62 protein-coding genes and 2 tRNA genes (2 of these 64 running past the window's edge) are annotated in these 55,151 nt (G+C 35.6%); 31 read left to right on the forward strand and 33 right to left on the reverse strand.

What is annotated here, in order from left to right:
- Positions 1–316: the final stretch of a tRNA (guanosine(46)-N7)-methyltransferase TrmB gene (trmB, locus tag AC6EI0_RS09375; protein ID WP_498522276.1), read on the forward strand. Its footprint begins 329 nt before the window's first position; only the last 316 of its 645 coding nucleotides appear in the window; its start codon lies off the left edge, out of view; it ends in the stop codon at positions 314–316.
- Positions 317–398: 82 nt separating this feature from the next.
- Positions 399–974, forward strand: coding sequence for a thioredoxin domain-containing protein (locus AC6EI0_RS09380; protein WP_498522277.1), 576 nt, complete (start codon positions 399–401; stop codon positions 972–974).
- Here the strand turns inward: AC6EI0_RS09380 and thyX are convergent.
- From thyX to AC6EI0_RS09395, 3 genes are read right to left on the reverse strand one after another with little or no spacing between them, the layout of a single operon-like run.
- On the reverse strand, positions 971–1,609 hold the full coding sequence (thyX, locus tag AC6EI0_RS09385) for an FAD-dependent thymidylate synthase (RefSeq protein WP_498522278.1): 639 nt from the start codon (positions 1,607–1,609) through the stop codon (positions 971–973). The two genes, AC6EI0_RS09380 and thyX, sit on opposite strands and share 4 nt — an antisense overlap.
- Before the next feature lie 2 nt (positions 1,610–1,611).
- A complete protein-coding gene (gene dcd / locus AC6EI0_RS09390) occupies positions 1,612–2,205 on the reverse strand; it encodes a dCTP deaminase (protein ID WP_498522279.1) in 594 nt (197 codons plus the stop codon).
- Complete coding sequence (locus tag AC6EI0_RS09395; RefSeq protein WP_498522280.1) at positions 2,206–2,802, reverse strand: cob(I)yrinic acid a,c-diamide adenosyltransferase; 597 nt, start codon at positions 2,800–2,802, stop codon at positions 2,206–2,208.
- Positions 2,803–3,113: 311 nt separating this feature from the next.
- Here AC6EI0_RS09395 and ntcA point away from each other — a divergent pair, with 311 nt between their 5' ends.
- Genes ntcA through AC6EI0_RS09410 form a run of 3 tightly spaced genes read left to right on the forward strand, consistent with a single transcriptional unit; the run spans position 3,114 to position 5,271 of the window.
- Positions 3,114–3,848, forward strand: a complete 735-nt coding sequence (gene ntcA / locus AC6EI0_RS09400; RefSeq protein WP_498462129.1) for a global nitrogen regulator NtcA — start codon at positions 3,114–3,116, stop codon at positions 3,846–3,848.
- Positions 3,849–3,906: 58 nt separating this feature from the next.
- The gene (locus AC6EI0_RS09405) at positions 3,907–4,833 is read left to right on the forward strand and encodes a DUF3084 domain-containing protein (protein ID WP_498522281.1); all 927 of its coding nucleotides are present in this window, start codon (positions 3,907–3,909) and stop codon (positions 4,831–4,833) included.
- Entirely contained in the window at positions 4,834–5,271 is a 438-nt protein-coding gene (locus AC6EI0_RS09410; RefSeq protein ID WP_498522282.1) for a RuvC family protein, read from the forward strand.
- Here the strand turns inward: AC6EI0_RS09410 and AC6EI0_RS09415 are convergent.
- The 4 genes from AC6EI0_RS09415 to psbH form a co-directional block, all read right to left on the reverse strand.
- Entirely contained in the window at positions 5,255–5,512 is a 258-nt protein-coding gene (locus tag AC6EI0_RS09415; protein ID WP_498520381.1) for a DUF3146 family protein, read from the reverse strand. The genes AC6EI0_RS09410 and AC6EI0_RS09415 overlap by 17 nt on opposite strands.
- Before the next feature lie 10 nt (positions 5,513–5,522).
- Positions 5,523–6,134 carry an aminoacyl-tRNA hydrolase gene (gene pth / locus AC6EI0_RS09420; RefSeq protein WP_498522283.1) on the reverse strand — a complete coding sequence of 204 codons (612 nt, stop codon included), beginning with the start codon at positions 6,132–6,134 and terminating at the stop codon, positions 5,523–5,525.
- 62 nt (positions 6,135–6,196) lie between these two features.
- A complete protein-coding gene (locus tag AC6EI0_RS09425; protein ID WP_413389751.1) occupies positions 6,197–6,412 on the reverse strand; it encodes a TatA/E family twin arginine-targeting protein translocase in 216 nt (71 codons plus the stop codon).
- A 33-nt stretch (positions 6,413–6,445) separates the two neighbouring features.
- Entirely contained in the window at positions 6,446–6,643 is a 198-nt protein-coding gene (gene psbH, locus AC6EI0_RS09430) for a photosystem II reaction center phosphoprotein PsbH (protein WP_413677259.1), read from the reverse strand.
- Positions 6,644–7,036: 393 nt separating this feature from the next.
- Between psbH and AC6EI0_RS09435 the strand changes: the two genes are divergently transcribed.
- Together AC6EI0_RS09435 and AC6EI0_RS09440 are read left to right on the forward strand one after the other, a co-directional pair.
- A complete protein-coding gene (locus AC6EI0_RS09435; protein WP_011294252.1) occupies positions 7,037–7,165 on the forward strand; it encodes a photosystem II reaction center protein I in 129 nt (42 codons plus the stop codon).
- 80 nt (positions 7,166–7,245) lie between these two features.
- Positions 7,246–9,231, forward strand: coding sequence for a DUF3769 domain-containing protein (locus tag AC6EI0_RS09440; protein ID WP_498522285.1), 1,986 nt, complete (start codon positions 7,246–7,248; stop codon positions 9,229–9,231).
- A 5-nt stretch (positions 9,232–9,236) separates the two neighbouring features.
- Here AC6EI0_RS09440 and AC6EI0_RS09445 read toward each other — a convergent pair whose 3' ends face one another.
- The 5 genes from AC6EI0_RS09445 to AC6EI0_RS09465 all read right to left on the reverse strand — a co-directional run bounded on the left by AC6EI0_RS09445 (position 9,237) and on the right by AC6EI0_RS09465 (position 14,013).
- The gene (locus tag AC6EI0_RS09445) at positions 9,237–9,848 is read right to left on the reverse strand and encodes a 3-isopropylmalate dehydratase small subunit (RefSeq protein WP_498522286.1); all 612 of its coding nucleotides are present in this window, start codon (positions 9,846–9,848) and stop codon (positions 9,237–9,239) included.
- 20 nt (positions 9,849–9,868) lie between these two features.
- Positions 9,869–11,278 (reverse strand): 3-isopropylmalate dehydratase large subunit, encoded by a 1,410-nt coding sequence (gene leuC, locus AC6EI0_RS09450; protein ID WP_498522287.1) that lies wholly within the window; start codon positions 11,276–11,278, stop codon positions 9,869–9,871.
- A gap of 23 nt (positions 11,279–11,301) precedes the next feature.
- Positions 11,302–12,594, reverse strand: coding sequence for a competence/damage-inducible protein A (locus AC6EI0_RS09455; protein WP_498522288.1), 1,293 nt, complete (start codon positions 12,592–12,594; stop codon positions 11,302–11,304).
- Positions 12,581–13,816: a serine hydroxymethyltransferase gene (glyA, locus tag AC6EI0_RS09460; RefSeq protein WP_498523534.1), complete on the reverse strand. Its 1,236-nt coding sequence runs from the start codon at positions 13,814–13,816 to the stop codon at positions 12,581–12,583. Before glyA ends, AC6EI0_RS09455 begins: the two co-directional genes overlap by 14 nt.
- Positions 13,817–13,939: 123 nt before the next feature.
- A tRNA-Arg gene (locus AC6EI0_RS09465) sits at positions 13,940–14,013 on the reverse strand.
- A 183-nt stretch (positions 14,014–14,196) separates the two neighbouring features.
- Here AC6EI0_RS09465 and AC6EI0_RS09470 point away from each other — a divergent pair.
- A complete protein-coding gene (locus AC6EI0_RS09470; RefSeq protein WP_498522289.1) occupies positions 14,197–14,493 on the forward strand; it encodes a DUF3181 family protein in 297 nt (98 codons plus the stop codon).
- A gap of 40 nt (positions 14,494–14,533) precedes the next feature.
- Positions 14,534–14,782 carry a cytochrome-c oxidase gene (locus AC6EI0_RS09475; protein ID WP_498506677.1) on the forward strand — a complete coding sequence of 83 codons (249 nt, stop codon included), beginning with the start codon at positions 14,534–14,536 and terminating at the stop codon, positions 14,780–14,782.
- On the opposite strand, the gene murJ is transcribed toward AC6EI0_RS09475, so the two are convergent.
- Positions 14,769–16,385: a murein biosynthesis integral membrane protein MurJ gene (murJ, locus tag AC6EI0_RS09480; RefSeq protein WP_498522290.1), complete on the reverse strand. Its 1,617-nt coding sequence runs from the start codon at positions 16,383–16,385 to the stop codon at positions 14,769–14,771. The two genes, AC6EI0_RS09475 and murJ, sit on opposite strands and share 14 nt — an antisense overlap.
- Before the next feature lie 72 nt (positions 16,386–16,457).
- Between murJ and sfsA the strand changes: the two genes are divergently transcribed.
- The 4 genes from sfsA to AC6EI0_RS09500 all read left to right on the forward strand — a co-directional run bounded on the left by sfsA (position 16,458) and on the right by AC6EI0_RS09500 (position 20,913).
- On the forward strand, positions 16,458–17,219 hold the full coding sequence (gene sfsA / locus AC6EI0_RS09485; RefSeq protein ID WP_498522292.1) for a DNA/RNA nuclease SfsA: 762 nt from the start codon (positions 16,458–16,460) through the stop codon (positions 17,217–17,219).
- A gap of 276 nt (positions 17,220–17,495) precedes the next feature.
- Complete coding sequence (locus AC6EI0_RS09490) at positions 17,496–18,992, forward strand: ammonium transporter (RefSeq protein ID WP_498522293.1); 1,497 nt, start codon at positions 17,496–17,498, stop codon at positions 18,990–18,992.
- Between the two features lie 119 nt (positions 18,993–19,111).
- Positions 19,112–20,317, forward strand: a complete 1,206-nt coding sequence (locus AC6EI0_RS09495; RefSeq protein WP_498522294.1) for a 4-hydroxy-3-methylbut-2-enyl diphosphate reductase — start codon at positions 19,112–19,114, stop codon at positions 20,315–20,317.
- Between the two features lie 62 nt (positions 20,318–20,379).
- On the forward strand, positions 20,380–20,913 hold the full coding sequence (locus tag AC6EI0_RS09500; protein WP_498506682.1) for a DoxX family protein: 534 nt from the start codon (positions 20,380–20,382) through the stop codon (positions 20,911–20,913).
- A 60-nt stretch (positions 20,914–20,973) separates the two neighbouring features.
- Here AC6EI0_RS09500 and purH read toward each other — a convergent pair whose 3' ends face one another.
- Positions 20,974–22,530 (reverse strand): bifunctional phosphoribosylaminoimidazolecarboxamide formyltransferase/IMP cyclohydrolase, encoded by a 1,557-nt coding sequence (purH, locus tag AC6EI0_RS09505; RefSeq protein WP_498522295.1) that lies wholly within the window; start codon positions 22,528–22,530, stop codon positions 20,974–20,976.
- A gap of 64 nt (positions 22,531–22,594) precedes the next feature.
- On the opposite strand from purH, the gene AC6EI0_RS09510 reads away from it, so the two are divergent.
- Positions 22,595–23,200: an alpha/beta hydrolase gene (locus AC6EI0_RS09510; RefSeq protein WP_498522296.1), complete on the forward strand. Its 606-nt coding sequence runs from the start codon at positions 22,595–22,597 to the stop codon at positions 23,198–23,200.
- On the opposite strand, the gene AC6EI0_RS09515 is transcribed toward AC6EI0_RS09510, so the two are convergent.
- A complete protein-coding gene (locus AC6EI0_RS09515; protein WP_498462148.1) occupies positions 23,197–23,565 on the reverse strand; it encodes a DUF3155 domain-containing protein in 369 nt (122 codons plus the stop codon). The genes AC6EI0_RS09510 and AC6EI0_RS09515 overlap by 4 nt on opposite strands.
- 306 nt (positions 23,566–23,871) lie before the next feature.
- Here AC6EI0_RS09515 and AC6EI0_RS09520 point away from each other — a divergent pair, with 306 nt between their 5' ends.
- On the forward strand, positions 23,872–24,993 hold the full coding sequence (locus tag AC6EI0_RS09520) for a sensor histidine kinase (protein ID WP_498522297.1): 1,122 nt from the start codon (positions 23,872–23,874) through the stop codon (positions 24,991–24,993).
- Here the strand turns inward: AC6EI0_RS09520 and AC6EI0_RS09525 are convergent.
- Complete coding sequence (locus AC6EI0_RS09525) at positions 24,974–25,696, reverse strand: adenosylcobinamide-GDP ribazoletransferase (RefSeq protein WP_498522298.1); 723 nt, start codon at positions 25,694–25,696, stop codon at positions 24,974–24,976. The genes AC6EI0_RS09520 and AC6EI0_RS09525 overlap by 20 nt on opposite strands.
- Before the next feature lie 133 nt (positions 25,697–25,829).
- Here AC6EI0_RS09525 and tgt point away from each other — a divergent pair, with 133 nt between their 5' ends.
- Both tgt and AC6EI0_RS09535 read left to right on the forward strand, forming a co-directional pair.
- Positions 25,830–26,960 (forward strand): tRNA guanosine(34) transglycosylase Tgt, encoded by a 1,131-nt coding sequence (tgt, locus tag AC6EI0_RS09530; RefSeq protein WP_498522299.1) that lies wholly within the window; start codon positions 25,830–25,832, stop codon positions 26,958–26,960.
- Between the two features lie 34 nt (positions 26,961–26,994).
- A complete protein-coding gene (locus tag AC6EI0_RS09535) occupies positions 26,995–27,138 on the forward strand; it encodes a photosystem II reaction center protein K (protein WP_269604438.1) in 144 nt (47 codons plus the stop codon).
- 124 nt (positions 27,139–27,262) lie between these two features.
- Here AC6EI0_RS09535 and AC6EI0_RS09540 read toward each other — a convergent pair whose 3' ends face one another.
- The 3 genes from AC6EI0_RS09540 to AC6EI0_RS09550 all read right to left on the reverse strand — a co-directional run bounded on the left by AC6EI0_RS09540 (position 27,263) and on the right by AC6EI0_RS09550 (position 29,660).
- Positions 27,263–28,285, reverse strand: a complete 1,023-nt coding sequence (locus AC6EI0_RS09540; protein ID WP_498522300.1) for a Gfo/Idh/MocA family oxidoreductase — start codon at positions 28,283–28,285, stop codon at positions 27,263–27,265.
- 20 nt (positions 28,286–28,305) lie between these two features.
- A complete protein-coding gene (locus tag AC6EI0_RS09545; RefSeq protein WP_498522301.1) occupies positions 28,306–29,574 on the reverse strand; it encodes a hemolysin family protein in 1,269 nt (422 codons plus the stop codon).
- Positions 29,575–29,587: 13 nt separating this feature from the next.
- Positions 29,588–29,660, reverse strand: a tRNA-Ile gene (locus AC6EI0_RS09550).
- 109 nt (positions 29,661–29,769) lie between these two features.
- Here AC6EI0_RS09550 and pyrE point away from each other — a divergent pair.
- Together pyrE and ygfZ are read left to right on the forward strand one after the other, a co-directional pair.
- Entirely contained in the window at positions 29,770–30,348 is a 579-nt protein-coding gene (gene pyrE, locus AC6EI0_RS09555; RefSeq protein WP_498523535.1) for an orotate phosphoribosyltransferase, read from the forward strand.
- Positions 30,348–31,196 (forward strand): CAF17-like 4Fe-4S cluster assembly/insertion protein YgfZ, encoded by an 849-nt coding sequence (ygfZ, locus tag AC6EI0_RS09560; protein WP_498522302.1) that lies wholly within the window; start codon positions 30,348–30,350, stop codon positions 31,194–31,196. Before pyrE ends, ygfZ begins: the two co-directional genes overlap by 1 nt.
- A 15-nt stretch (positions 31,197–31,211) precedes the next feature.
- On the opposite strand, the gene AC6EI0_RS09565 is transcribed toward ygfZ, so the two are convergent.
- Positions 31,212–32,666 (reverse strand): TM0106 family RecB-like putative nuclease, encoded by a 1,455-nt coding sequence (locus AC6EI0_RS09565; protein WP_498522303.1) that lies wholly within the window; start codon positions 32,664–32,666, stop codon positions 31,212–31,214.
- A gap of 51 nt (positions 32,667–32,717) precedes the next feature.
- On the opposite strand from AC6EI0_RS09565, the gene AC6EI0_RS09570 reads away from it, so the two are divergent.
- Both AC6EI0_RS09570 and rdgB read left to right on the forward strand, forming a co-directional pair.
- Positions 32,718–34,178, forward strand: a complete 1,461-nt coding sequence (locus tag AC6EI0_RS09570) for a phosphoglucomutase/phosphomannomutase family protein (protein ID WP_498522304.1) — start codon at positions 32,718–32,720, stop codon at positions 34,176–34,178.
- Positions 34,171–34,749: an RdgB/HAM1 family non-canonical purine NTP pyrophosphatase gene (gene rdgB / locus AC6EI0_RS09575; protein WP_498522305.1), complete on the forward strand. Its 579-nt coding sequence runs from the start codon at positions 34,171–34,173 to the stop codon at positions 34,747–34,749. Before AC6EI0_RS09570 ends, rdgB begins: the two co-directional genes overlap by 8 nt.
- A gap of 41 nt (positions 34,750–34,790) precedes the next feature.
- On the opposite strand, the gene AC6EI0_RS09580 is transcribed toward rdgB, so the two are convergent.
- The 3 genes from AC6EI0_RS09580 to fabI form a co-directional block, all read right to left on the reverse strand.
- Positions 34,791–36,284, reverse strand: coding sequence for a carotenoid oxygenase family protein (locus tag AC6EI0_RS09580; RefSeq protein WP_498522306.1), 1,494 nt, complete (start codon positions 36,282–36,284; stop codon positions 34,791–34,793).
- Between the two features lie 87 nt (positions 36,285–36,371).
- The gene (hisB, locus tag AC6EI0_RS09585) at positions 36,372–36,983 is read right to left on the reverse strand and encodes an imidazoleglycerol-phosphate dehydratase HisB (RefSeq protein ID WP_498522307.1); all 612 of its coding nucleotides are present in this window, start codon (positions 36,981–36,983) and stop codon (positions 36,372–36,374) included.
- Between the two features lie 30 nt (positions 36,984–37,013).
- Positions 37,014–37,796, reverse strand: a complete 783-nt coding sequence (gene fabI, locus AC6EI0_RS09590; protein ID WP_498522308.1) for an enoyl-ACP reductase FabI — start codon at positions 37,794–37,796, stop codon at positions 37,014–37,016.
- Positions 37,797–37,914: 118 nt separating this feature from the next.
- Between fabI and AC6EI0_RS09595 the strand changes: the two genes are divergently transcribed.
- Together AC6EI0_RS09595 and AC6EI0_RS09600 are read left to right on the forward strand one after the other, a co-directional pair.
- Positions 37,915–38,535 (forward strand): thioredoxin family protein, encoded by a 621-nt coding sequence (locus AC6EI0_RS09595; protein ID WP_498522309.1) that lies wholly within the window; start codon positions 37,915–37,917, stop codon positions 38,533–38,535.
- A gap of 52 nt (positions 38,536–38,587) precedes the next feature.
- Positions 38,588–39,757, forward strand: a complete 1,170-nt coding sequence (locus AC6EI0_RS09600) for a DegT/DnrJ/EryC1/StrS family aminotransferase (protein ID WP_498522310.1) — start codon at positions 38,588–38,590, stop codon at positions 39,755–39,757.
- Between the two features lies 1 nt (position 39,758).
- Here AC6EI0_RS09600 and AC6EI0_RS09605 read toward each other — a convergent pair whose 3' ends face one another.
- From AC6EI0_RS09605 to folK, 3 genes are all read right to left on the reverse strand, one after another.
- On the reverse strand, positions 39,759–41,240 hold the full coding sequence (locus AC6EI0_RS09605; protein ID WP_498522311.1) for a cryptochrome/photolyase family protein: 1,482 nt from the start codon (positions 41,238–41,240) through the stop codon (positions 39,759–39,761).
- A complete protein-coding gene (locus tag AC6EI0_RS09610; RefSeq protein WP_498522312.1) occupies positions 41,237–41,797 on the reverse strand; it encodes an NUDIX hydrolase in 561 nt (186 codons plus the stop codon). The genes AC6EI0_RS09605 and AC6EI0_RS09610 overlap by 4 nt, the downstream gene beginning before the upstream one ends.
- 68 nt (positions 41,798–41,865) lie before the next feature.
- Entirely contained in the window at positions 41,866–42,447 is a 582-nt protein-coding gene (gene folK / locus AC6EI0_RS09615) for a 2-amino-4-hydroxy-6-hydroxymethyldihydropteridine diphosphokinase (protein WP_498522313.1), read from the reverse strand.
- A gap of 47 nt (positions 42,448–42,494) precedes the next feature.
- On the opposite strand from folK, the gene bchD reads away from it, so the two are divergent.
- Entirely contained in the window at positions 42,495–44,645 is a 2,151-nt protein-coding gene (gene bchD / locus AC6EI0_RS09620; RefSeq protein ID WP_498522314.1) for a magnesium chelatase ATPase subunit D, read from the forward strand.
- A gap of 11 nt (positions 44,646–44,656) precedes the next feature.
- Here the strand turns inward: bchD and AC6EI0_RS09625 are convergent, their stop codons facing one another.
- Together AC6EI0_RS09625 and AC6EI0_RS09630 are read right to left on the reverse strand one after the other, a co-directional pair.
- Positions 44,657–45,502, reverse strand: coding sequence for an MlaD family protein (locus AC6EI0_RS09625; protein ID WP_498522315.1), 846 nt, complete (start codon positions 45,500–45,502; stop codon positions 44,657–44,659).
- 4 nt (positions 45,503–45,506) lie between these two features.
- Positions 45,507–46,292 carry an ABC transporter ATP-binding protein gene (locus tag AC6EI0_RS09630; RefSeq protein WP_498522316.1) on the reverse strand — a complete coding sequence of 262 codons (786 nt, stop codon included), beginning with the start codon at positions 46,290–46,292 and terminating at the stop codon, positions 45,507–45,509.
- A gap of 127 nt (positions 46,293–46,419) precedes the next feature.
- Here AC6EI0_RS09630 and AC6EI0_RS09635 point away from each other — a divergent pair, with 127 nt between their 5' ends.
- On the forward strand, positions 46,420–47,817 hold the full coding sequence (locus tag AC6EI0_RS09635) for a gluconeogenesis factor YvcK family protein (RefSeq protein WP_498522317.1): 1,398 nt from the start codon (positions 46,420–46,422) through the stop codon (positions 47,815–47,817).
- Between the two features lies 1 nt (position 47,818).
- Here the strand turns inward: AC6EI0_RS09635 and AC6EI0_RS09640 are convergent, their stop codons facing one another.
- The 3 genes from AC6EI0_RS09640 to AC6EI0_RS09650 are packed head-to-tail and all read right to left on the reverse strand — an operon-like array spanning position 47,819 to position 49,460.
- A complete protein-coding gene (locus tag AC6EI0_RS09640) occupies positions 47,819–48,340 on the reverse strand; it encodes an NAD(P)H-quinone oxidoreductase subunit J (RefSeq protein ID WP_498522318.1) in 522 nt (173 codons plus the stop codon).
- 17 nt (positions 48,341–48,357) lie between these two features.
- A complete protein-coding gene (gene nuoB / locus AC6EI0_RS09645; RefSeq protein WP_498522319.1) occupies positions 48,358–49,107 on the reverse strand; it encodes an NADH-quinone oxidoreductase subunit NuoB in 750 nt (249 codons plus the stop codon).
- On the reverse strand, positions 49,098–49,460 hold the full coding sequence (locus tag AC6EI0_RS09650) for an NAD(P)H-quinone oxidoreductase subunit 3 (protein ID WP_011294293.1): 363 nt from the start codon (positions 49,458–49,460) through the stop codon (positions 49,098–49,100). Before AC6EI0_RS09650 ends, nuoB begins: the two co-directional genes overlap by 10 nt.
- Positions 49,461–49,544: 84 nt before the next feature.
- Between AC6EI0_RS09650 and AC6EI0_RS09655 the strand changes: the two genes are divergently transcribed.
- The 5 genes from AC6EI0_RS09655 (at position 49,545) to AC6EI0_RS09675 (ending at position 51,697) form a co-directional block, all read left to right on the forward strand.
- The gene (locus AC6EI0_RS09655; protein ID WP_498522320.1) at positions 49,545–49,970 is read left to right on the forward strand and encodes a rubredoxin; all 426 of its coding nucleotides are present in this window, start codon (positions 49,545–49,547) and stop codon (positions 49,968–49,970) included.
- Positions 49,967–50,983, forward strand: a complete 1,017-nt coding sequence (locus AC6EI0_RS09660) for a photosynthesis system II assembly factor Ycf48 (RefSeq protein WP_498522322.1) — start codon at positions 49,967–49,969, stop codon at positions 50,981–50,983. The genes AC6EI0_RS09655 and AC6EI0_RS09660 overlap by 4 nt, the downstream gene beginning before the upstream one ends.
- 107 nt (positions 50,984–51,090) lie before the next feature.
- Complete coding sequence (gene psbE, locus AC6EI0_RS09665) at positions 51,091–51,339, forward strand: cytochrome b559 subunit alpha (protein ID WP_011294296.1); 249 nt, start codon at positions 51,091–51,093, stop codon at positions 51,337–51,339.
- Between the two features lie 29 nt (positions 51,340–51,368).
- The gene (psbL, locus tag AC6EI0_RS09670; RefSeq protein ID WP_011294297.1) at positions 51,369–51,488 is read left to right on the forward strand and encodes a photosystem II reaction center protein PsbL; all 120 of its coding nucleotides are present in this window, start codon (positions 51,369–51,371) and stop codon (positions 51,486–51,488) included.
- Positions 51,489–51,499: 11 nt separating this feature from the next.
- Positions 51,500–51,697: a photosystem II reaction center protein J gene (locus AC6EI0_RS09675; RefSeq protein ID WP_011294298.1), complete on the forward strand. Its 198-nt coding sequence runs from the start codon at positions 51,500–51,502 to the stop codon at positions 51,695–51,697.
- A 71-nt stretch (positions 51,698–51,768) separates the two neighbouring features.
- On the opposite strand, the gene mtnP is transcribed toward AC6EI0_RS09675, so the two are convergent.
- A complete protein-coding gene (gene mtnP, locus AC6EI0_RS09680) occupies positions 51,769–52,701 on the reverse strand; it encodes an S-methyl-5'-thioadenosine phosphorylase (protein WP_498522323.1) in 933 nt (310 codons plus the stop codon).
- Between mtnP and selD the strand changes: the two genes are divergently transcribed.
- A complete protein-coding gene (selD, locus tag AC6EI0_RS09685) occupies positions 52,687–54,867 on the forward strand; it encodes a selenide, water dikinase SelD (protein ID WP_498522324.1) in 2,181 nt (726 codons plus the stop codon). The two genes, mtnP and selD, sit on opposite strands and share 15 nt — an antisense overlap.
- Before the next feature lie 15 nt (positions 54,868–54,882).
- On the opposite strand, the gene AC6EI0_RS09690 is transcribed toward selD, so the two are convergent.
- Positions 54,883–55,151 carry the 3' portion of a tRNA nucleotidyltransferase/poly(A) polymerase family protein gene (locus AC6EI0_RS09690; RefSeq protein WP_498522325.1) on the reverse strand. The gene runs 988 nt beyond the window's last position, so the window shows 269 of its 1,257 coding nt (coding positions 989–1,257); its start codon lies off the right edge, out of view — the gene reads right to left on this strand; its stop codon occupies positions 54,883–54,885.

Genomic DNA, 55,151 nt, shown 5'->3' on the forward strand with positions numbered 1-55,151 from the left:
ATTCCCAGATCCGTGGTTTAAACGAAAACATCTTAAAAGGAGAGTCTTAACAAGAAGTCTTCTAAATTCGATTGCACGATCTATAAGTAATGATGGTGAACTATTCATACAAAGCGATATATATAAACTGATTGAATATATGACTAATATTATTGATGAGAGTATTTATTTTGATAGAAAAATTTTAAAAGGATTAAAATGGCTTGAAAAAAATCCCTACGAGGTAACAACAGACAGGGAATCATTTGTTCTTAAGCAGAATTTGCCAATATATAGAGCAATGTATATTAGAAATAGTGTTCTATTCATAAATTAAGGTGATTTATAATTAATATAATCATATGCTTTTTGAATTCAAGAATTTTATATATAATTAACTATAGGAATGCTTATCTATTATGAAAGATAATACTAGTGCAGGCAAAGACCTTAGTAATTTTCAAAAATATTTTTTAGCTTTTCTAAGTTTTTTTCTAGTGATTGCTTTACTCTTTATTCGCAATGGTTTTAAAGAAAATGCAATGCTTGATCAATTAGCTAAAAACTCCCTATTACCTGAAAATGCCTTGTCAAATGGAAAACCTACAGTTTTTGAATTTTATGCAGATTGGTGTGAAGCTTGTAAGGAGATGGCTCCAGATATGATTGATGCAAAAAAACAAAATGACAATAAAGTCGACATTGTTTTACTGAATGTTGATAATTCTAGATGGATTGATTTGATTGAACAATATGATGTTAATGGTATTCCTAAGCTGATTTTTTTTGATGAGAAAGGTGTTATGAAGGGGGTTTCATTAGGGGTTAGAAAATATAATGAACTTAATGAAATATTTATCTCTTTAATTAATAATTCAAAATTACCATCTTTTACTAAAGAATCAAACTCAAGCAATTTGTCATCAGAATTTTTCTCTAAGGAGGAGAGTTTTAATAACATTATTAAAACTGAAGCTCCAAGAAACCATAGTTAATTGAGCCAATTTAAAGCTGATGAAACCACTGGGTATTCTTTCGAAAAAATATTTTTGCACTCTTGTGCAATATCCATATGTTCTTTTTGGGTCCCATGGCCAGTTCGTAGATTTATGTAATGAATCCAAGAACGACATGAACCTGTCATGTAAATCCTAGTTGGTGTAGCAAGTGGAAGTACAAATCTCGCACATTCTTTTGCTATTCCTGCTTCTAGCATTTCTTCATAAAGTTGTTTATTTAGATTGAATTGACGTTTTATCTTTTCATTAAATTGATTTATAATTTTTTCTGATAAATCTGAAATTGAATTTTGTCTATTTTTATTATCTTGCCTTCTCAATTCAGGTAGAGGTATTTCTCCAAGAGCTCTACTATCTGCATAACGTTGCGAGAATTCTTGAAAAGTAAATGATCGATGTCTCAATATTTGTGCTGCAATTCCTCTTGTGGTTTCTATTTGTAAAGTCATATAAGCTTGCTCAAACACACTCCAATGTTCATTTTTGATGCAATATGCCAATAATTTACTAAAGTCTTCATTATCTTGATTTTTTGGATTACTAACTCTGGCTATGTATGCCATGTTTTTCTCAGCATCTGGTGTAGAAGTTATTAATTGAACAAGACTCATATTCAAACTTTTGCTAAGGTTACTTTTTCTTGTTGATGTTGATATTTGCCTTGCCTATCGTTATAAGTAGTCTCACAAGGGTCACCTTCAAAGAAAAGTAATTGACAAATTCCTTCATCAGCATAAATCCTGCAGTCCGCCCCAGAACTGTTACTAAATTCAAGTGTTAGATGACCTTCCCAGCTTGCTTCTGCAGGAGTTGTATTGACAATTATTCCTAAGCGAGCATAAGTACTTTTGCCAAGACAAATAACAGTAATATTTGGAGGGACTTTCATTTTCTCTAATGCCACTCCAAGACCATAAGAGTGAGCAGGTAAAATAAAATATTTACCATCCTGATCTTCTTTTAAATCGGTAGGTTCTAGATTCGCAGGATTAAATTTTTTTGGATTCATTACTGTTCCTGGAACATGTTTGAAAATCAAAAATTCTTTTGAGGATAGACGCAAATCGTATCCATAAGATGAGCAACCAAAGCTTAAAACAGGTGATTTTTTTGATTCAGGTTCAAGATGCCTTATTAGTTTTTCTTGAAATGGTTCAAGCATTCCTAAAGAAGCTTGCTGTGAAATCCAACGATCGTTCTTTAACATTTAATTGCAGCGTAATTCGGTAATTTGATCAGCCATCTCAATCACTTTAGGAGGAATTGATTGTCCCGTAAGAATAATATCTGTAGATGATGGGCGGTTATTGATCATAGAAATCAAATCAGTTTCTTCTATCAAACCAAGGCTAATTGCCATACCAATTTCATCAAGTACGATTTTGTCTAACTTTTTTTCAACTATACGTTTTTTACAAAATTCCCATAGTTCTTTAATTGCTTTCTCTTCATGTTTTTTCTTAAAAGATAAATTTTCTTCTGGCAACTCTCCAGGTAAGCAAGTTTCAATAGCTGGTCTTAACCACTCCAGTCGACCACAAAGATTTACTGCTCCATGGGGACCTTGATTGACTCCGCCTTTCAAGAACTGAGATATTAAAACTTTGCTTCCCAAGCCTGCAGATCGTAGCGCCTCGCTTAGAACAATAGAAAAACTACCTCTAAAAGGAGAGGTGTGTATTTGTAATTGGCCTTGTGTTTTAACTAGTTGTAAAGGTTTTCTATCTGGAAGAGCCCTAAGAGAAGGCCCTTTGGCTAGTGACAAATCCTCTCGTTGAGCATTGATGCTTGATCCTGCATTCATCTCAAATTCGATCGTAACGTCGTAATTTTAATCTAGCGCTTTAAAATTTGTAATCAACCAAAGAACACTATCTGTGGTGTATGAGGTAAAATTTTTTAACTTTTAAGATTCTTCGGAGCTTTGAAGGGGTTTAAATCTATAGACCAATTTTTTGAATACTTTTCAAGTTTATTTTTAAGCATGCGGATTTTAAATAGTAGAATTCAGAACGAGGAAAGAAATTGAGATGGGGATTAAGGGTGAAAAAAGTCGCCATGGCTACATATCGTTTTTTCACAACTTATTAATGTTCTCAGAACGATCAATTAAATATGGTCACTTCATTTCGTGGCTTTACCCGTTTCAACCAACAAAAAAATAGCCATATGGCTGTTAATTCATCATCAAATTCTTTGCCTCCAACCAACACTTTGTTGGAAGTAATTAAGTCTTTAGATGGTGTCTCTACTGAAGTCGTAGATAGGTCAAAAACAATTTTTTTCCCTGGCGATCCAGCAGAAAGGGTTTACTTGATTAGGCGTGGTGCTGTTCGCTTGAGCAGGGTATATGAAACGGGTGAAGAAATTACAGTTGCTTTATTGAGGGAAAATAGTCTTTTCGGAGTTTTATCTTTATTGACAGGGAATAGATCAGATCGTTTTTATCATGCAGTTGCATTTACTCGTGTGGAACTCGTAGCGGCCCCCGCAACTTCGGTAAGGAATGCAATTGAGCAAGATGCTTCAGTTGGTTTGCTTCTTCTACAAGGTCTATCCAGTCGAGTACTTCAAACTGAGACAATGATTGAAACTTTAACTCATAGAGATATGTCTTCTCGGCTTGCCAGTTTTTTGCTGGTTTTGTGCAGGGACTTTGGTGTACCTGGGGAAAAAGGTGTAACAATTGACTTAAGGCTTTCACATCAAGCTATTGCTGAAGCTATTGGTTCAACCAGAGTAACTATTACACGACTACTTGGTGAGTTAAAAAGTTCATCATTGTTGGCAATAGATAGGAAAAAGATAACTATATTCGATCCAATAGCCTTAGCAAAAAGATTTAATTGAAGGCCATTGCATACTAAGGTTTAGGAGGTTTGCTTAATTCCACTTCTTCTTTCTTTCTGTGACAGTCTGGCTGAAAATTCTTTTAATATTAATCCTAGGTGGAATACTATCTACTTTAGGAGATCGCTTAGGTTCTAGAGTTGGTAAGGCTCGTTTAAGTATCTTTAAATTAAGACCAAAAAGTACTGCTGTTTTAATAACTGTTTTTACTGGAAGTATTATTAGTGCTATTTCATTTGCAACAATGATTGTATTTGATAGAGATTTAAGGGTCGGATTATTTCAATTAGAGGATATTCGAGAAAAGATTATAGATAGTGAAAAAGAATTAAAAAAATTAGAAAAAAATTTATATGCTTTTAGAAGTGGAAATGTAGTAATAACTAGTGGCCAGACTTTAGTAACTAAGACCATTAAATTAAATAAAAATAGTGATATAAAAAAAATTATCGAAAGTTTATTGCAGCAAGCTAATCTTTATGCTTTTAATTTAGTAAAAACAAATCAATCTAATTATAGAAGGATATTATTAGTTCGTAAAGATGATATTGAGAAGCTTGAGAGTAAAATATCTGATAACAGAAGTTGGGTTGTTAGAATTAAATCAGCAGGAAATATACTTAGAGGTGAAAATTATGTTTATGCATTTCCAGAGGTCACATTAAATAAAATTATTACAAGTAAAGGAGAGGTTATTGCTTTAGAAAATATATCTTTATCTGATTCTGACTCTGAATCGATTAGTAAAAAGATTAATCTTTTAATGGCTTCAACTTTGGCAGAGGTTAGGCGACGAGGATCGTTAAGTTCTGAGTTGCAAATTAATGCTAATCAAATTAATAATTTAGGAAAGTATCTAGTTAGTAAAAAAAAGGGACAATTTCAAATAATTGCTAGAGCTGTTGATACTCATCAAAGTGCAGATAAAGTCTCTGTATCATTAGAGCTAAAGTCTTTAGAAGAAATTATTAGAAGCAAGAATTAAATGAGTTTTTATATATCAATAGATCCAGGTAATAAAAAATGTGGCTTATTGTTGGCTGATATTAAGTCCAGAAAAGTAATTGAAGCAGGGATAACTTCGTTAAATAAATTTTCTGATTTAGTTTCGTTTTGGAGTGAAGATTATGATATCAGTAAGATAATCATTGGTGATGGAACAAATTGTAAGTATATAAAGAATGAATTAAAACGAAAAAAATTTTTTGATCTAAATTATGTGAATGAAAAAGGATCAACTTTACGAGCAAGGTTTCGATATTGGGAAATTTGGCCCCCAAATTATTTTATTCGTTGGCTTCCGAAAGAAATCCTTTTCCCTCCTGAAAATCTTGATGCCATTGTCGCTTTGATTTTATTGGAAGATTTTTTAAAATCTTCATTGATCTGGCCTGATAATCTAGATATTAAAATTTGGCCCTAACTGTAAAAATGTAATCTCCGCCAGACTCAAGTTTGTAATCAGCTTTTACTAAATACCTTTCTAAGGCATCTTTTATTAAGGCTCTTCCAAGTGGTGGTTCTACAAAAAGTTGTCCCCTGTGAAAAGCCCAAATAAAACTCCATTCGAAATCCCCTGCACGAACAATCCCTTCAACCTTCTTTTGATTAAAGCATTGCTTATGAATTTGAAGATATGCAGTAGTGGATGGTTTGTTATTCATTCTCAAACAGTTATGATTTTTCAGGCTTGTAAGAATTTAGTCGAGTAGTTATATTTTCCCAATTGTTTGATGTGATTGAATCAATACAACTAATAATTTCCTGAATGATCAAATTTAATACTATAAATTCTTCTTTTGAAAATCTACCTAAGACATGAGATACAGTTTTAGATTTTCTGTCTTGTTGAATCTCACTTGGGGGCCCTATCCCAATCTTTAATCGCTTAAACTCAGCAGTCCCTAGATGTTTGATGATACTTTTTAATCCATTATGACCGCCTGAACTACCCTTAGAGCGGACTCTTATTTTCCCTAGAGGTAGATCCATATCATCTACTAAGACTATTAATTGATGATTTTCAAAATTAAACCAATCCTTTGCTGATCTGACTGATTTTCCACTTTCATTCATGTATGTATTAGGCATTAATAGTCTTGTTTGTTCTATACCTGAGCCATAAGCACAAGTCCTACCAAATAATTTTTTGCTTTCACGAAAGCTACAATTATTTTTCTTTGAAATCTCTTCTAAAACCATGAAACCAACATTATGTCGAGTTTTCTTGTACTCAACTCCTGGATTTCCTAAACCAACTAGTAATTTTATGTTATTGCCCAACATATCAATTAGATAGAATCTTTTTGATTCTAAAAGTTAAATATATTTATTTAATTTTGGAGAAATTAGTTTTCTTTCTCCAAAATGTCTTCATTTGAAGACTCTTCTTCTGTCATGGCGTTTTTGATTTCACGTTCAAATTCCGTAGAGGCGCTTTGAAGACCTTTGAGAGTTTTACCAATAGTTCTTCCAAGTTCAGGAAGACGTTTTGGACCAAAAATAACGAGTGCTAATCCAGCAATAACAGCTATTTCAGGTAAACCAACCCCAAAAATATTCATGAGCAAAATTCAACTACTCAGAATTTAATCAATTCAGCCGTTCCAGTCGACAGAAAAACCTTGTAGGAGAAGTGATTGGTTATAAATTTGGAGCATTATAACTAGAAAAACTAGTAGCAAAATTCCTATAAAAGCCATTACTGGTACTGCTCCCCATCCTGGTACAACTTTTCCTTGTCCAGAATTGCCAATGGATTTAAGCAAAGATCCAAGTGCTGTTTTTTGTCCCATGTCGGTTCTCTTAGCTCAGATTTGTATGAGTCCAGATATTGTATGAGAACTTGTCCAAAAGAAGAAGAGACTGTAGAAACTTGTGATGGAATGACCTAAAAAAATATGATATTTGAGAATTATGCTTAGAAAAAAGCTGAAAAAAGCTGAAAAAAGCTGAAAAAGAAAAAGAACTAGATAAATACAAAAAAAAGGAAAGTTAAGGATTTGAGAAATTTGAATGGGAAAAAATTAATCTCTCTATCTATATTCCTTGCTTTGATTGACTTTTTAAGCTTTATCGAAATTGAAAAACTTTTCCAGTTTCCAAAAGTCTGTAACACCTTTGCTTTTTTCATTGGAGTTATTGACTTCATAGGATAGGTTTAACCTCTAATTACTAGGTTAGGATTCATGCTTGCCCTCAAGATTTCCGTTTATACGGTCGTCTTTTTCTTTGTCGGGATCTTTTTATTTGGTTTCTTGGCAAGTGATCCAACAAGGACTCCAAATAGAAAGGATTTGGAAAGTCCTCAGGATTAAAAATGACACGCTAATTACTGGACTAAACAAGCTCCTGTAATTTCTTTTTTCAGTATTATCTTTTCGTCGGCTTAAATGATTTGGCGGCGAAGAGAAAATATTACTTTTTTGTAAACCTTGGTTTCCTTGGGTTTGCTACATTCGCCTATTTTTTTGACATTGCTTTTGCAAAAGATAATTTTCTTGAAAATTTAACTGTTGATACTTATAAAACCCCACCTGTAGAAAAGTTAAAAGAAGAGCAAAAAGAAAATATTTTCTTAACTCTCAAGATTTTCTCAGATAAGCAATATGATTACGATCAGGATATTTATTTAGCCCAGGGAAACGTTAAAGCACTAATAAATGGTTGGGTCTTAAGGTCTGACTCGCTAAGTTATAACAAAACTACTGGTATTGTAACTGCAAAGGGGAATATTAGATTTAGCAAAAGAAGGCAATATTTTAGAGGTAAGGAATTTCAATATAATCTATTAAAGCAAGAAGGAACTATTAAAAATGTATACGGGATATTAGATATTCAAAATGTGTTGAATGATTTAAAATTCGATACTAATTCAAATGAAATTACAAATGAAAATAGTTCTAATAAGATAGTCAAAAATACTTATAATGATGGAATAGAATTTGTTTTTGGCAATATTAAACTACCAAAAAATAAAATTACTTTATCAGATAAATCAAAAGGGTCTATTAATAATTGGAGATTTAAATCTGATTTAATAACTATTAATCATAGTGGCTGGAAATCTAACAGAATAGATTTTACGAATGATCCATTAGATCCTCATCAAATTGCCTTTGTTGGAATAGATGTATTAGCAGAAGAAGACAATGAAGGTGAATTACTAATTACAACCTCTAAAACAAACTTAATTCTTGAAAATAGAACGAAAATTTCTATTGGTAAAAGAATATTTAGAGGGACGAAAAAAAAGAGAAAATTTAGTTTAATAATCGATGGCAAAGATCGTGATGGATTAGTCTTAATAAGAAGAAGTGATAAAACAAAGTTGACTAATAATTTAGAACTTGAGTTTCAGCCTCAGTTTCTAATTAGTAGAGCTCTTTTAGATAAAACTCATAGTTACGATAGTGATAAAAATCAAGAAGGTAAAGTTGTAAATCTTTCGGATATGTTTGGTTTAAATATAAAAGTAAATGCAAGCTATAAGGATTGGGATTTTTATAGTGTAAATGATCTGAGCACACTAAATACAAAAAGGATTACTAGTGGGCTAAGACATTCATCCTCTTTAAAAAAGTATTTTAAATTGCCAATTCTAGATGAATCGAGTTTTAATGTTTTTACTACTTATAGGTCTAGAGCATGGAATGGAACAATAGGAGAGACTGAGATTAAATCAGCATATGGAGGCTTTTTTGATAAGACTTATTCTTTTGAAGCTGCTAAAGGGAAACAAAATTTAAATATTCGATTTGGAACTGCTAAATACGAAGCAGAAGAACTGAAAAATACCAAATTTACTAGTCTCTGGCGAACTAGCTTGTTTGCTTCTTTAGATAGTGAATATCAAATATGGAGGAGTAATAGAAAGAAAATTGATCAAAATAGAAAGATGCTTTTATCTCCTGTTTTAGTTAATCCTGAATTAGTTTTGAGAACTAATATTGATACAGCTTATTTTAAATATGAAGATGTTAGCGATCAGAGTTTTTTTAAGCTTAGTGCTGGTCCTGAAATTAGATTAGGTAAATTAGAGCGAAATTTTCTTGATTATACAAAACTATTTGTTATGCCAGGTATCAAACTTAAATCTGGGAATAGTCCATTTAAGTTTGATAATGCGATTGACTTGAAAACATTAAATATAGGTTTTATGCAACAAATATATGGACCTATAATTTTTGATATTAGTTCTAATTTAAATATTGATAATGGTTCAGAGAATTATGGTGAATATTATGATACAAAGTTAGGAATTTTATGTCATAGAAGGGCTTATGAATTTGGAATTTACTATCATCCTAATAATGAGGCAGGAGGGATATATTTTCGTCTAAATGGATTTAAATTTAGTAATTCTGTAAAAGAATTTTTTTAGATGTATTAGTTGAAATCATTTAGATAAGGAAGATTTTTTACTATATTCTTGATTCTTTCATTTTCTTCTAGAAGTTGTGAAGTTGCATCCCATTTACCTGTATAAAACATATTGTAAGCTCCTTCTTCAATTTTGAGTTTAAAACTTTCTTTTTGATTGGAAATTGAAAGATCCTTAAGATTAAAATTCCAAATTTGTGTAGTGTTTTCATTCACAAGTTTTTGTAATTTAGTTATTTCTTCTTTGGAAGCTGTTAGACAAGGAATACCAAGTGCCAAGCAATTTCCAAAGAAAATTTCGGCAAAGCTTTCACCCACAATTAATCTTATCCCCCATCTCATAAGAGCCTGTGGAGCATGCTCTCGACTTGACCCACAGCCAAAATTATCATTAACGATAAGAATGCTTGCACCTTTATTTTGATCGAGATCAAAAGGATGATTACCTTTGAGCTCTTCTCTGTCATCTGCAAAAACTTGTTCTCCCAATGCTGAGAAACTCACACATTTGAGAAATCTTGCAGGAATAATTCTATCAGTGTCAATATCGTCTCCCTGAACTGTAAAGCTGCGTCCACTGATGGATTTGATTTCACCTTTTGGGAAGTCCATTTTCATAGTTGGATCAATTTGTAGTTTTAATCTTGGAGAAAATCTCTCACATCAGTAACTTTTCCGTTTATTGCAGCCGCCGCAACCATGGCTGGACTCATCAATAATGTTCTGCCATTGGCAGATCCTTGTCTGCCTTTGAAATTTCTATTGCTGGAGCTGGCGCTTATTTGCCTTCCCTCTAATTTGTCAGGATTCATTGCTAGGCACATTGAGCAACCTGGTTCTCGCCATTCAAAACCTGCCTTTAGAAATATTTTGTCAAGCCCTTTTTGTTTTGCCTCTTTGGCAACCTTCTGGGAACCTGGAACAACAAATGCTCTAATTCCAGTTGCGACTTTCTGATCTTTGACAACTTTAGATGCCTCTTGAAGGTCACTTAATCTACCGTTTGTACAGCTTCCAATAAAGCAAACATCAATTGATGTTCCTTCGATAGGTTTGTCTGGTTCTAAATCCATATATTTGCATGCATCTTTAGCTATTTGTTGCTCATTTTTTGGCAGTATTTCAGGATTTGGGATTTTTTCTTTGATTGAAATACCTTGACCAGGAGTTATGCCCCAAGTAACCGTGGGTTCTATCGATGATCCATCCAATTGAATTTCATCATCAAATCTAGCTTCTGAATCACTAACTAAACTTTTCCACCAACTAATGGCTTTATCCCATTCTTTACCTTTAGGGGAATATTCTCTCCCTTTAAGATATTTGAAAGTAGTTTCATCTGGATTGATATATCCACATCTTGCACCTCCTTCAATGGCCATATTGCAGATGGTCATTCTTCCTTCCATTGAGAGGTTTTCTATTGCAGGGCCAGCAAATTCATAGGCAAATCCGACACCTCCTTTGACACCAAGTAAACGAATGATATGAAGGATCAGATCTTTGGCATAGACTCCTTTTTGCAGTGAACCATCTACCCATATTCTTCTTACTTTTAATTTTTTCATCGCCAAGCTTTGACTTGCTAAGACATCTCGAACTTGACTGGTACCAATGCCGAATGCAATTGCTCCAAATGCTCCATGAGTTGAGGTATGAGAATCTCCGCAAGCCACCGTCATCCCAGGTTGGGTCAATCCCAACTCTGGTGCCATAACATGTACTACTCCTTGCGAATTGCTTCCAATTCCATGAAACTTTATTCCATTAGATTTGCAGTTTTTTTCTAAAGTAGTCAGCATCTCCTCTGCAAGTGGATCGCTAAAAGGACGCTGCTGATTTGATGTTGGAACGATATGGTCAACTGTTGCAACTGTTAAATTAGGGAATTTGACTTCAAGTTTTTTTTCATTAAGAGCGGCAAAAGCTTGAGGACTTGTAACTTCGTGAATCAAATGAAGACCAACAAAAAGTTGCGTTGATCCACCAGGCAATTCTTTTACCTGATGAAAATCCCAAACTTTGTCGTAGAGGGTTCCAGAACTCAACTTCCAAATCCAATAATTAGGACTTAATCTTTAATGATTATAGATAAACGTAATCTATCAAGAGCATTTAAAACGCTTAATTTTTGAATATCTTCTCTTGTCTTATTAGATCCAAATCTTTCCTCCCATGTAATAAGGGTTTTTGGACCCTTAATACAAAAATTGACTAGACCAACAGGTTTTAATTCACTTCCTCCGGTCGGCCCAGCAATTCCACTAACAGAAACAGCCCAGTTGACTTTGAAAATTTTTTGGACGCCTCTCGCCATTGATTCGACAACTTCCTTTGAGACTGCGCCATGGGTATTAATTAGTTCCTCAGAAACACCTAAGATTCTTTGCTTAATTAAATTGTTGTACGCGATTATACCTCCTTGGAAAATTTTTGAAGAACCAGGAATTTTTGTAAGTTTAGAACCAATACCACCTCCAGTGCATGATTCTGCAACAGCAATAGTTTCTTTTCTATTGAGTAATAATTTAATTACTACTTCTTCAAGAGTTGTATTGTCTGTCCCAAAGCATTTTAATCCAGTTATTTGAGTTAATTCGTCTTCAATTGGTTTTATAGATCTATTATTTTCTTTAACATTAACTCCTTTAGCTGTGATTCTTACCTTTACCTCTCCTGTACTTGCATAAGTTGCGACAGTAGGGTTGCTTGCTTTAAGTAAATGTGGGATTTTATCTGCTATTAGGGATTCACTTATACCTGTAAAATGTAATACTTTGCTAGTAATAATTTCCTTTGAGAAATTTTTACTAATTAACCACTTTGAAGCCTCTTTAAACCACATTTCTTTTAATTCACTTGGGACCCCAGGAAAAGTTAGTATTGTAAAATTTTTTTTAGGACTCCATATTATACCTGGTGCTGTGCCTGAATAATTGTTTATAATTTTAGCCCCTTTGGGGACAAAAGATTGCTTCTTCTGACTTTCAGATAATTTTCTAGCCCTATTCTTAATTTTGTTTTTTAATTCAATTAAAATATCATTTCTTTGTTCCAGGGGCGTATTAAAAGTATCAGCAATTATTTTTGTAGTAATATCATCTGGTGTTGGTCCAAGACCACCAGTTGTAATTAGAATTTGAGATCTATTAGATGACTCTAGTATTGCTTCTTTTAATCTTTGAGGATTATCTCCAATTACGGTTTGTCTAAAATGTGGAATACCTAAAATTGCTAATTGCTCTGCGATCCATTGAGAATTAGTGTTAACAATGTTTCCTAAAAGAAGTTCACTTCCAATGCATAAAATCTCTGCTCCAAATGGATTATTTTTGTCTATATTAATTTCTTTAGATGTTTTCACGATATAAAGGAAATTTATTGCAAAGCTCAGATACTTTTTTGATTGATTTTCCCTTTATGTCTTCATCATGCGGGTTAAGCAGTCTATCGGCAATGATATTGCCAACATCCTCAAAGGCTTGTTCGTCAAAACCTCTAGTTGTAAGGGCTGCTGAACCTAGTCTTAGACCACTCGTAACAAACGGGGACTCGGGATCAAAAGGCACAGTATTTTTGTTCGCAGTTATTTTAATATCACTAACCAACTGATCAGCAATTTTACCTGTCATTCCGATGCTTCTAAGGTCAAGAAGAACTATATGATTATCAGTACCTTTGCTTACAACTGAAATACCTCTTTTTTGTAGTTGATTACAAAGAACTTGTGCATTTGAGATTACTCTTTGGCTGTAGATCTTGAATTCCGATTCAGAAGCTTCTTTGAATGCGACAGCCTTAGCTGCTATTACGTGTTCCAATGGACCTCCTTGAGTACCTGGAAATACTGCCTTATCAAGCTTTTTGCCCAGCTCTTCGTCTTTTGAGAGAATTAGTCCCCCCCTTGGGCCTCTAAGAGTTTTGTGAGTGGTTGTTGTAACTACATCACAATATGGGATTGGGTTTGGGTGCAGACCACTTGCAACTAAACCTGCAATGTGAGCAATATCAGCTAATAAATAAGCGTTTACCTCATTAGCTATTGATCTAAAAGCCTGAAAGTCAATTTTCCGTGGATAAGCAGAGAATCCACAGATGATTAGTTTAGGTTGATTTTCAATTGCTTTTTTTCTGATTGCATCCATATCAAGCATTTCGGTTCTTTGATCAACTTCGTAATGGCATGTCTTAAACCACTTACCACTGACATTGACAGGTGAACCATGTGTTAGGTGTCCTCCATGAGATAGGTCCATTCCCATGATTGTGTCACCAGGCTTTAGAAGGCTTAAGAAAACTGCAAAGTTTGCTTGTGCTCCGCTATGTGGTTGGACATTTGCCCAATTGGCACCGAAAAGATTTTTTGCTCTTTCTATTGCTAATTTTTCAATTTCATCGATATGCTCACATCCTCCGTAATAACGTTTGCTGGGGAGCCCTTCAGCGTATTTATTTGTCAGGACTGATCCCTGGGCTTCCATTACAGCCTTTGAGGCGAAATTTTCGCTTGCAATAAGTTCTAAATGAGTTTCTTGTCTTGATAATTCATTGTTTATTAGTTTTGCAATACTTGGATCACATTCCAGCAAAGAAGATTTAATAGTCACTTTATTCTTTTATTTGTGTTGTGATGGTAAGCATATGTTTAGTCCAATGAGGGAAAACTTTCTCTTATTTTCTGTTTATATAAGGATTTACATATTTTTAAACGCGCCTGGAGAGATTCGAACTCCCGACCCTCTGATCCGTAGTCAGATGCTCTAATCCGCTGAGCTACAGGCGCACAAAAAAACAATATCAGATCAACTCCCAAAGAATAGAAAAATATGTTTGTATAATTGTCTTAAAATTCATTGAAATTCGATTGTGAAAGCTAAAAAGTTATTTTCTCATTAATTTTTTCAATTTGAGATAGCAACAAATTTCTATCTAAGGTCATTGATAATAGGAAAAACCTTATCTTTTTATGTCCACTTCTATCGATTCATCTCAAATTAATGAGCTTGCCGTCTCAGTAGCTGACAGATTGTTTATTCAAGTTGGAAGTTGGAACCTTTATTTAGGAGATGCTGGCCTTGCAAAGGACTTAGCTATAGAATGTCAGGCTTACTTTGACCAAGGTGCAAATGTTGCAGCTAGAAAAGGTCTTGAAGCGATTCAAGTGAAACTTGGCGGAGGCAAAACTATATTGCCATTATCAAGATTAATTCCACCAAATCAATTTTTTGACCTTGAAGAGATTTTAGAACCCTATTGCAGATAAGATTTGATCAATTGCTTCATTGCTCTTGTTAATAATTCAAGTGACTAATGCCAGAGATGTTGTAAGGCAGCGAATTGGTCGTTTAGGTGAGAGACTTATAGGTAAAGTTACTGATGCTGATGCACAGGTTGAGAAGGAATTAATTAAAGAGATGGAAATAGCTTTTCAAGAGTTTGGTATCGAAGCAAGAATTCTCTCAGTAAGTGGAGTGAAGACAGATGAAATGAACTGTTTGGAAATTCCTCTTAAAGTTAGATCAGAAAAAGATGTTTTTCTTAAAGACGAATAAATTTTTCTTTTAAAAATTTATTTAAATAATTTATGTGGTCAATCTTAAAAATAGTTGCTAGATAATTAAATATAGTCAGAGTTATTCCAGAAGAGACTAAAACTTTGAATAATAAAGATAAAAAGCCATAAGGTAAATCAATTATTTTAAAAATAAAAAATGAGCTAATTCCACAAATAAAACCTATTAAAATAATTTTAAGATTGTCGGAGAATATTCTAGATAAATTCAAATTGTCTAATTTTTCATTTAATTTTAATAGTAAAAGTATACAAGCGAAAAAATTGACAAATGTAGTTGAGAAGACTAATCCATTTACACCTAGATTCAGAGGTGACAGTTCACCCCAAGGAGTTGATCCTCCTACTAAAAGCCAGTCGAAAAATAAATTTAAAAATATTGCTATGGTTGAAATTCTGAAAGGTGTTTTAGCATCTTCAATGCCATAAAAAACTCTAACTAATAGATCTCTAGAAAGATAAAAAGGCATTCCAATACCATATGCAATTAATAGTTGACTTACAATATCGATTGCATTTTGATTAAATGAACCTCTTCCATATACTAATATAACAATTGGAGTAGAAAGTGAAATAAATATAGATCCTAAAAATATCATAGAGCCCATAGAAAGCGTCAATCCTTGATGAATCTTTTCTATTAATTTTATATGGTTTCCTTTTGTCTTTAAACTTACAAAAACAGGCAATAATGGAATTAAAATAGTACTTGATAGTATTCCAAGAGGAGCTTGTACTAGAAAGTTTGCATAACTTAGTGCGGCCGCTGCACCTACTATTTTTGATGCGAAGAACAAATCAGTAAATACATTAATTTGAATCATTCCTGAAGAAAGTGATGCAGGAGCAATCATTCTCCATCCTCTTTTTATTTCTGAATATTTTGATTTGATTGAAAAACTTATTGCAAATATACCTTTTTTAATTAAGAAGGGTATTTGAATTAAATATTGTGTTAGAGCTCCTATTAATGTTGCCTTGGCGAGAATAATTCCACCTGTTATATTTAATTGATGTAATTGAGATATATCGGTTGTTTTTTCTTTGCTTATCCAAAAGATTGATATCGAAACTATGATTATTAGACTTGAAATTAATGGAGCTATAGAGGGGATTAAAAATTCTTTTTTGGCATTTAATGATCCAAATCCTATGCCTATTAATCCAGATATGAAGATTATTGGAGACATTATTTTTAATTGTAAGGATGCTATTTCTTTTATTTCCTGGGTTAAATTTGGCCCAACTAGATTAATTAATATATCAGATGAAAAGAAAATAAATAAACTTGAAATTAATAATATTAGCGACAAAATATTATTAATTGAATTGATAAATAATTTGCTATCAACTTTGTTTTTCTCTGCTAATAGGCTAACCATTGAGTTATGTAATGGTCCGTTAACACCTCCTAAAAGAACTAAGAAAAAACCAGGGATAATGTAAGCATAACTATAGGCATCATATGCCGCACTGATTCCAAAAGCACCAGCAATAACTAATTGCCTTACCATACCTCCAAATTTGCTCAATAAAGTCCCTAGGCTGACGACGAAGGCAATTTCTTTTATTGATTTAGACATGTTAGATTTGAAAATAAGAAGCTGTTTTGTTTAAGATATTTGTAGTTCTTGTTTTATTTGGATGTTAATTAAGTGATAAAAACTGGAAAACCCATTATTGAGTTTCTGCCTCTTGTAGAGGGGGTATTAGTTAAGAGATATAAGAGATTTTTGGCCGATATTGAGTTGGATGGTGGAGAAGTTGTAACTGCCCATTGTGCAAATACAGGACCAATGAAAGGGGTTTTGTGGCCTGGTGGTCGAGTCAGGCTCAAGTATTCACCTTCACCTAAACGTAAATTAGATTGGTCTTGGGAGCAAGCTGAGGTGCCAAGCCATAATAAGGAGAGGAAATGCTGGGTTGGTATCAATACATCTTTGCCTAATAAATTAATTAGGAATTTGATTGAGGCCAATTGCTTAGAGAAGGAATTGGGAGGGATAGCCAGTATCAAGCCCGAAGTTAAATATGGTTTAGAAGGTAAAAGTCGAATCGATTTATTGCTTGAGCCAAAATCCAGCAGTTCAGATAATAGGAAAATTTACATAGAGGTTAAAAACACAACTTGGTGTGATAATTCATTGGCTTTATTTCCTGATACCGTAACTACAAGAGGCCAAAAACATCTTAGGGAGCTAATTGGTGTTTGTCCTGAATCGAGAGCAGTATTAATTCCTTGTATTAGTAGGTCAGATATGGATATTTTTGCACCTGCCGATTCCGCTGATCCACAATATGGTGATCTTTTTAGAGAGGCCTTGTCTAATGGGATAGAGGTGATTCCATGCTCGTTTGGTTTCTTTAATGATCACATCACATGGGAGGGGGTGAAGCCTTTTAGGAGGTTTCAATAGAACCTTCTAATTGCATTCATCTTATTGAGGGACCATAGCCTGACATTATATTTAATCTATGTTACCTAGACCGTTATTGAATTATTTTGCTTTTTATTTGAGAAGCAAAAGTTATTTAATGAACACAGGAAAATGTATTCATTAATACTCTTTTGAAAATTCAAAGTCTTTTTCTGTATCAACACGTACATCTTTAGTCTAGCTGTGCGTGCATATTTATAACTGTATAAATTTTGGATTAACTATCCATTTCTTTCTTCGCAGTAAGCATCATTTATGACCACTGCTTTGCAATCGCCAAAAAGGCGAACTAATTCTCGTCTTCAAGACGCAAGTCTTTTGAATGGGCCAATGCTTCTTTTAAGAAGCATACGAGGCTTAAGACGAAGTCAATCATTGACCTGGCTAGCTACTGTTCCTTTGGCCCTTCTTGGCTTAGGAGTGTTTACTTTCTCCGCTCGTGCAGAAGTGAGTCTAGGGGATTTAACTGGAGCTCAAGCCGCTTCTTTCCTAGCAGATAATCTTTGGCTATTTGTCGCCACTATCCTCGTTATTTTTATGAACGCAGGATTTGCAATGGTTGAAGCAGGTATGTGCCGTCAAAAAAATGCGGTGAACATTCTTGCTAAAAACTTATTTGTCTTTGCTTTAGCCGTAACCGCATATTGGGTTGTTGGATATTCCCTAATGTATGGCGGCTCAGTAGTTGACGGTTGGCTTTATTTTAATGGCCTTTTTGTTGACCCTGATCCTTCTGGGGCATTAGCTTGTGCAGCTGGCCTAGAGGAAGATTGTTCTCAACTTGTTCCAGCAGTTGATTTCCTTTTTCAAGCTGCTTTTGCAGGTACCGCTGCAACGATCGTTTCTGGACTCGTAGCTGAAAGAGTCAAGTTTGGTGAATTTGTTGTTTTCTCGCTAGTTTTGACTGCTTTTATTTATCCAATTGCTGGGAGCTGGCAGTGGAATGGTGGTTGGCTATCTGAGCTTGGTTTTATTGATTTCGCGGGTTCTTCTATTGTGCACTCTGTTGGAGGGTGGGCAGGACTTGTAGGAGCAATGCTTCTTGGACCTCGTATTGGTAAATTCGTCGATGGCAAAGCCCAAGCCATGCCTGGTCACAATATGGCTATAGCTACTTTGGGAGCACTAATCCTTTGGATTGGTTGGTATGGATTTAATCCAGGGTCTGAATTGGCTATGGATCAATATGTTGCTTATGTTGCAGTAACGACAACTTTGGCAGCTGCTGGTGGTGCAATTGCAGCGACTGTATTTTCTACAATTACTTCTGGTAAGCCTGATTTAACTATGATCATTAATGGCATTCTTGCTGGATTAGTTAGTATTACTGCTGGTTGTGGAAACATGACTTTTGCAGGGTCTTGGCTTGCTGGTGCAGTGGGCGGAATTATCGTCGTGATTTCAGTAGCTGCTTTAGATTCCGCAGGTATTGATGATCCAGTTGGTGCTTTCTCAGTTCACGGTGTTTGTGGTGTTTGGGGAACTGTTGTGATCGGCCTTTGGGGCGTTGATGGCATGGATCCAGGCGCTGCAGGAATTGGTCTTCTCAATGGAGGAGGAATTAACCAATTCTTAATTCAAGCACTAGGTGCAGCCGCTTATGGTATTTGGACTGTTGTTACCTGTTGGATTGCTTGGCAAATTATTGGTGGCTTCTTTGGGGGCATCAGAGTTAGCGAAGCAGAAGAGACTCAGGGCTTAGATATTGGAGAGCATGGAATGGAGGCCTATCCTGATTTTGCCTCTAGCTAGCTTCCTCATTTAGTTGTCTTACATTAAATCTAAAAAAGCCCGGAATATATCCGGGCTTTTTTAGTGTGGTTTAATAGTGATGAGATTCCTATCCATTTGTTGTTTATTATTTAATTGAAATGGATACTCAAGCCTTTAAGCAAACTCTTCATAAATCAGATCGATATAACCGAAGAGGATTTGGCTCTGCAAATAAGCGAGCTCAAGCACTCGCCGAAGCCTATCAAAGTGGATTGATTGGATCTATCAGAGAAAATGGAAATCTTCTAGAGCATGGAAGATTAAAAGTTAAACTTGCAGAAGCTTTTGGATTTTGTTGGGGAGTAGAAAGATCAGTTGCGATGGCTTACGAGACAAGGAAACATTATCCCAATGAACGAATATGGATAACTAATGAAATCATTCACAACCCTTCTGTGAATGATCATTTAAGGAAAATGAATGTTCTTTTCATAGCTGAAGAGAAAGGGGTTAAAGACTTTTCCGGAGTCAAGGATGGAGATGTTGTAATTCTTCCTGCATTTGGGGCAACGGTGCAAGATATGCAACTCTTACATGACCGAGGTTGTCATATCATTGATACGACTTGCCCATGGGTCTCAAAAGTTTGGCACACAGTTGAAAAGCATAAAAAACATACTTTTACATCAATTATTCATGGCAAATATAAACATGAAGAAACTCTAGCTACTAGCTCTTTTGCAGGGACTTATCTGGTGTTGTTCGACCTTGAAGAGGCAAAATATGTTGCTGATTATATTTTAGGTAAGGGTAATCGAAAAGATTTCTTAAACCGATTTTCCAAAGCTTCCTCAGCAGGCTTCGATCCTGATAAGGATTTGCAAAAAGTTGGAGTTGCTAATCAGACCACAATGTTAAAAAGCGAAACTGAGGAAATAGGAAGATTGTTTGAGAAAACAATGTTGAAAAGATTTGGCCCTGCACAATTGAATGAACATTTTCTAGCCATTAATACCATCTGTGATGCTACTGAGGAAAGACAAGGAGCAATGTTTTCTCTTGTTGATGAACCTCTAGACCTTATGGTTGTAATTGGAGGATTTAATTCTTCTAATACAACTCATCTTCAAGAAATCGCAATAAGTCGGGGAATTCGCTCTTTTCATATTGATACTCCAGAGCGAATTGGTGAAGAGACTAATACCATTACCCATATGCCACTAGAAGGGGGCGAATTGCTAACTGAGGCAACTTTTCTTCAACAAGGAAATATTAGTGTAGGCATTACATCGGGTGCTTCAACTCCTGACAGAGTGGTTGAAGATGTTATTCACAAGCTAATGAAATTAAGCGAAAATTTTTGATAAGAAAAAAACACAATTTTGACCCAATCTCTCGTAGGATAGTTAATAGTTTTTAGTGGAAAATGACTCAAGCGAACAAATCTAATCTTAAAGATCCTGATTCACAAAAGGTTGAAGTCGTTGTTCAGAGTCCCGAAGGGGAAGTAAATATTTTTGGAGAGCTATCAATATTAGTTCTAAGAGTTAGTTTTAGTTTGATGATGGTTCATCACGGTTTGGAAAAATTAAATGATCCAGGTGGATTCGCTGAATTTGTAGTTGGCAAATATTTCAGTTTTCTTCCTGGCGACCCTGTGATTTGGACTTACATGGCTGCAGTAACTCAAATAGTTTGTCCGATAGGCTTGGCAACTGGGGTGTTAGCAAGATTATCTTCATTGGGTCTTCTATCAACAATGGTATTTGCTTTGTATTTCCACTTTATAGATACTGGTTTAGAAGGATTTCCTTTTGCGGTAGTAGAGAATCACAATTACATATTCGAATTGTCTGCTATTTACGCGGCAATATCATTTTATTTCTTATGTGCTGGTCCTGGAAGATTATCACTTTTTAGGAAATCAAATAAAATAACTTATTATCCAAAAGGTACATAATTGAGTTAAATTAAAAGCCCACTATTAGGATATAAGTTAAAAAGTTCACTTTAAATAATATCAATGAAGAAAATGTCTTTTGCCGGTTATTACCATTTTTATACCTAATTCATTGCAAGCTTTAATTGAATCTTCGTCTCTAATGCTTCCCCCGGGTTGAATAATTGAACTAATTCCGTAATCAGCTGCCATTTTTACAGTATCATCGAATGGGAAAAAACCATCGCTAGCTAAAACAGCACCTTTTGATTTGCTTCCGGCAGCTTCTAAAGCAAGTTTTGCTGAGCCTATTCTATTCATTTGGCCAGCTCCAATCCCTAAGCTTTGTTTGTTATGTGCGACAGCTATAGCATTAGATCGTACATGTTTTACAATTTTCCATGCGAAGGATAAGTCATTTATTTCTTCTTGGTTTGGTACTAGCTTTGTAACATTTCTCCATTCTTTTTGATCTGTATTTGGTTCATCTAAATCCTGAATTAATAAGCCACCAAGTATGCTTCTAATATGGTATTTAGATGCTTTTTGAATAGATTCAGCTTTTAACTCTAAGAGCCTTAGGTTTTTCTTTTTTGATAGTATTTCTTTTGCATTGTCATCAAAATATGGAGCAACAATACATTCAATAAATATATTTTCGAGCTCTTTGGCCGCAGTTTTATCGACAGGACAATTGATAGCAATAATTCCACCAAAGGCACTAACCCTATCACCATCCAATGCTCTTTTGAGAGCTAAATATGGAGAATCTCCAATAGCGACTCCACAAGGATTTGTGTGCTTTATCACTACTGCTGCCTTTTGATATGAATCACTAGTAATAGTGTTTTCATATCCAAATTCACGAAGAGTAGATAATGCAGCCTCTAAGTCTAGAAGATTATTTGTACTTAATTCTTTGCCTTGTAATTGATTGGCGCCACTCCATCCTTTCTGAGGTTCTCCATACCATGAGGCTTTTTGATGTGGATTTTCTCCATACCTAAGTTCTTGTTTTAATGGTAGGCCTTGTAACCAAGAGGCTTTTTCGTAAGAGATATTTTTTGCAATCCATTTACTTATAGTTAGGTCATAAATGGCTGTATGCTCAAAAGCTTGTTGTGAATATTTTTTTCGTAATTCATTAGTTATGGCTTTTGATTTATATGCATCTATTAATCCCTGGTATTGATTTGGATTCGTTACTACAAGAACATCTTGGTGGTTTTTTGCTGCTGCTCGGACCAGTGTTGGGCCACCAATATCAATATTCTCAATAGCTTCATCCCATAAAACATTTTCTTTTGAAATAGTTTTCTCAAAAGGATACAAGTTAACAACCACCAAATCTATTGGATTTATGTTTTGTTTATGTAAATCATCCAAATGAGATTTTTTATCTCTTCTAGCCAATATTCCACCATGAATCTTTGGGTTTAGTGTTTTCACTCTTCCTCCCAGAATTTCTGGAAATCCTGTGTAATCTGCCACCCTTGTTACAGGAAGATTCTCACTCTCAAGTAACTTTGCAGTCCCGCCACTTGAAATAATTTTGAATCCCAATTCATTAACTAATGCTTTAGCTAGAGGAATTAAATCAGTTTTGTCTGAGACACTTAGCAGAGCTATGGGTGACATCTTTATTGTTTAGGATCGATTCTCATCGATAACCTACGCATCAAAGAGTGATATTGCATTCAAGATGACTGAAGTTCTCTCCTTAAATTCTGAATCCGCAACAAATAGACTCGTTTTACTGCATGGTTGGGGAGCAGATGCACATGATTTGTTGTCAGTCGGTAAATTGTTAACCGAAGGATTAAAAGATTGTTTTGAAATAGTTTCTTTCTCTGCCCCTCAGCCTCATCCAAGTGGATTAGGGATGCAATGGTATCCCTTATATCCCCATAAATGGGAGGAGGTTCCAAATGCAGTATTGGATCTTGAAAAGAGACTAAATAATCTTTGCTTTAAACAAATACCTTTAAACAAAACATTGTTATTGGGGTTTTCTCAGGGGGGAGCAATGGCGTTAGAGATTGCTACAAGAATTAAATTTCAGGCTGTTTTTGCTTTTAGCTCATATCCACATCCTGATTGGAAACCTTTAAAAGATATGCCACCTATTTTTCTTTACCATGGAAGTATTGATCAAGTAGTGCCTAAAGCAGCTTCTCAAAAAAGCTTTGATATTTTGTTAAAAAATGGAGCTAAATCAGAGTTGCATTTTTTTGATGGAGGTCATGAAATAAGCAATGATCTAATTGATCTTTGCCGAAGAACAATTAAAGAACAATTTTTAATCTAAACAAAAGCGTATTCGTACTCTTCAATCTCTTCCCAATCATCTGCTGTAAGTTCTAAACCAGCAAAAATTTTGTCCTCACCAAGAAATTCAACAATAACCCTTAGAGAAGGGAAAAGAAAGTGATTCTCTTCAGCATATTGAGCACTAAACAAACCTTTCTCTCCCCAGAAGAAGCGATCAGTAGTGTGTTCATTGCGACGCACATTTAATATGGCGGGTGCAAATAAGCCTTCTTCAGCTATAAAGCGTCTCGCTGCGGTTACAGGCTTATGTTGACCAGTTCCTAAATGATAAATAGGAACATGGGACATGACACGCTGGCCTGCGAGTCTGCGTCTGCTAATTCTTTTACGCTTCTTTGACATGAAAAAATAAGCTTTGTATGTGGGGGAGAAAGTTAGAGACTTTTTTATTCACTCTTGCTAAAACAAGAGTAATTTGAAAAAAGTTGAAACTGATATGGAAAGTTTTTCTCAAATTCACAAAAGTTGACTACAGAGGTTACCCATCAATCTCTGCAATAGCCTCAAAGTCACTCAAAGTGCTCACTTTTGAATTAGATTTGAGATAGCCTCCTTACAATTGATCTAAAATCTTTATTAACATCTTAATACTTTTTTCAAATTTTTCAAGTTTTTGAGTACTTCGTTTCCTTTGTCTAAGATTGCACAATGAGCTCAATGCAGTATTCAGAAAGGTTTTTAAATTTTGTTCAACAGCAGTTGATGAACTATCAAGCTGATCCGGAGCTTGAGCATGTGGTTGTTTATGTAGCAAGATCTGGAGACAGTGGATCCCCAACATTGGAGGTTGTTGGTCAGTGGCCGAAGTCTGAAAAAGTTTTACAGCCAGTAGAAACTGACACTGCCCTTCGAACGCCTTCATCTAATAGGAGATGGTACCCGTTACAAGAAGGTTCGATATTGTTAGGCGTTATTCGTGCTGAGAGAATTGATTCTGTTGAAGAATGGCCCGAGTCTTTAGATCAGCGATTGCAATCTATGTCAATTTTATTGGCTAACGCTCTTGCATCTGAGCTTGAGAGAACAAGGTTATTAGATCAATTAGATGATCAAAAGGAACAGATATCTTTAATGGTTCATCAACTCAGGAATCCATTGGCTGCCCTAGGTACTTATGCAAAACTACTTTTGAGAAAAATAGGACCTGAGAGTGAACATGAGAATCTTGTAAAAGGTCTTATGACTGAGCAAGCGCAAGTTAATAAATACCTCTCTGCGCTTGATCAGCTAAGTCAAGTCAAATTACCTCAAGCTGATGATGGATCAAACAGATTACTTTTGCCTCCGCTCTTGCCAACTGAGACTTTGATAAGTGTAAAAAGCTTGATAGAGCCATTGATAGAGAGAGCAAAGGCAAGAGCAAATCTGCAAGGAAGACAATGGTTTAGTCCTTCAGAGTGGCCAGAGTGGATGGAATCAAGATCAATTTCAGAAGGGATCATTGCCGAAATAGTCGCGAACCTTCTGGAAAATGCATTTCGTTATAGTCCTCCTAAATCATCCATAGGTATTGAAGTAGCTGATGGGGGAATATGCATTTGGGATGAGGGCATCCCTATAATTGAAGAAGAAAGAGAGAAGATTTTTGAGAAAGGTTTTAGGGGTGCAAGTGGTTCGAAAATGTCAGGAAGTGGAATAGGTCTTGCTCTTGCTAGAGATTTGGCTATCCAATTAGGTGGAGATTTGAAATTATTTGTTAATCCGAAGAAATTTAAAAACTCTTTACCTGAATCAGGGAATGCTTTTGTTTTTAATTTGGAACCAAAATGATACTTAATAATAGTAAATTAGTTGTCTCTGTTATAACTAAACTTGCTCCAAATGTGTCTCCACAATGACCTCCTAAATATTTATTTATTAAGCTTGGTATGGATACGGAAGAAATTAAACCCGAAAATATGCAATATATCAATAAAAAAGTATTAGATATGTTTAAGTTAGTTAAAGTTAGAAAAAGCATTATTCCAGTAAAAACTAGAACTAGTGATGGTGTTATTTCTTTAGATAGGCCTTTCCAGTGTTCATGATGCATGGACTTGGATTTTTTATTAGAAATGTATTCATAGTTTTCAATTGCAAAAATTTGTGAGAGTCTTCCCCAAAAGGCAGCTAACGGGAAGGCAAAGGGAGCATAAAATCCAAGTTTGATTATTGCTGCTATTTGAAGGATCAAAATGATAACTAAACTTTGTACACCTATTGCACCTACTCTGCTATCTTTCATTGCCTCAATTCTCTTTGATGGACCTGCTCCAATCCCATCAGCTGTATCCATTAGACCGTCCATATGAAGGCCACCAGTGATGACGATGCTAATTGCAATAGATACCAAGGCGATAGAAGTAATCGGCCAATTCAGGTAATTCAATAAAAGCCAAGAAAGTGATTGTAAAAAGCCAATGAAAACTCCTATTAAGGGGGCAAAACGAGTAATTCTTTTAAAGCTTGGCTTAACTATTGGGCATTGAGGCAAAATTGTGTAAAAAACCCATGCACCTGCAAGGTCACTTAGCCAGTTCTTAAAAATCAGAATTACAACCTCAACTGTTTCTTACGTTCTAAATTAGTTATATAACTAATTTAAGTAATTGATTATTTAGGAATAATTGAAAAAGACCTTCTTTGATTTTCAAATAAAAAGCAGATGTAAAAAGACATTGGCCCGTGTTTGTTCTTTTAAAACTCCAAACGGAATTGTAAATACTCCTAGATTTATGCCAGTAGGGACTTTAGGAACAGTAAAGGGCGTTTCATCTAAGCAGCTAAAGATGACAGGAGCAGAGATGATTCTTGCAAATACTTTTCATCTCCATCTGCAGCCTGGAGAAAAGATTGTTCAAGATGCAGGTGGACTACATAAATTTATGAGTTGGAGCAAGCCAATACTTACTGACTCAGGAGGTTTTCAAGTATTTAGTTTGGCAAAGTTGAATAAAATTGATGATCAAGGGGTTTCGTTTCAAAGTCCCAGAGATGGTAAACATATTTTTTTGACTCCTGAAAAAGCTATTCAAATACAAATGGCTTTAGGCTCTGATGTGGCCATGGCTTTTGATCAATGCCCTCCATACCCTTCTAGTGAATCAGACGTTGAGGAGGCTTGTAAAAGGACTCATCACTGGTTGAAGAGATGTCTCGATGCTCATACCAAAGATGATCAAGCAGTCTTTGGTATAGTTCAAGGTGGGTGTTTCACTCATTTGAGGGAATTGAGTGCGAAAATTGTTTCAGACTTCGATTTGCCGGGAATTGCTATTGGAGGAGTAAGTGTAGGTGAACCAATTAATCAAATACACAGAATTGTACGAGAAACCTGTCCTTTGTTACCTTTTGACCGACCTAGATACTTAATGGGAATCGGAACCTTAAGGGAAATGGCCATAGCAGTAGCTAATGGTGTGGATCTGTTTGATTGTGTGATTCCCACTCGCTTGGGGAGGCATGGGAGCGCATTAGTTGATGGGAATACATTGAATTTAAGAAATTCTCGTTTTAAAGATGATTTCAGACCATTGGATTCATCATGCAATTGTGAAGCTTGTAGTGGATATACAAGGGCATATATTCATCATTTAATTCGCAACAAAGAATTACTTGGTCTTACACTTTTGAGCGTGCACAATCTCACGCATTTGATCCGTTTTACAGGTGCTATGAGGCAAGCAATTATTGATGGTTGTTTTTCAGAGGATTTCGCTCCGTGGCAGAGTGACTCTAAAGCGCGTCATACGTGGTAGCGTGCGTGCTTAATACGTCCATTATTTCTTAGGGATGGCACTGATTAATCTCGACTTACTAGCTGAACTTCCGGTTGCTTACCAGGCTTTTGCACCAACAGTGGATGTACTTCCGCTAATACCTCTTTTCTTCTTTCTGCTTGTTTTTGTTTGGCAAGCGGCAGTTGGCTTTCGTTAACAAAGAAGTTTTTCTTCTGATTTCTTAAAATTTAAGTAATCAATTCAAGGTTCTTAACAAAATAAAACTTTTGCTCGAAGTAAAACATCGGGCAAAAGTTTTTTGAATATTTGATCTAGCTTATTTAAATTCCTTCTCCAAGCTGAATGTCTTCACTTGGCATTGAAACTGCTTTTTCGATTAAATCAGCCAGATGCAGTGCTCTAGAGGCTTGAAGCCCCCCGACGGCTGGTTTCTCTTTACCTCTAACACATTGCAAGAAATGCTCCAGTTCTGCATACAATGGCTCAATTGATGTTGTGCTAACTTCTTCAATAAAACCATCGTTTCTATAAAGTAATTCTCCATGATCAGCTGAGTACCATTCATGGGCCTTTCTGTGTATGTGAATATTGTGGTTTAGGAAATCTGTTTCTATAAGACTTTGTTTGCAATGAGCGCTCAAGCTTCTGATTTTCTTGTGACTCATTTTGCTTGCAGTCAGACTTGCAATCACCCCATTTTGAAATCCGAGTGTCGCGTTAACGTAATCCATTGGTCCATCTTCACTACATCCTCCAACTGCAGCCAGCCTAATCACTTTTGAATTTGCAAGTTCAATAACTAAATCAATATCGTGAATCATTAAGTCCAATACGACTGAAACATCATTTGCTCTTTCGGGATGAGGGCTATGCCTTCTGGCTTCAAGAACTACAACCTCTTCATTGGCAACTACTTTTGTTAATTCTCTAAAAGCTGGATTAAATCTCTCTATGTGGCCAACTTGTAATAACTTTTTTGCTTTGTTTGATGCATTAATCAATGATGACGCTTCTTCTTTATTGGCTGCTATCGGTTTTTCAATTAACACGTGTTTGCCAGAGTTTAGGCATTCTAGACCTACTTCATGGTGAAATAACGTAGGTACAGCAACACATACAGCCTCTACTTTAGGTAATAAGTCCTTGTAATTTTTATACCAATTACAATTAAATTGTTCCATAGCTAGCTTCCCTCTTTCTTCGTCTAAATCTGCAATTCCTACTAACTCAGCATCTTTTAAAAGACTAAGCACTCTCGCATGGTGCCAACCCATATTTCCAATACCAATTACCCCAACTTTTACAGGAATAATATTTTCGTTCATATTGGAAAGTTTTTTCATGCTTACTTTCTAATTAATTATTATTTAGGAAGGATAATTTTTACTTTGTTTATTCTTGGACCTTTCATGGAGATAATTTCAAATACAATTTCATTATGAACGAACGTTTCACCTGAGTTGGGAACTTCTTGGAGCTTTTCTAAGACAAATCCTGCAAGAGTATAATGATCATCTGCTTCTGGTAATTCTAATTTAAGCTCTCTATTTAATTCTATTACTTCTATTTCACCAGAAGTAATCCAGATTTTTTTCAATTCATCAATAGGTTTTAGCTCAGATTCTTTATTATCAAATTGAATTTCATCACCAACGATTTCACCTGTTAAGTCTGCTGATGTTATTAATCCTTCAGTTCCTCCATATTCATCAACTACCAATAGGAGTGGGTTCCCATTTTTTATTAGGGGTAGTAATTCGGCCAAAGTAGAAGTTTCTAAAACACGAATAACTGGTTTTATGTAAGGCTTTAAAGAAGAGTTCGCTTGCATTTCCCCTTTGGCTATTGGATCGGCAAGTTGCCTCAAGTCTAAAACTCCAAGCACATTATCGAGTGAATCATCAATTACTAAGTATCTTGCATGACGAGTTTTATGAACTTCTTCCATCATTTGTGTGAAGGAAACCTCTTTCGGAAGAGTAACCATTCCTGACCTGGGAACCATTACCTCTCTGACTTGGGTGTCTCTTAAAGCAAATACACCTTCAAGTATGTTTCTTTCGTCAGGTTTTAATCCTGTTACGCCCCCAGTTTCAATTAATTTTTCTAATTCTCCTGCAGAGAATGCAGCTGTTGTCAGACTTTCTGACTGAGTATTGAGTCCAAACAATCTAAGAATTAGTAAAGCAATTCCTTCTAGCAAAGAAAGGAATGGAGACATCCATTTTATTGCTGCTTCAATTAAAGGTGATAATTTTAGAGCAGAATTCTCTGGTTGATTAAGAACTAGTGCTTTGGGAACAAGACCTGATATAAGAGTTGCCAAAAGTACAACAGTAATAAAAAGTCCTAGATCTAAAAAATAGTTAATTGAAGCATTATTTCCCCACCATTGAGATGCTAAATTTTTACAGATCCAACCAATTGAAATTAATGAAATAGTTATTCCTAACTCTGCTATTAATAGGGTTCTTCTAAGCCTTTTCTGAAGACGAATTATGGAATTGGATCCTGGTAGTCCATCATCTATCAGTCTTTGAACCTTGGTTGAACGAAGTCGCAAAATAGCAAATTGACCTGCATTAAAAAATGCAGGTATTACGAGCAATATAAAAAGAAGTAATAAACTCATCAATAAATTTCTATGGGGGTGGCGAGGATCGAACTCGCCTAAGGCGAATTATGAGTTCGCTGCATTCACCAGATTGCTACACCCCCAAAAAAGCAGAACAAAAACTTTTTTTGATAATAGTTAATTTGTTTGCCTAAAGTAAATATATATCTAATCCCACCAAGATGTTTAATAATTAAACTTGCATATAAAGATATGACCCCATTGAATCCTTCATTAGATGGCGAAAGAGAAACTCTTTTAACGTTATTGGCTCAAAAAGCTTATAGGTTTGGAGATTTTTCTTTGGCATCCGGGAAAAAAAGTTCTCATTATGTCAATTGCAAGCCGGTCTCTCTCTCTGGTCTAGGTCTCTTGTCGATAAGTTCACTATTCCTCAAACAAATAAATCCAGGTGATAGTGGCGTAGCTGGATTGACGTTGGGCGCGGACCCTCTTGTTAGTGGCGTTGTGATGTTGGCAGCCCAATCAGGTATTGAGTTAAGCGGTTTAATAGTAAGGAAAGAAGCCAAAGGACATGGGACTGGAGCATGGCTTGAAGGCCCTTTGCCTCCAAAGGGTTCTCTGATTACTGTCCTAGAGGATGTTGTGACTACTGGTGGTTCCTCTTTAAAAGCTGTTAAACAACTTAGAAATCAAGGTTATTTTGTTAAGCAAGTATTAGCAATAGTCGATAGAGAAGAAGGTGGTGCAGATGCCATGGCAAAAGCTGATTTAGATTTAAATAGTCTTTTCTTTTTAAAAGAGATTGTTGGAAGAGCTAAAAGCTTGTAATGACAGAAACTAAATCATTGATTTGGGACGAGAAATTCCCTGCATTACTTCTAAAAGGGGAGGGTGCTTTTGCTTTTCTGCATGGTCAAACGACTGCAGATGTTTTTGCAAAGAAAGAATTAGACCAAATATTCATGAGTTGTTGGCTATCAACTAAAGGATCTTTAAAAGCTGTATTGGAAATTCGACTTTCAAATAATATGGCTGAGATACTTATTATTAGTGGTGAAGTTAATTCAATAAGAGATGGATTTGAGTCAGTTATATTTCCAGCCGATAAAGTGAAGTTAGAAGTTATAGATCCAATCAGAAGAAGACAAGAAATAAATCATAATAAATCATGGAAGGAATCAAATTTTAGATGGATTGATGATAGTGACTTAATTCTAGGAGAAATAACTAACTCTACAAAAGCTACTAAAGAAGAATTGGAAAATTGGAAAATAAGACAAGGAATACCTAGCTTTGATAGAGAGATCAATGGAGAAACAAATCCTTATGAATTAGGATTAGCAGATACTATAAATCTTGATAAAGGCTGCTATCTAGGTCAAGAGGCAATGGCAAGAGTGTTTAGGTCTAAATTTCTAAAATATCAACTACGTTATTGGGAAGCTTATGGAGAATCTAATGAGTTTGATATTGGTAAAAAGTTTTTTAGCACTAATAAAGATGAAGGATTAAAGAAAAATATAGGAGTTGTTACTTCTTCAGTTAGGGTTGATGATAACTTCTTTAATGGACTTGCTTTAATCAAAAATAATTTTATTGATAAGGATGTTTGTTTTTCTGAAAATGGTGAATCTATAACGATACAAAAAACAATCTCTTTTACTAATCCTTTTTGATCTATTTCGATATTCTCAATCATGATCTATTAACCACTTTGCAATCATTAAAGTAGCAATGCAATCATCACGATTATATTTAAATATTGAATTTAGATTTTTAGAGTAATTATTATGTTGTTTACGCGATTTTTTCCATTGTCTCCACCATAAAAGAGCTCTAGCTCCATCAGTATTGGATTGCTCCCATTTGAATCCTATTAGTTCTGCGATTGATTTAAGCCCATAGTTTCTTACAGGAAGGCACCAGAATTTTCTAACTAATAAATGTATATCAATAAATCTTTTTTTTAATACTTCAATTTCTTGAGGACTTGCGCCTTGACTTAAAGCAAGCTTTAGCAAAGCTATTTGTTCTGTTTCACCATAATGAATAATGGGATAGTCTTTATTAAGACTTAACTTTTTATTTATTCTTTTCCAGAGAAAACTTTCAGTGTTTTTTTCAAGATTAAGTAATGGTGAATATTTAGTTTTTTCTAAGTTGATTTCGTTGTTAATTTTTTTTGGCAATCGAATAAATCCATGCAAAAAGTCATGTTTAATATCTGGGTCAGACTCTATATCATAAATATATAAACCTTTTGCTTCCTTTAAATTACTGAGTGTTATTTCAGGATTTAGTTTGATTGCCTTGTTTCTTATTTTAGATTGCGATTGTAAAATAATTTGTTTCGAAATATCACCATGCTGCGTGCCAAATCTTTCAAGCTTTTCCTTTAGTTGATAATGCTTAACTCTTGCTAAATCCTCTATATTTTTGATACCAATTTTGTTTAATAATAGTTCTCTTTTTGCTCCAATTCCGCTAACTTCACTAAGACTTCCTTCTTTGCTTGATATTGCATCACAATCTTTTCTCCAAGAGCATATTGTACATTTTTTTCTATTAGAAGTTATTGGTGGAGGAGTTTTTGATTCGATATCTTTCTCTAGATTTAATAATGAATCGATTAATTCTTTATTCATATTTTCACTTAATCTTATCTTATCGACCTTAACAATGTTATGTTCTTTGTGTAAGATTAATCCTTTTTTCACTTCAAATTTTTGTAAATTATTTATTAATAAGCCTTGCATTGCAAATATTAATCTATGCTCTCGCGTGATTTTTTTACCTTGCCTAGCTAAAACAGGTTGGTAAGAAAAATTACCCCAAATACTTTCTCCTGATGTCTTCTTTAGAATCGGTAAGTTTCCTTTGATAATTCTATTTTTAATAAACGGATATCTAAGTCTGACTCCATAGGCGATATTTTTCCCCTCTTTGCAAGCTTGAATTCCTATCCCATGACTTTTTTGTGAGAGATTATGAAAGCAGTCGATTTGATGATTTAATTGAAGTGTGCTGTGAGCGGTCCACAACTTTTTTTGTCTATCACCATAAATTTCAAGCCACGCTTTTCTTCTGCATCGAATCCAATTCCTTAAAAGGTGATCATTAATTGGTTTGGATTTATTACATTTCATACTTAGAGATTAATCTGAATTTCTTTAAGAACAAAGTTTGCCAACATAAAGATGAAAAAGAAAAAGTTGAATCTCGCTCAAGAGGACATTTCTTTCGGAACAGATGGATGGAGGGGAATATTAGGCGTTGATTTTACTTTGGAAAGATTACTTAAAGTTTCAGCAGCAGCAGCTCAAGAGCTTGCTTATGTGAAAGAGAAAAAAAATAATAAAATAATAATTGGTTATGATCGACGTTTTCTCGCAGAGGAGCTAGCTGAGGCGGTTGCATCTGCAGTTAGAGGAGTAAATTTAGTACCTTTGTTGTCTTGTTCTGCGCTGCCAACGCCCTCTTGTAGTTGGGGAATAGTTGAAGAAAATGCACTTGGTGCACTTGTAATTACAGCAAGTCATAACCCATGCGAATGGTTGGGTTTGAAAATAAAAGGTCCTTTTGGAGGCTCAGTTGATAGCTCTTTCACCGACTCCGTTCAAAAAAGATTAGATGCTGGAGGGATATCAATTCCAATTGAACAAGCAACAGAGAGAGTTGATTTTCGAAAACAACATCTATTGGGGATTAGTCAGAAATTTGACATGCCTTTGATTGCTAATGGCTTGAGAAAATTGGGTGTGAAAATATTTGTTGATCCAATGCACGGATCTGCTGCGGGCTGCATGTCTGAATTATTTGGATCTGATGGTGATGAACTTATTTATGAATTGAGAACAAACAGAGATCCTTGTTTTGGCGGGAATCCACCAGAGCCTATGAAAGCTTATTTATCTGAATTAATAAAAGAAGTTAAGGACTCGTTCAGAGAGGGTAAGTTGTCCATGGGTATAGTTTTTGATGGAGATGGAGATCGAATTGCGGCGATAGATGAAAAAGGTAGATATTGCAATACACAGTTGTTAATGCCTGTTCTGATAGATCATCTAGCAAGATTCAAAAATATGCCAGGTTGTGTCGTTAAAACTGTAAGTGGCTCTGACTTGATGCGATTTGTTGCGGAGGATTTGGGTAGAGAAGTGCTCGAGAAGCCAGTTGGATTTAAATATATTGCTGAAGAAATGCTTTCGAGAGAAGTTCTTATTGGTGGAGAGGAGTCAGGGGGGGTTGGATTTGGGCATCATTTGCCAGAACGTGATGCTTTGTTTACTGCTTTGCTTTTGATGGAGTCAATGGTGGCTGATAGTAAATGCTTGGGTGAGAAAATAGATTCTCTTCATGCTCGTTTTGGCGAGAGTCATTTTGAACGTATTGATTTAACTCTCAAAGATATGGAAATGAGAAGGAACTTGGAAAATTTTTTGAAACAGAAAACTCCATCTTCAATAGGTCATAAATCAGTTTTAGAGGTTATTTCAACTGATGGAATAAAACTTGTACTTGGTAAAAGTCATTGGCTTATGTTTCGCTTCTCTGGAACAGAGCCTCTTTTAAGAATTTATTGTGAAGCTCCATCCAGCACAGAAGTGACTTCAACTTTGTATTATGCTAAGCAACTTTTAGACAATAGTTTTGGATAAGCTCCCTCTAGTAATTGCAAGTGGAAATCAAGGTAAAATCGCAGAATTTAAAAAACTTTTGGACGATTTTCCATTTAGTTTAATGATTCAACCTGTTGGATTTGAAATTGAGGAAACAGGAAGTACATTTATGGAAAATGCAAGAATCAAGGCGATTGCTGTTAGTCAGGCAACAGGTAATTTGTCTCTTGCTGACGACTCTGGTTTAAGTGTTGAGTCTCTTGGAGGGGCTCCAGGTATTTATTCTTCTAGGTACGCAAATTCAGATGAGGAAAGAATTCAAAAACTATTAGCAGAGCTAAAACCTTTTAAAAATAGAAAAGCTAAATTTGAATGTGCATTATGTATAGCTAGTGGGGGTAAAGCGCTGATAGAGGTCTCAGGCTTTTGCGAAGGTTTAATAACTCTGTCCCCGAAAGGGAAAAATGGTTTTGGATATGATCCGATTTTTGAAGTTTCTGGATTAGGTGAGACTTATGCGGAAATGGATCACGAAAAAAAGAAGCACATTGGTCATAGGGGGAATGCATTCAAATTGCTCATACCAGAATTGAAAAAGCTATTAAATTGAATAAAAAAGTAGATTTAGTGCTGTCAAAAATCTTTTTCTTACTAGTTTTCAACCCAGCTTCCGTGTAATCCATGGGGAATTGAAATAGGAACCTCAAGAATAGCTTTTTCAGTAAGATCTTTAGAATCAAGAATTATTAAATCAGTTCCAGATCTGATGCTATTCCAAACCAATAAAATTACCCATCCATTGTCTTCTTCTGATTTTGATTCTTTAGAAGGAATAAATATTGGCTCACTTACAAAACCCCTTGGAGCAGCACTCCAACTAATTTCTTTATTGTCTATTAAATCAATTTTTTTTATAGCTTGGAGTGGCCCATTACCTTCCTTTTGCTCGGCTGTTGCCATCCAACCAAAGCGTGCCTTTCGTCCTTCAAAATTAGGATTGACCATTGCAAATTCACAACATTGATTGCTTATGGTTGAACAGGTAAATGTGTTGTCTATTGGATTGATTTCACTTCTTTTCAAAATTCCTTCTGGTAAAAGATCAAAATCAATTTCTCTAAAATTATCCTCGGGTCCAATGCTAGGAAAATCATCATAAAAAATACTTTCAATATTGATTTTTTCATTGTCTTCCCACGCATTTAGATGATGAAAAACAAAACCCTTAGGGGCATTAACAGATTTTGGAGGTTGACCAGCAAATTTGCCAGAGTCCCTTGGAATTAGTAAAAATTTTGGGGTTCCATCGGGTTTGGAGGCTAGACATTGTGCGGCTCCTTTTTGTCCAAGTAGGAATGGGAGAGGATTAAAACTAATAGCATTTTGCAGGAATATTGCCCAGTTTGGAGTTATGGCAAAATCATGCAAGAACGCAAATCCATTAAAAGAATCTTTTCTATCACTTAAAAGAGAGCCAATATTTTCTCCCTCTGTGGAAAATTCCATCAATCTAATTGTGCTTTTAGGACCTGTAGATACCCCAAAAGTGACCATTCTTTGACTTTTATGATGGCCAGGGTCAAATCGAGGATGAGCACTAAATGCCTCACCTTTTTTTAAAACTCCATTTAAATCAGATATTCCATTGGTCTCAAGTGTATTTGGATTAAGTGAATATGGACTGGAGGCTTCCCATAAAGCTAGTAAATTATCTCCAAGTTTTACTACGTGAGTATTAGCAATATTTTTTAGCCTTACATCAAAAGCATTTGCAAATACTCCGCCTTCTTTTTGAGTTCCAAATACACCTCGGTATAGAAATTTCTGGGATTTTTCTTCTTCTGTCCATTCCTTTGTACGAATAAAACGATTCGTCAGGCTTATTTTCCCATTTTCGACTTTGAAGGCAGCAATCATGCCATCTCCATCAAATGGATGATGGACCCATCTCCCGCCTCTTTCTAATCTGCCTGGCCCATTTCGATAAAAGGTACCAGAAATTTGCGCAGGAATAGATCCTTTTACCAGTTTGAGTTCAGCCTGATCTAATTCTTTGTCAACATTGCAATATGCACTTGACCAATCTTCTTTGTTGAAGCTTGTTTGCTGTGCTGATGATTCTCTTTTTAAATAACTAACTGCCATTATTTTGCTTGGATTGAAACTTAATTTTCGCTTAAACTTCTTACTTTTGCGAGCTAAAGGTCAAAATGATTTATTAAAATGGGGTTTCTATTGACCAGCCTGTTCAAGAACTCCTTTACTGCTTGGAATTTGACTTGATCTTCTCGGGTCAATTTCAGTAGCCATCCGAAGAGCTCTTGCAAAAGATTTAAAAGTAGCCTCAATTATGTGGTGAGTATTATTTCCCGCGAGTTGTTTGATGTGGAGAGTTAAGCCACCATTGCTTACAACAGCACCGAAAAATTCTTTAACCAACTCAGTATCGTAAGTGCCGACTTTTTGAGAAGGAATATCTAAATTAAAACTTAAATGTGGCCGACCGGAACAATCAACCACAACCTGAATAAGAGCTTCATCAAGTGGAGCTAAAAAATGACCAAAGCGCTTTATTCCAACTCGATCACCTAATGCTTTTGACAAAGCTTGTCCAATAGCAATCCCCACATCTTCATTGCTGTGATGATCGTCTATGTGAGTATCTCCATTAGCTCTTACTTCAATATCAAATAATCCATGACTAGATAATTGTTGGATCATATGGTCTAGAAAACCAATCCCGGTATTTGCACTGCATTTTCCAGAACCATCAAGATCAATCTTCACAAAAACGTCAGTTTCCTTAGTCTTTCTACTAATCTCTCCTGCTCTAGTTTTTTTCATATTTGATTAGCAATTTGAGTTGGCTTGGAATTACATTCCATTTATGCAATAACCTGCGTCAACATAAACAGTTTGTCCTGATATACCACTCGAAAGATCGCTAAGCAAGAAAGCAGCGGTGTTACCTACCTCGATTTGAGTAACGGTTCTTCTGAGGGGAGCTTTTTCTTCGACGTTATGAATCATGTCCAGAATTCCTCCTATAGCTGAACTCGCTAAAGTTCTTATTGGCCCAGCACTGATAGCATTTACTCGAACCTGATTTTCAGGACCAAGCTCTTCAGAAAGATATCTAACGGATGCCTCCAAAGCTGCTTTGGCAACTCCCATTACGTTGTAATTGGGAATCGCTCTTTCTGCTCCTAAATACGTCAAAGTGACTACGCCTGCACCTTTACTGAAGAGAGGTTTTGCATATTTACATAGTGGGGCGAGTGAGTAAGCGCTAATTTCTAGGGCTCTGGAGAATCCCTCTGAAGAAGTCGCACTGTAATTACCTACTAATTCTTCTTTCCCTGCAAACGCTAGACAATGAACTAGTCCATCAATCTGTCCCCATTGATTTTTAATGGCTTCAAAAACTTCCTCAATTTGAGAAGAGTTTTGCACATTAAGTGGCAAAAACAGGCTTGGATTTAAAGGAGACGTAAGTTCTTTTACTTTTGCCTCAAATCTACCTTTTTCATCGGGCAAGTATGTAATTCCTAGTTCAGCTCCAGCTGCTTTTAACTGTTGTGCAATGCCCCAGGCAATTGATCTGTTGTTTGCTATTCCGGTAACAAGGATTTTTTTGCCACTAAGATCGAGAAGCATCTTTCGGACTAATTTGGTTAGTATTACTAATTGTCCCCTATTTAGGGCTAAGACTCATAGTTAAATGAATATATAGTTAAAAGTTCTGTAATCCTTTCACCCCAAAAGTATAAGAATCATGGTTCGAACAGCTTCAACAATGCTTCCATTAGGAACTCAGTTGCCTGCTTTTGAGTTAGATGTGGTTTCAGGCGTGAACCTTGCTCCGGATGATTCTTTAAAAGGTCTTACTCATATCAGTAGTTTTGAATTAACAAAAAGACCATTGTTTTTGATGGTCATATGCGCTCATTGTCCATTTGTTAAACATGTAGAAAGTGGAATCACAAATTTATTCAATTCTTTTGGTGATGACGTTCAATTTTTGGCTATTTCTAGCAATAGCGTGAAAACACACCCGCAAGACGCGCCAGAATTCCTTGCTTCTCAAGCTAATCAACTGGGATGGAAGTTCCCATATTTATTCGATTCTGATCAAAAATTAGCAAAGGCGCTTAAAGCCGCATGTACGCCTGATTTTTATATTTTTTGGCCTTCTTCAGATGGAGGCTCAACATTGAGATACAGGGGACAAATGGATGAAAGTCGTCCAGGCAATGAAATACCTGTTTCTGGTGATGATATTCGTCTAGCACTCAGATCATTACTAAAGGGAGAAGATATTTCATCTCATCAAAAACCTTCTATTGGTTGCAACATTAAATGGCATCCTGGTATGGAGCCTGAGTGGTTTGGATGAATTAATGAGCTTCTTTTTGATTGTTCATTCTTGCAACTTAATTTAAATAGTTATGCAAATACCTCCTTTTAGCCTTGAAGCTCAAATTTTTGAAATTGGAGAAGAGATTGAAGAAGCTATAATAAAGGTTTTTCGAAGCGGAACTTATATCGGAGGATTAGAGGTAACTTCCTTCGAAAAAGCTTTTGCCTTAGCTACAGAAACTTCTTACTCAGTTAGTTGTAATAGTGGAACTGATGCATTGATTCTTGCTTTAAGGTCATTAAATATTGGACAAGGTGATGAGGTTATTACCTCATCATTTAGTTTTTTTGCTACTGCAGAAGCAATTACAAGTGTTGGAGCTAGACCGGTTTTTGTAGATATTGATCCTGAAAATTATCTTATGGATCTGGATTTAATAGAAGAAGCAATAACTCCAAAAACAAAAGCTATTTTGCCTGTGCATTTGTTTGGTCATCCTATAGATATGGATAAAATAATTGAAATTGCTGAACGAAATAATCTAAAGGTTATAGAAGATTGTGCGCAAGCAGCTGGTGCTCATTGGCGAGGTAAACCCGTAGGAAGTTATGGGGATGTGGGTTGTTTTAGTTTTTTCCCTACTAAAAACTTAGGTGCAGCAGGAGATGGAGGAGCTATAACTACTGATGATTATGATTTGGCAAAAATAATTAGGGAATTAGCTATTCATGGGATGCCAAAGAGATATTTTCATACAAGAATTGGATACAATAGTAGACTTGACTCATTACAAGCTGCAATCTTAAATGTTAAGTTAGCTCGATTAAATAAATGGATTGAGCAAAGAAAAGCAATAGCAATTAATTATATAAATACCTTATCAACTATAGATTCAATTAAATTACCATCTTATACTTTTAACAATAATTCTAGTCATTCTTGGAATCAATTTGCAATAAGAATAATGGACAAATCTTTTGTTGAAAATACTAAATTTACTTCCAAGGATGTTCTCTCTAATCTTAGTAGAGATCTATTTAAAACTGAACTTCAAAGGCTTGGAGTAAATACAATAATTTATTACCCAATACCCATACATCTCCAGCCTGCATATCAAGAGTTAGGGTATAAGGAAGGTTCTCTTCCTGTCACTGAAAAAGTATGTAGTGAGGTGATTAGTTTACCTATTTTTCCCGAGTTGAAATCTATTGAGCAATCATATGTAATTGATAAAATCAAGGAAATTTATAAAAAATAATTTACTTAATACTCGAATATAATTCTTTGAAGATTGATGTTTGTTTTTTATGGTTTATTATAGGTTTTGGATAGCCATTTCTCTCCGCAGAAATTATTTCACCTGAAAGTAAATTAGGTGTCGAAATGTGTGATAACTCCGGAATCCATTTTCGGATATAATGACCATTTTCGTCGAATTTCGAAGCTTGTCTAAATGGATTAAATATTCTCATAGGTTTTGGATCCATTCCACTGCTAGCACTCCATTGCCAACCTCCATTATTTGATGCCAAGTCACCATCAACTAAGCTTTTCATAAAGAAAAGTTCTCCCCATCTCCAATCAATTAAAAGATCTTTTACTAGAAAAGAAGCAACAATCATCCTGCAACGATTATGCATCCATCCAGAATGCTTAAGTTGTCTCATTGCAGCATCAATAATTGGGATACCAGTTAATCCATTCCTCCAAGTTTCAAACCAATCAGAGTTATTTTGCCATGGAAAATTTAACCATTTTTCTCTGTATGGACCTTTCTCAAGCTCTGGGAAATTAATAAGAGCATTTTGATAAAACTCTCTCCAAGCAAGTTCCTTTATCCATGTATCAATAGAATTTATTTGATATTGATTTATCGCTAGATTTTTTGATTTTTGAGCCCCATTCCATACTGCCCTGCAACTTATTGTCCCTAGACTTAAAGCAGCACTTAGATTAGAAGTTGATTCCAATGATGGAATATCTCTTGCTTCATTATATGAATTTATAATTCCTGAATTTATGAAAAAGTTTAATTGCTTTATTGATTCAGACTCGCCTGGTTTACAAGGACAAAGATTAGTATCCTTGAATCTATTTAAAGAGAGTAAATCATCAATAGGCTTACTTTCTTTTGTTATGCAATAGTTTAAATCTGAGTTTTTAATTAGTGTCAATTCTTTATCATCTAGACCTCGAATTTTCTCAGATGTTCTTGAGATATCTATTGAATATTCATTAGTTATATTTGTCTGATTGATTATATCAATCCATTTACGATAAAAAGGCCCATATACTTTATAAGGTTCTTGATTGTTTGTTTTAATATTAATTGGATTAACAATTAATTGATCTAAAAATGTATATACTTTTCTTTTATCTTTTTTTAGCTGCTCTGTGATTATTTTGTCTCTATTGATTTCATAGGGCTCAATATTTTCGTTCCAGTAAACACATTCAGCTTTTATTAAATTAGCTAATTTAGAAATTAATTTAATAGGATCTCCTTTCAATATTAATAAACGGCTTCCTCTCTTTAGCCAATTTTTTTGAAGCTCTAAAAGACTTTCGCCCAAAAACCAATTTTTAGCCTCAGATGTAGTTCTATTTAGATTTAAAAGATTAGGGTCTAAAATATATAATCCTATGAGATTTTTTGAATTTATAGTTGCTTCAAATAGACCTATATTGTCTTCAATTCTTAAATCTCTTCTATGCCAAAATATTGATCGAAACTTTGTCATTTTTTATTCAAGATTTGACATGCTCTGAACCATGCAGTAATAGTTTTACCATCCAGTGATTCTTCCCCACTTGCAATAATTTCATTTAACTTTTCGGGTGCAATTTTTAATACTTCAATATCTTCATCTGCATCGCCCTCAGGCTTCTGTTTAAGTTTAGTTAAATCTCTTGCAAGAAAGAGATGAATTGTTTCATCTGAATATCCTGGACATGGAAGCATTTCTCCAAGATTGTCCCATCTTTTGGCAGAGTAACCACTTTCTTCTTGAACTTCTCTTTTAATTGATTCAAGAGGACTTTCACCAGCTTCTAATGTCCCAGCTGGAAATTCAAGAATTCTTCTCGAACAAGCAAATCTATATTGACGAAGAATAACGACTTCTCCAGAATCTGTTATGGGTACTGCCAAAGCTGCTCCTGGATGACGAATGACTCCGAATTCGCCCTCCATTGAATTAGGTAAAAGAAATTTATTAATTTCAAAACGAATTTTTTTTGCATCAAGACAAGCTTTTGTCTCAATAATTTCTGATGGTTCAGGTCCTGGAATAGACATGCATTTTTTTTATTAGTAATAGGATGACTGATTTTTTGAAAAAAGGTTGGTGATTTTTGTTACGAGTTTTATTCAGGCCAAATATTTTTGGAATGTATTCTTGTCGGTTTCCCTTGAGCTTTTGATAAAACTTCTGTAAGGGGAATTAACACAAAGTTTCTTTCACTTAATCTTGGATGAGGCAAAATAAGAGTTCTGCTATCTACCTGCAGTTCTCCCCAAGAAATGAAGTCAATATCTAAAGATCTTGGCCCCCATAAAGATTCTGTGTTCTCTCTTTTTCTGCCTGCGACTTTTTCTAATTCTAAAAATTTCTTCATTAGATAAATAGCTGCTTCTTCGTTTGGCTTAACTGTGGCGAATCCTTTCCCTTCTACAACTAGTACAGTATTAATAAATTTAGGTTGGTTAATTTGAACCCCGAGAGGTTCAGTCTCAAACAGCGGCGCCCATTGGAAAGATAAAGACTTATCAATATTTTGAGAGTGATTTTCTGGATAATTTAAATCAATATTCCACTCAAGTATGCTTTTTTCTATTTGGGGCCTTATGGCAACGATTGTATTTATGGGATCTCCAAGAATGCCAGGGATATTCGCGCCTATTGAGATGACGAGTTTCAATTCTGGTTTTTGTTTTGCATAAGTCATGCGAATATTAAAAGACTTTTAAAAATTTGCTTGATTTATCCAACCCTATGGTTTCCAGCGGATTGAAAAACAACAATTTGTCTTCGGCTAAAAAAGACATAGCTGTCATGGATAGAGCTAATCGTTCTTTCCCTTTGGCTGCAATTACAGGTCATGGAACTTTAAAGCTTGCTTTGATGCTTGCGGCTGTGGATCCCGGGTTGGGAGGTGTGATCATTGCAGGTGGTCGTGGCACTGGTAAATCGGTTTTAGCAAGAGGGTTGCACGCACTTCTACCACCTATTGAAATAATTGATTTAGAAAAATTAATCAATATGAAAGGTGATGATGATTCATTTATTTATCCAGCGGGTAGAAATTTAGATCCTTCTTTTTCAGGGGAGTGGGATGATTTGACTAAAAAGCTATTTACGAAAAATATTGGAAATCTTGAAAATACTAATGACTTAGAAAATCTCCCTAAAAAAGTTGTGCCTGCTCCTTTTATTCAGGTTCCCTTGGGAGTAACCGAAGATAGGCTTGTTGGTGCTGTGGATGTTGCTGCTTCGTTATCAAGTGGAGCACCAGTATTTCAGCCGGGTCTGCTAGCTGAAGCTCACAGAGGAGTTTTGTACATAGATGAATTGAATTTATTGGATGATGGCATTGTTAATCTTCTTCTAGCTTCGGTTGGGGCAGGAGAAAATAAAGTTGAACGAGAAGGATTGAGTCTAAGTCACCCATGTCGTCCTCTATTGATTGCTACTTATAATCCTGAAGAAGGGGCATTGCGGGACCATCTTTTGGACAGATTTGCAATTGTGCTGTCTGCAGATCAATTAATTACAAATGAACAAAGAGTTGAAATAACCCAGTCTGCTATTTCTCATGGGCAGTCGAGCGAAGCTTTTTCTAAGAAATGGGCTGAAGATACAGAATCTCTATCAACGCAATTACTTTTGGCAAGGCAATGGCTTCCAGATGTTCAAATCAGTGAGGATCAAATTGAATACTTAGTTGTTGAGGCTATTCGTGGAGGCGTAGAAGGTCATAGGTCAGAGCTGTATGCAGTGAGAGTTGCAAAGGCTCATGCTGCTTTATGCGGGAGAGATTCAGTCGACGCAGAAGATCTGAAGGCGGCAGTAAGACTCGTAATTGCTCCGAGGGCAATGCAAATGCCCTCAGAAGAGGAAATGGAGCCCCCAGCGCCAGAAGATCAGACGCCGCCGCCTCCTCCAGAAGATTCGGAAGACAATAATGATCAAGAAGAAGATCAAGAAGAAGATCAGGAGGAGGAGCAAGATGAAGAGTCTTCCCCTCCCATTCCTGAAGAATTTATGCTTGACCCAGAAGCATGTGCTGTTGATCCTGATTTGTTGCTTTTTTCATCAGCTAAATCAAAGAGTGGAAATAGCGGAAGTCGGTCAGCTGTTTTAAGTGATAACCGAGGAAGATATGTAAAACCAATTCTTCCAAGAGGTCCTGTTAGAAGGATTGCAGTAGATGCAACTTTAAGAGCTGCAGCTCCTTATCAAAAAGCTAGAAGAGAAAGAGAACCTAATAGAAAAGTTATTGTTGAGGAGGGTGATTTGCGTGCAAAATTACTCCAGCGCAAGGCAGGTGCATTAGTTATTTTCTTGGTTGATGCAAGTGGTTCAATGGCTCTAAATAGAATGCAAAGTGCCAAGGGAGCTGTTATTCGTCTGCTAACTGAAGCTTATGAAAATAGAGATGAGGTTTCACTCATTCCTTTCAGAGGAGATCAAGCAGAAGTTTTGCTTCCTCCTACAAGATCAATCACTGCTGCAAAAAGAAGACTTGAGGCAATGCCATGTGGGGGAGGGTCTCCACTTGCGCATGGGTTGACTCAAGCTGCACGAGTAGGAGCAAATGCTTTAGCAACAGGAGACCTCGGCCAGGTCGTCGTCGTAGCAATAACTGATGGACGAGGGAATGTTCCATTAAGTACTTCATTAGGACAACCTATTCTTGAGGGAGAAGAACCTCCTGACTTGAAGCAAGAAGTTCTTGATGTTGCTTCTCGCTATCGTGCACTTGGCATTAAGTTGCTTGTGATTGATACAGAAAGAAAGTTTATTGCAAGCGGTATGGGAAAAGATTTGGCTGAGGCATCTGGTGGCAAATATGTACAATTACCCAAGGCAAGTGATAAAGCAATTGCTTCAATTGCAATGGATGCAATTAATAGCGTCACCTGAAACTCGTTTTTTTAAGGATATATATCATCAAATAATTTACCCAAACCTATAGTCACCCTTTTTAAAGCATCTAAGAGTTCTTTATCTTCCATAATATTTCCCATGTCTGAACTCATTTGATCAATTTTCTTTGTTAGTGAAGTAGATGTTGCGGCAAGCTCCTGAATATCTTTAAGGGTCTTTGGATTGTCGAGACTTTCAAGAATATTATTTAAATGAATAGAAGCTTTTGTTAATTCAGAAATGATAGGTTTTGCTCTTAGAAGTTCTAATTTCGATAATAAAACAAGTTCATCCAGGTTGGCTTGAGTTCTATCAAATTGTTGAATAGATTCTGATATTTTATTGACGATTGATTGTCTATCTGCTTCATCAATTATTCCATTTATACCCTCCGTCAAACTAGATATGCTTGTCATTTCTACACCTTTAATCTTATCTCCAGAACATAAAATTCTTTTGTTTGGACATTCGTTTTTGACTGTAATTATTTCTTTTCTATTTAATGACTTGCCCATTGCAACTAATGATAATTGAGCATCTCCGCCAAGCATTGAGCTTGTAACTATTTTAGCTATTACAGGTTTTGGTAAAATCAGATTATCATTGTTTAATTTAATTTTAGTATCAACAGTATTTGGGGTGAAATTTATCTCTTGGACAGAACCAACAATGATTCCCCGATAAGTAACTGGAGACATCTTGGCAAGACCAGTTGCATCTTTAAAGCTCGCAGATATTTCCCATGTTTTAGAGCCTAAACGAAAATCTCTTAACCAAAGCATTGCTCCTGAAAAGATAACCAATCCACCTAATAGTGAAAATCCAACAAATGCATCTCGTAAACTTCTACGCATAAATTTAAAAGTCCTCAGGTTGCATTGGTCCTTGAAGATTACCTGTGCGAAATTGTTTTACATAGGAGTTTTCACTTTGTTTAAATTGATCTATAGATCCATCCCATTTAAACTTTCCATCGTAAAGCAAAATAACTCTATTGGCCGTTCTTTCAATTGTACTTGAAACGTGACTAACTACGATTGAACAGCCATCAGCAGCATCAGTTGTTTTAATAATTAGATCCTCAATTCGAGTACAAGCTATTGGATCTAAACCAGCCGTTGGTTCGTCATATAGTAGAAGTGGAATTGAGCCTTTCCCTTTTTTCGATTCACTAATTAAGGCACGGGCAAAACTTACTCTTTTTTGCATTCCTCCACTAAGTTGATTGGGAAATTTTTCTGCGACATCATATAAGCCTACTTTCTGTAAACAATTTATGACTTTTTGGTTAATAATCTCTTTGGAAAAAATTTGTTGTTTTTCAAGCAAAAACCCCACATTCTCCCTAACAGTTAAAGATGCTAATAACGCTGGGTTTTGGAAAACTAATCTCACATCGGGGGGTGTATTTTGATCTAGCCTTAAATATTGTTGTTCAATTCCGGATATTTGAAGACTTCCTCTGGAAGGTAAGAGTAATCCAGCTAATAAACGAAGTATTGTTGATTTGCCTGAGCCGGATGGACCAACAATTGCCAGCCTCTCACCAGCACTCATGGCAAGATTAACCTCATTGAGAACTTTCTTTGATCCCAGCTCCACACTGAGATTTTTCATCAACATTACTTGAGTGTTTTTTTGCACACTCTCTCCTAATGTTTGTTTACGTATCTCATTTTGTATGAGATACGTAAATTGTGAAGCTTAATTAGAGTTTATATGAATTAATTATTGAGGTCTCTTTGTTGAAATCTTCTCTAACTTAAATCCATTGAAAAAAAGAAGAAAAAGAAATTTTAAAAGCTCTACTTTGCGTAAAACCTTTTTCGCTAGTTTGTCTTTTCAACTTTATACGCGCTTTAAAAGAGCAATTGGATGGCTATTGCCAGGTCTAGTAGTGAAGAGGTGGATGATCACATCTGGGTTGGGCTTGTTAATTGCTTTGATTGGAGCGGCAATATGGGCTGATCTGCGTCCAATTTATTGGGTTGTAGAAATGCTTTTTTTGTTTTTAGGATTCATAACAACTTTCATCCCTAGAAATATTTCTGGACCAATAGTCTTTTTGATAGGGATATCTCTGTTGATTTGGGGACAAGGAAGAAGTTTTGAATCTATTAAGCAGGCGTTAGGTTCCAAGAAAAATATTTTTTTAGTTGATGCATTAAGAGCTAAACAAAAATTAAATAGGGGTCCGAATATCGTTGCTATTGGAGGAGGAACAGGTTTATCTTCATTATTAAAAGGTTTAAAAAGATATAGCAGTCGAATTACAGCAATAGTTACTGTTGCAGATGATGGAGGAAGTAGTGGAGTTCTTAGGAGAGAGCTTGGAGTTCAGCCTCCTGGCGACATTAGAAATTGTTTAGCAGCTTTAGCAACGGAAGAGCCACTAATAACAGGTCTTTTTCAGTATCGTTTTCCTGCTGGAAGTGGACTTAAAGGACATAGTTTTGGAAATCTTTTCCTTTCTGCTTTAACTGCAATAACTGGAAGTTTAGAGACAGCAATTACTGCCTCAAGTAAAGTTCTAGCTGTTCAGGGTCAAGTTGTACCAGCAACTAATGTAGATGTTCAATTATGGGCTGAACTTGAAAATGGTGACCGAATAGATGGTGAATCGGCTATTGGGAAAGCATGCGCACCAATAATGAGAATTGGTTGTTATCCTGCGCGACCCCCAGCTTTGCCTAGAGCTTTGGAAGCGATAAGAAATGCTGAAATCATTTTGATAGGCCCAGGAAGTTTGTACACATCTATCCTCCCTAACCTGCTTGTTCCTGAAATAGTCGAAGCGATAGAGAAAAGCAAAGCTCCAAAACTTTATATATGCAATTTAATGACTCAACCAGGTGAAACTGATGGACTTGATGTTTCAGGTCATGTAAGGGCGATGGAAGCTCAATTGGCATCCATTGGAATTACAAGGAAAATATTTAGTTCAATACTTGCTCAAGATGAATTAGAACCTTCTCCACTTATTGATTACTACAAATCAAAAGGGTCTGAACCAGTCAAATGCAATAAGATCGATCTTGCATCTAGAGGCTATAAGGTTTATCTAGCCTCTCTTCAAGCTTCAAAGATTAATCCAACTTTGAGGCATGATCCAAGAAGTCTGGCTTTAGCAATAATGAGATTTTATAGAAGATACAAAAAAAGGAAATGAATCAGTACGCATCTTGCATTTCATAAAAATCTGGCTGAATATAGTCTTTTCTTAGTGGCCAACCTTTCCAGTCTTCGGGCATTAAAAGTCTTTTTGGATGAGGGTGCCCTTTGAAATTAACACCATACATATCAAATGTTTCTCTTTCTTGCCAATCGGCGCCTCTGAAAAGACTATACAAACTTGGAACAGTCATATCCCCATCACGATTAAGAAATACTTTTAGTCTTACTTCACGAGGAGAAATATCTTCTTTAAATTCACTCATTTCTATTAAATTGTAGAAACAAACTATATTTAAACCAGGTCCCTCGTCGTATCCACCTTGACATTGGAGGTAATTAAATCCTTCAATTTTTAATGCTTCAACTGTTGCTAGGAGATTGGTTGGAATGATTTTTATAACTTCAACGCCTAGGTGATCATTTTCGAGAGGAATGTTCTCAAATCCATTCTTGGTAAGCCATTCACTTATGGGGCCAGTGTTTTTTTCTTCAACTATTATTTTTGAATCATTTGTCATGTTTATTAAGGAGGGGTTTAATTACTTGAAAGTTCTTCAGATATTTTTTGAACCTCTTTTAAAGATTTATCAAATTCCTCTGATAGAGAGGGATTTAACGCAATCAATTGTGTTTTTGCACTAAGGTATTTCCCGTTGACTTTGGGCTCGGATCTCCTCATCTTATGAGGAATGGTTAAATACCTATGAGTTTGAGTAATTTTCGATCTCTCAGAAATTGATTCGTTGGCAACTTTTTTTCTTAATTTGATAACGGCATCGAATATTGCTTCTGGTCTTGGAGGACACCCAGGAAGATAAAGGTCAACTGGGATTAGTTTATCAACACCTCTAACTGCTGTAGTTGAATCTGCGCTGAACATCCCACCTGTAATAGTGCAAGCTCCCATGGCAATTACGTATTTTGGATCTGGCATTTGCTCATAAAGCCTTACAAGTGCAGGTGCCATTTTCATTGTGACAGTGCCTGCAACTATTAGGAGATCAGCTTGCCTAGGAGAACTTCTTGGTACCAATCCAAATCTGTCAAAATCAAATCTAGATCCAATTAGAGCTGCGAATTCGATAAAACAACAAGCAGTTCCATAAAGTAACGGCCATAGACTGCTTAGTCTTGCCCAATTGTGAAGATCTTCAAGGCTAGTAAGGATTATGTTTTCGCTTAGATCGTTTGTTACTGCAGGCGTTCCGACAGGGCCACAGGAAGCTTCTCTAAGATTTCTTACTGCTTCGGAAGAGGGAGATTTGTTCAAGGGATTTAACTCCATTCAAGGGCACCTTTTCTCCATGCATATGCTAATGCCACAACCAATATTGTGATAAAAACAAGTGCTTCTATAAATGCTAATAACCCCAGTTTGTGAAATGCAACTGCCCATGGGTAAAGGAACACTGTCTCGACATCGAATATAACGAAAACAAGTGCAAACATGTAGTAACGAATATTAAATTGAATCCATGCACCTCCAATGGGCTCCATTCCTGATTCATATGTAAGTTGTCTTTCTCCAGCTTTGCTTTTTGGCGCTATTAGCTTATTTGTTGTAAGAGCAAGAATGGGAACGGCTCCGGAAATCAGAAGAAATCCTAAGAAATACTCATAACCCTGAAGGGAAAACATGAATTAATTACTGATTTCAATATCATTCTGACAGTCATTTTATGGATTTGTGCCATAGAGTTGTTATATGTGTAAGTGAAAACTGTGAGTCAAGACACAAAAACAAAATCAAATCCTTTTGAAGATCTCAATTCTAATGAAAAACAAAATCAAATAATTTCATTTGAACCAAAAAGCTCAACCGAGGAATTTGATTCAAAATTAAATCGCTTCGAGTGCATGAGCTGCGGTTTTATTTATGACCCCGATGAAGGTATAAAAAAGCTAAAAATTGAACCAGGAACGGCATTTGTAGATATAGATAGAGACAAGTTTAGATGTCCAGTCTGTCGAGTAGGATTTGGTGGATATAAGGATATAGGACCTAAATCAAAGCCTAGTGGATTTGAAGAAAACCTTACTTATGGCTTTGGATTTAATAAACTTCCTTCAGGCCAGAAAAACGTTCTTATTTTTGGAAGCCTGGCTTTAGCCGCTGCCTGTTTTCTCTCTCTTTATTCTTTGAAATGAAACGTCTGTTTTCAAATGTCATTAACTTGACTCTTGTCTTCATAGTTGGAATAGCTCTTAGTAGTTGTACTGTAAGTAACGCTTCAATGGGCTCGTCAAGTCCTTGGTCACTTATTGACCTCAATACTGAAGCAAACCCATTAGACGTTGACTTCGTAGATGATAAGAATGGGTTTTTAGTTGGTACAAATAGGTTGATTCTTGAGACAAATGATGGAGGAATTACTTGGAAAGAAAGAAATTTGGATATTCCAAGCGAAGGGAATTTTCGTCTGATAAGCGTTGATTTTAAAGGCCAAGAAGGATGGATTGCAGGTCAACCAGGTTTGATTCTTCATACAAGTGATGGAGGGAAAAATTGGACTCGACTCAATTTGGGAAATAAGTTGCCAGGAGATCCATATTTGATAACAACAATCGACACTGATTCTGCTGAGTTGGCAACTACTGCTGGAGCAATCTATAAAACAACTGATGCAGGTACAAATTGGGAAGCAATGGTTCTTGATACCTCTGGCTCGGGAGGAGTAAGAGAATTAAGACGTACAAATAGCGGTGGTTATTTAAGTGTTAGTAGTCTTGGTAACTTTTTTTCAGTTCTAAATCCAGGCGAGACAACATGGAGTCCCCATCAAAGAGCAAGTAGCAAGAGAGTGCAAAGTGTTGGTGAGCAGCCAAATGGCGATTTATGGATGCTTTCTAGAGGTGCTGAAATCAGATTTAATGCAAACTCTGATGATCTCGACTCCTGGTCAAAGCCCATCATCCCAATCGTGAACGGTTATAACTATCAAGATCTTGCTTGGGATCCATCTAATTCCATTTGGGCTGCTGGAGGAAGTGGAACTTTATTAGTCAGCAATGATGATGGACAAACTTGGGAAAAAGATCCTGTTGGTGAATTTGTTCCAACAAATTTCATTAGAATTTTGTTTTCGAAAGATTCTAATAGTGACAGTCTGAAGGGTTTTGTATTCGGCGAAAGGGGCAATTTATTGCGATGGCAGGGTTAAAACCATTAATTTTTGATGATTTCCGTGACTCTGTGTAACCACCTTGCAACACAGTTCGTTTCTTTTGATTTCGCTTGATAAGATCACTGAGCTGATTAAGTGAGGCTATGGCTGCCGGCTCTACCGGGGAACGCCCGTTTTTTGAGATCATTACAAGTGTCCGCTATTGGATCATCCATGCAGTGGCACTTCCTGCGATCTTCGTGGCAGGATTCCTATTTGTGTCTTCTGGGCTTGCCTACGACGCTTTTGGAACTCCTAGACCAGATACGTATTTTCAGGCTGGAGAAAGCAAAGCTCCTGTTGTTGTTCAGCGCTTTGATTCCAAGGCTGAACTTGACACGCGTCTGAAATAACCAAATTTCATCTGATTGCTTTATTATCCATGCAAGTCAATCCAAATCCAAATAAAGTTCCGGTTGAATTAAACCGAACAAGTCTTTATCTTGGACTCTTACTTGTTTTTGTAATGGGAATTCTTTTTTCCAGTTACTTCTTTAACTAAAACTCTTTATCATGAGCAAATTAAAAGGACCTGATGGACGAGCAGGAGATCGTCTACCAAATGGTATGCCTGCAGTCTCCTGGGAAAGACGGTGGACAGAGGGAGCACTTCCTTTATGGTTAGTAGCTACTGCAGGTGGAACAGCTGTTATTTTTGTTCTTGGTATTTTCTTTTACGGTTCATACACTGGTATCGGTAACGCTGGTTAGTTTTAACTAGAAAAATACTATTTATCTTAAATAACCTAAGAACCAACTGACAATTATTGTCGGTTGGTTTTTTAATTCCAATATTTATCTGTAAATAATTTGATCTTGTCTTTAGTTTTATTTGGTACGTGCTCTTTTGGAGTAACTAAAGCATTTTTCAATGCATTATGAGAAGAGCTTGAAGGTCTTAATGATGAGATTCTTTTAGCGGCAGCAGAGATTATTGATTTTGCAAAATTTGCATTTTCCATAAGATTTTCAATGACCATTTCAACGGATACATTTTCGGAATTTTGATTCCAGCAATCATAATCAGTAACCATGGACAGGCTTGAGTAAGCAATTTCTGCTTCTTTTGCCAACCTAGCTTCTGTATGGTTTGTCATACCTATTATTGAGCATCCCCAATCTCGATATAAATTTGATTCTGCTCTTGTTGAAAATGCTGGTCCTTCCATAGCAAGATATGTTCCTCCAATGTGCATTTTTTTTTCTTTAGTTAAAAGTTTTTCTATTTCTTGCGAAAGTATTTGAGAAAGAATTTCGCAAAAAGGATTTGCCATGCTTATGTGAGCTACAACTCCATTATTGAAAAAAGTCAATGGTCTTTGATGAGTTCGATCAATAAATTGATCAGGAATAACTATGTCGCAAGGTTTGATATCTTCTTTTAGTGATCCCACAGCTGATGCAGATATTAACCATCTAACATTCAATGACCTCATAGCCCAGATGTTTGCTTTATATGGGATTTCACTTGGATTTAAAGTATGTTTTTCTCCATGGCGAGCTAGAAAAACAATCTCTAAGCCAAAAAGATTGCCTATTAGTAACTTATTAGAAGGTTTTCCATAGGGAGTGTCTAAGCTTAACTCGACTATATTTTTTAGATTTTCTATCCTGTATAGTCCGCTTCCGCCAATAATTCCTAATCTTGCTTTTTTGAAATCATAGGCATCTGATTGTGTCCCAGAAATATTCAAAAAATCATGTTCAGTGATCATATCGTTCTAGCTGGTGGTGGTCATACTCATGCCCTTGTTTTGCGCAGATGGGCAATGAATCCAAAATTGAAGCCTGCTGGAATGATTACTTTAGTCAATAAAGCAAGTACTACAATTTATTCTGGGATGTTCCCAGGTGTCTTAGCAGGTAAATATAAGATTGATGAAATACTAATTGATCTAAGGGACCTTGCTGCAAAAGCAGGAGTTTCATTTGTGATGGCTGAAATTGAGGGGATTGATTCTAAGAAAAAAAAATTACTTTTAGCAGGACGCCCAGAAATTGAATATTCTTTATTATCGTTGAATATAGGATCAAAAACTAACTTAAAATCTGAATTTCTAACAGAAGGAGATGAAGATTTAGCTGTTCCAATTAAACCTTTTTCTGAATCTTATAAATTTATTTTAGATCAAGATATCCATAAGGATAATTCTTCTGCAACACCGTTTGTAATTGTTGGAAGCGGATTTGCTGGGGTTGAATTAGCTTTTTCTCTAAGAAAAAGATGGCCAACAAGGTCTATTATCTTAAAAGTTAGATCACCAAGAAAACTTAGTAAAAATCTATTTAAAAAATTAAAAGATTTAAAGATTGAGATCACACAAAAGAATCCATCTATTTATTATCCCAAATTAATATGTACAGGTAATAAATCATTTGACTGGATTAAAGATAGTGGTTTGCCTGTAGATAAAGATGGGAGGATATTAACAAAAAAGACTCTTCAAGTTTTTAATTATCCAGAGTTATTTGCAGTAGGAGATTGTGGAGTGATCAAGAATCATCCCCGCCCTGCCTCTGGAGTATGGGCAGTACGTTCATCAAAACCACTGGCAAAGAATTTAGAGTCTATGAGTAAAGGTCTAAAACTTAAGGAATGGAACCCTCAAAGAAAAGCGATACAACTTTTAGATATCAATTTTATAAATAAGGGATCCAAAGCTTTTATATCCTGGGGTGAATTGATCATTGGCCCTTTTGGTTTTCTATCAAGATTGAAAGAATCAATTGATAAAGAATTTGTCTCTAAGTTTTATCTTATTAAAGATAAAGATTCAGCAATGTTTGCTGATGAAGAGATGATTAAATGTAGAGGATGCGCAGCAAAAATAGCTTTTACTCCATTGATTTCAGCGTTGAAAAAATTAGATTTAATAGAACCTTCGACAGATGACTCTATTTATATAGCAAAACTCTCTTCTAGTCAGACCTTGATACAAAGTGTAGATGGTTTCCCTTCTTTAATTAGTGATCCATGGCTAAATGGGAGGCTTTTGGCTTTTCATTCTTGTTCTGATATTTGGGCATGCGGAGGAACTGTAATCTCTGCACAATCAGTTGTGAACTTGCCATCCTTATCTAATAATTTGCAAAAAGAATTGTTATATCAAGTATTGGAAGGTATTAATTCTGCTTTAAATATTCAGGGCGCAAAACTGGTAGGAGGGCATACATTAGAATCAAGAAAAATGTTGGAAGAGCCTTTCGCTCTAGGTATTGAAAGCTCATTAACTGTAAATGGAATTATAGAGGATAAAAAATATTTTTGGCCTAAGGGTGGAATGAAAAAAGGAGATCACATTCTAATTAGCCGCTCTTTAGGTACTGGAATAGTATTTTCTGCATTTATGAATGGTCAAGTAAAGCCTTATGTAATTGATTCTGTTTTAAAAGAGATGAATAAAAGTCAGCATCATATTATAAATAATATTAATAAATTAACAAATATAAATCCACACTCAAGAATAATTAATGCATGTACTGATATTACTGGTTTTGGTTTGCTAGGTCATTTATCTGAGATGTTGGAATCTACAAATAAAGATCAATTAAAAATGAATTTAGCACCTTTGAAAATCATTCTTGAGCTCGATCATATACCAGTCTATGATGGTGTAAAAGAACTTTTAGATAAAGGATTTGAAAGTACTTTATCTCCTGCAAATGAAATTTTCTTAAAAAATATTGAAGGAGATAAAAACTTAAGATTTGAGCTCGTATCTCAAGAATTTAAATCTGATAGATCGTTTTATATTGCCATGTTAAAAATTTTAATAGACCCACAAACTTGTGGCCCTTTGGTTGTTAGTTGCCCATCTATTTATTCAGAAAAACTTATAAAGCAAGGACCTTGGATTAGGATAGGATTTATTTCTGAATAAATACTTATTAAATCTTTAAGAAATAATTGTTTCATCAATTAATTTCATTCTTTGTCGCTTTATTTCTATTCCTATTTCTGGACCGGGCTTCCAACCTTTAGCTAGTAATTCATCTCCTTTTATTGGAGAATCTATATTTTTCCAGTTAAATAGCCAAGATTTTAAATATTCTTTCAGCGGGTTTTCTCTGCATATTTCAAGTATGAAAGATGATTCATTAGCATTTATTTCCTCTAGGGTTGTTGTCCACTTTGATGGAGACCAATTTTTATATAAATGATTAG

The sequence above is a fragment of the Prochlorococcus sp. G5PB11 genome (genome assembly GCF_059772425.1).

What these genes read in the sequence shown, in the direction of transcription:
- AC6EI0_RS09380 (WP_498522277.1), top strand. Translation starts at nt 399, where the DNA reads ATGAAAGATAATACTAGTGCAGGCAAAGACCTTAGTAATTTTCAAAAA.
- thyX (WP_498522278.1), bottom strand. Translation starts at nt 1,609, where the DNA reads ATGAGTCTTGTTCAATTAATAACTTCTACACCAGATGCTGAGAAAAAC.
- dcd (WP_498522279.1), bottom strand. Translation starts at nt 2,205, where the DNA reads ATGTTAAAGAACGATCGTTGGATTTCACAGCAAGCTTCTTTAGGAATG.
- AC6EI0_RS09395 (WP_498522280.1), bottom strand. Translation starts at nt 2,802, where the DNA reads ATGAATGCAGGATCAAGCATCAATGCTCAACGAGAGGATTTGTCACTA.
- ntcA (WP_498462129.1), top strand. Translation starts at nt 3,114, where the DNA reads ATGGTCACTTCATTTCGTGGCTTTACCCGTTTCAACCAACAAAAAAAT.
- AC6EI0_RS09410 (WP_498522282.1), top strand. Translation starts at nt 4,834, where the DNA reads ATGAGTTTTTATATATCAATAGATCCAGGTAATAAAAAATGTGGCTTA.
- AC6EI0_RS09415 (WP_498520381.1), bottom strand. Translation starts at nt 5,512, where the DNA reads ATGAATAACAAACCATCCACTACTGCATATCTTCAAATTCATAAGCAA.
- pth (WP_498522283.1), bottom strand. Translation starts at nt 6,134, where the DNA reads ATGTTGGGCAATAACATAAAATTACTAGTTGGTTTAGGAAATCCAGGA.
- AC6EI0_RS09425 (WP_413389751.1), bottom strand. Translation starts at nt 6,412, where the DNA reads ATGAATATTTTTGGGGTTGGTTTACCTGAAATAGCTGTTATTGCTGGA.
- psbH (WP_413677259.1), bottom strand. Translation starts at nt 6,643, where the DNA reads ATGGGACAAAAAACAGCACTTGGATCTTTGCTTAAATCCATTGGCAAT.
- AC6EI0_RS09435 (WP_011294252.1), top strand. Translation starts at nt 7,037, where the DNA reads ATGCTTGCCCTCAAGATTTCCGTTTATACGGTCGTCTTTTTCTTTGTC.
- AC6EI0_RS09445 (WP_498522286.1), bottom strand. Translation starts at nt 9,848, where the DNA reads ATGAAAATGGACTTCCCAAAAGGTGAAATCAAATCCATCAGTGGACGC.
- AC6EI0_RS09470 (WP_498522289.1), top strand. Translation starts at nt 14,197, where the DNA reads ATGTCCACTTCTATCGATTCATCTCAAATTAATGAGCTTGCCGTCTCA.
- murJ (WP_498522290.1), bottom strand. Translation starts at nt 16,385, where the DNA reads ATGTCTAAATCAATAAAAGAAATTGCCTTCGTCGTCAGCCTAGGGACT.
- AC6EI0_RS09490 (WP_498522293.1), top strand. Translation starts at nt 17,496, where the DNA reads ATGACCACTGCTTTGCAATCGCCAAAAAGGCGAACTAATTCTCGTCTT.
- AC6EI0_RS09495 (WP_498522294.1), top strand. Translation starts at nt 19,112, where the DNA reads ATGGATACTCAAGCCTTTAAGCAAACTCTTCATAAATCAGATCGATAT.
- AC6EI0_RS09500 (WP_498506682.1), top strand. Translation starts at nt 20,380, where the DNA reads ATGACTCAAGCGAACAAATCTAATCTTAAAGATCCTGATTCACAAAAG.
- purH (WP_498522295.1), bottom strand. Translation starts at nt 22,530, where the DNA reads ATGTCACCCATAGCTCTGCTAAGTGTCTCAGACAAAACTGATTTAATT.
- AC6EI0_RS09510 (WP_498522296.1), top strand. Translation starts at nt 22,595, where the DNA reads ATGACTGAAGTTCTCTCCTTAAATTCTGAATCCGCAACAAATAGACTC.
- AC6EI0_RS09515 (WP_498462148.1), bottom strand. Translation starts at nt 23,565, where the DNA reads ATGTCAAAGAAGCGTAAAAGAATTAGCAGACGCAGACTCGCAGGCCAG.
- AC6EI0_RS09520 (WP_498522297.1), top strand. Translation starts at nt 23,872, where the DNA reads ATGAGCTCAATGCAGTATTCAGAAAGGTTTTTAAATTTTGTTCAACAG.
- AC6EI0_RS09535 (WP_269604438.1), top strand. Translation starts at nt 26,995, where the DNA reads ATGGCACTGATTAATCTCGACTTACTAGCTGAACTTCCGGTTGCTTAC.
- AC6EI0_RS09540 (WP_498522300.1), bottom strand. Translation starts at nt 28,285, where the DNA reads ATGAAAAAACTTTCCAATATGAACGAAAATATTATTCCTGTAAAAGTT.
- AC6EI0_RS09545 (WP_498522301.1), bottom strand. Translation starts at nt 29,574, where the DNA reads ATGAGTTTATTACTTCTTTTTATATTGCTCGTAATACCTGCATTTTTT.
- pyrE (WP_498523535.1), top strand. Translation starts at nt 29,770, where the DNA reads ATGACCCCATTGAATCCTTCATTAGATGGCGAAAGAGAAACTCTTTTA.
- ygfZ (WP_498522302.1), top strand. Translation starts at nt 30,348, where the DNA reads ATGACAGAAACTAAATCATTGATTTGGGACGAGAAATTCCCTGCATTA.
- AC6EI0_RS09565 (WP_498522303.1), bottom strand. Translation starts at nt 32,666, where the DNA reads ATGAAATGTAATAAATCCAAACCAATTAATGATCACCTTTTAAGGAAT.
- AC6EI0_RS09570 (WP_498522304.1), top strand. Translation starts at nt 32,718, where the DNA reads ATGAAAAAGAAAAAGTTGAATCTCGCTCAAGAGGACATTTCTTTCGGA.
- AC6EI0_RS09580 (WP_498522306.1), bottom strand. Translation starts at nt 36,284, where the DNA reads ATGGCAGTTAGTTATTTAAAAAGAGAATCATCAGCACAGCAAACAAGC.
- hisB (WP_498522307.1), bottom strand. Translation starts at nt 36,983, where the DNA reads ATGAAAAAAACTAGAGCAGGAGAGATTAGTAGAAAGACTAAGGAAACT.
- fabI (WP_498522308.1), bottom strand. Translation starts at nt 37,796, where the DNA reads ATGCTTCTCGATCTTAGTGGCAAAAAAATCCTTGTTACCGGAATAGCA.
- AC6EI0_RS09595 (WP_498522309.1), top strand. Translation starts at nt 37,915, where the DNA reads ATGGTTCGAACAGCTTCAACAATGCTTCCATTAGGAACTCAGTTGCCT.
- AC6EI0_RS09600 (WP_498522310.1), top strand. Translation starts at nt 38,588, where the DNA reads ATGCAAATACCTCCTTTTAGCCTTGAAGCTCAAATTTTTGAAATTGGA.
- AC6EI0_RS09605 (WP_498522311.1), bottom strand. Translation starts at nt 41,240, where the DNA reads ATGACAAAGTTTCGATCAATATTTTGGCATAGAAGAGATTTAAGAATT.
- AC6EI0_RS09610 (WP_498522312.1), bottom strand. Translation starts at nt 41,797, where the DNA reads ATGTCTATTCCAGGACCTGAACCATCAGAAATTATTGAGACAAAAGCT.
- folK (WP_498522313.1), bottom strand. Translation starts at nt 42,447, where the DNA reads ATGACTTATGCAAAACAAAAACCAGAATTGAAACTCGTCATCTCAATA.
- bchD (WP_498522314.1), top strand. Translation starts at nt 42,495, where the DNA reads ATGGTTTCCAGCGGATTGAAAAACAACAATTTGTCTTCGGCTAAAAAA.
- AC6EI0_RS09625 (WP_498522315.1), bottom strand. Translation starts at nt 45,502, where the DNA reads ATGCGTAGAAGTTTACGAGATGCATTTGTTGGATTTTCACTATTAGGT.
- AC6EI0_RS09640 (WP_498522318.1), bottom strand. Translation starts at nt 48,340, where the DNA reads ATGACAAATGATTCAAAAATAATAGTTGAAGAAAAAAACACTGGCCCC.
- nuoB (WP_498522319.1), bottom strand. Translation starts at nt 49,107, where the DNA reads ATGGAGTTAAATCCCTTGAACAAATCTCCCTCTTCCGAAGCAGTAAGA.
- AC6EI0_RS09650 (WP_011294293.1), bottom strand. Translation starts at nt 49,460, where the DNA reads ATGTTTTCCCTTCAGGGTTATGAGTATTTCTTAGGATTTCTTCTGATT.
- AC6EI0_RS09660 (WP_498522322.1), top strand. Translation starts at nt 49,967, where the DNA reads ATGAAACGTCTGTTTTCAAATGTCATTAACTTGACTCTTGTCTTCATA.
- psbE (WP_011294296.1), top strand. Translation starts at nt 51,091, where the DNA reads ATGGCTGCCGGCTCTACCGGGGAACGCCCGTTTTTTGAGATCATTACA.
- psbL (WP_011294297.1), top strand. Translation starts at nt 51,369, where the DNA reads ATGCAAGTCAATCCAAATCCAAATAAAGTTCCGGTTGAATTAAACCGA.
- AC6EI0_RS09675 (WP_011294298.1), top strand. Translation starts at nt 51,500, where the DNA reads ATGAGCAAATTAAAAGGACCTGATGGACGAGCAGGAGATCGTCTACCA.
- selD (WP_498522324.1), top strand. Translation starts at nt 52,687, where the DNA reads ATGTTCAGTGATCATATCGTTCTAGCTGGTGGTGGTCATACTCATGCC.
- mtnP (WP_498522323.1), bottom strand. Translation starts at nt 52,701, where the DNA reads ATGATCACTGAACATGATTTTTTGAATATTTCTGGGACACAATCAGAT.